General features: G+C 67.9%; 47 protein-coding genes (2 of these 47 running past the window's edge). 15 read left to right on the top strand and 32 right to left on the bottom strand.

What is annotated here, in order from left to right; all coding sequences use genetic code 11:
- The 3 genes in view from MUN74_RS18210 to MUN74_RS18200 are tightly spaced (each overlapping or abutting the next) and all read right to left on the bottom strand, a layout consistent with a single transcriptional unit that may run on beyond the window.
- A protein-coding gene (locus tag MUN74_RS18210; RefSeq protein WP_244854018.1) for a mannitol dehydrogenase family protein crosses the window boundary here: on the bottom strand, window positions 1-562 show its beginning. 860 nt of this gene lie to the left of the window's left edge; 562 of the gene's 1,422 nt are visible here — the first part of the coding sequence; its start codon is at window positions 560-562; its stop codon lies beyond the left edge, outside the window.
- Entirely contained in the window at window positions 559-1,962 is a 1,404-nt protein-coding gene (gene uxaC / locus MUN74_RS18205; RefSeq protein WP_244854017.1) for a glucuronate isomerase, read from the bottom strand. The genes MUN74_RS18210 and uxaC overlap by 4 nt, the downstream gene beginning before the upstream one ends.
- A complete protein-coding gene (locus MUN74_RS18200) occupies window positions 1,962-4,211 on the bottom strand; it encodes a glycoside hydrolase family 2 protein (protein WP_244854016.1) in 2,250 nt (749 codons plus the stop codon). The genes uxaC and MUN74_RS18200 overlap by 1 nt, the downstream gene beginning before the upstream one ends.
- Window positions 4,212-4,358: 147 nt before the next feature.
- On the opposite strand from MUN74_RS18200, the gene MUN74_RS18195 reads away from it, so the two are divergent.
- The gene (locus MUN74_RS18195) at window positions 4,359-5,573 is read left to right on the top strand and encodes a helix-turn-helix transcriptional regulator (protein ID WP_244854015.1); all 1,215 of its coding nucleotides are present in this window, start codon (window positions 4,359-4,361) and stop codon (window positions 5,571-5,573) included.
- 55 nt (window positions 5,574-5,628) lie between these two features.
- Here the strand turns inward: MUN74_RS18195 and MUN74_RS18190 are convergent, their stop codons facing one another.
- From MUN74_RS18190 to MUN74_RS18155, 8 genes are all read right to left on the bottom strand, one after another.
- The gene (locus MUN74_RS18190) at window positions 5,629-7,131 is read right to left on the bottom strand and encodes an MFS transporter (protein ID WP_244854014.1); all 1,503 of its coding nucleotides are present in this window, start codon (window positions 7,129-7,131) and stop codon (window positions 5,629-5,631) included.
- A 157-nt stretch (window positions 7,132-7,288) separates the two neighbouring features.
- Window positions 7,289-8,092, bottom strand: a complete 804-nt coding sequence (locus MUN74_RS18185) for an SDR family NAD(P)-dependent oxidoreductase (protein WP_244854013.1) — start codon at window positions 8,090-8,092, stop codon at window positions 7,289-7,291.
- Between the two features lie 37 nt (window positions 8,093-8,129).
- Window positions 8,130-9,875, bottom strand: a complete 1,746-nt coding sequence (locus MUN74_RS18180) for a family 43 glycosylhydrolase (RefSeq protein WP_244854012.1) — start codon at window positions 9,873-9,875, stop codon at window positions 8,130-8,132.
- Window positions 9,872-10,720, bottom strand: a complete 849-nt coding sequence (locus tag MUN74_RS18175; protein ID WP_244854011.1) for a sugar phosphate isomerase/epimerase family protein — start codon at window positions 10,718-10,720, stop codon at window positions 9,872-9,874. The genes MUN74_RS18180 and MUN74_RS18175 overlap by 4 nt, the downstream gene beginning before the upstream one ends.
- The gene (locus MUN74_RS18170) at window positions 10,720-11,553 is read right to left on the bottom strand and encodes an SDR family NAD(P)-dependent oxidoreductase (protein ID WP_244854010.1); all 834 of its coding nucleotides are present in this window, start codon (window positions 11,551-11,553) and stop codon (window positions 10,720-10,722) included. The genes MUN74_RS18175 and MUN74_RS18170 overlap by 1 nt, the downstream gene beginning before the upstream one ends.
- On the bottom strand, window positions 11,550-12,788 hold the full coding sequence (locus MUN74_RS18165; protein WP_244854009.1) for a glycoside hydrolase family 1 protein: 1,239 nt from the start codon (window positions 12,786-12,788) through the stop codon (window positions 11,550-11,552). The genes MUN74_RS18170 and MUN74_RS18165 overlap by 4 nt, the downstream gene beginning before the upstream one ends.
- 74 nt (window positions 12,789-12,862) lie before the next feature.
- Window positions 12,863-15,544: a family 78 glycoside hydrolase catalytic domain gene (locus MUN74_RS18160; RefSeq protein ID WP_244854008.1), complete on the bottom strand. Its 2,682-nt coding sequence runs from the start codon at window positions 15,542-15,544 to the stop codon at window positions 12,863-12,865.
- A 56-nt stretch (window positions 15,545-15,600) separates the two neighbouring features.
- Window positions 15,601-16,932, bottom strand: a complete 1,332-nt coding sequence (locus tag MUN74_RS18155; RefSeq protein WP_244854007.1) for an MFS transporter — start codon at window positions 16,930-16,932, stop codon at window positions 15,601-15,603.
- 178 nt (window positions 16,933-17,110) lie between these two features.
- Between MUN74_RS18155 and MUN74_RS18150 the strand changes: the two genes are divergently transcribed.
- Together MUN74_RS18150 and MUN74_RS18145 are read left to right on the top strand one after the other, a co-directional pair.
- Window positions 17,111-17,815, top strand: a complete 705-nt coding sequence (locus MUN74_RS18150) for a TetR/AcrR family transcriptional regulator (protein ID WP_244854006.1) — start codon at window positions 17,111-17,113, stop codon at window positions 17,813-17,815.
- A gap of 315 nt (window positions 17,816-18,130) precedes the next feature.
- Complete coding sequence (locus tag MUN74_RS18145; RefSeq protein WP_244854005.1) at window positions 18,131-21,499, top strand: glycosyl hydrolase; 3,369 nt, start codon at window positions 18,131-18,133, stop codon at window positions 21,497-21,499.
- Here the strand turns inward: MUN74_RS18145 and MUN74_RS18140 are convergent, their stop codons facing one another.
- From MUN74_RS18140 to MUN74_RS18090, 11 genes are all read right to left on the bottom strand, one after another.
- Window positions 21,500-22,156, bottom strand: a complete 657-nt coding sequence (locus MUN74_RS18140; protein WP_244854004.1) for a TetR/AcrR family transcriptional regulator — start codon at window positions 22,154-22,156, stop codon at window positions 21,500-21,502. It lies immediately after the preceding gene.
- 107 nt (window positions 22,157-22,263) lie between these two features.
- Complete coding sequence (locus MUN74_RS18135; RefSeq protein WP_244854003.1) at window positions 22,264-23,577, bottom strand: flavin monoamine oxidase family protein; 1,314 nt, start codon at window positions 23,575-23,577, stop codon at window positions 22,264-22,266.
- 265 nt (window positions 23,578-23,842) lie between these two features.
- Window positions 23,843-24,220 carry a cupin domain-containing protein gene (locus MUN74_RS18130; RefSeq protein WP_244854002.1) on the bottom strand — a complete coding sequence of 126 codons (378 nt, stop codon included), beginning with the start codon at window positions 24,218-24,220 and terminating at the stop codon, window positions 23,843-23,845.
- Window positions 24,217-25,554 carry a flavin monoamine oxidase family protein gene (locus tag MUN74_RS18125; protein ID WP_244854001.1) on the bottom strand — a complete coding sequence of 446 codons (1,338 nt, stop codon included), beginning with the start codon at window positions 25,552-25,554 and terminating at the stop codon, window positions 24,217-24,219. The genes MUN74_RS18130 and MUN74_RS18125 overlap by 4 nt, the downstream gene beginning before the upstream one ends.
- A gap of 30 nt (window positions 25,555-25,584) precedes the next feature.
- On the bottom strand, window positions 25,585-27,075 hold the full coding sequence (locus MUN74_RS18120) for an NAD-dependent succinate-semialdehyde dehydrogenase (protein WP_244854000.1): 1,491 nt from the start codon (window positions 27,073-27,075) through the stop codon (window positions 25,585-25,587).
- Window positions 27,072-27,428, bottom strand: a complete 357-nt coding sequence (locus MUN74_RS18115) for a cupin domain-containing protein (protein WP_244853999.1) — start codon at window positions 27,426-27,428, stop codon at window positions 27,072-27,074. The genes MUN74_RS18120 and MUN74_RS18115 overlap by 4 nt, the downstream gene beginning before the upstream one ends.
- Entirely contained in the window at window positions 27,425-28,648 is a 1,224-nt protein-coding gene (locus tag MUN74_RS18110) for a flavin monoamine oxidase family protein (protein ID WP_305038258.1), read from the bottom strand. Before MUN74_RS18110 ends, MUN74_RS18115 begins: the two co-directional genes overlap by 4 nt.
- Before the next feature lie 100 nt (window positions 28,649-28,748).
- On the bottom strand, window positions 28,749-29,588 hold the full coding sequence (locus tag MUN74_RS18105) for an ABC transporter permease (protein WP_244853998.1): 840 nt from the start codon (window positions 29,586-29,588) through the stop codon (window positions 28,749-28,751).
- A gap of 74 nt (window positions 29,589-29,662) precedes the next feature.
- Window positions 29,663-30,634, bottom strand: coding sequence for an ABC transporter permease (locus MUN74_RS18100; RefSeq protein ID WP_244853997.1), 972 nt, complete (start codon window positions 30,632-30,634; stop codon window positions 29,663-29,665).
- Window positions 30,627-31,811 (bottom strand): polyamine ABC transporter substrate-binding protein, encoded by a 1,185-nt coding sequence (locus tag MUN74_RS18095; protein ID WP_244853996.1) that lies wholly within the window; start codon window positions 31,809-31,811, stop codon window positions 30,627-30,629. The genes MUN74_RS18100 and MUN74_RS18095 overlap by 8 nt, the downstream gene beginning before the upstream one ends.
- A 27-nt stretch (window positions 31,812-31,838) precedes the next feature.
- Window positions 31,839-33,005 carry an ABC transporter ATP-binding protein gene (locus MUN74_RS18090; protein WP_244853995.1) on the bottom strand — a complete coding sequence of 389 codons (1,167 nt, stop codon included), beginning with the start codon at window positions 33,003-33,005 and terminating at the stop codon, window positions 31,839-31,841.
- Between the two features lie 202 nt (window positions 33,006-33,207).
- Between MUN74_RS18090 and MUN74_RS18085 the strand changes: the two genes are divergently transcribed.
- From MUN74_RS18085 to MUN74_RS18060, 6 genes are all read left to right on the top strand, one after another.
- Window positions 33,208-34,638: a PucR family transcriptional regulator gene (locus tag MUN74_RS18085; protein WP_244853994.1), complete on the top strand. Its 1,431-nt coding sequence runs from the start codon at window positions 33,208-33,210 to the stop codon at window positions 34,636-34,638.
- 121 nt (window positions 34,639-34,759) lie between these two features.
- Entirely contained in the window at window positions 34,760-35,968 is a 1,209-nt protein-coding gene (locus MUN74_RS18080) for a sensor histidine kinase (RefSeq protein ID WP_244853993.1), read from the top strand.
- Window positions 35,965-36,624 carry a response regulator transcription factor gene (locus tag MUN74_RS18075; RefSeq protein WP_244853992.1) on the top strand — a complete coding sequence of 220 codons (660 nt, stop codon included), beginning with the start codon at window positions 35,965-35,967 and terminating at the stop codon, window positions 36,622-36,624. The genes MUN74_RS18080 and MUN74_RS18075 overlap by 4 nt, the downstream gene beginning before the upstream one ends.
- 98 nt (window positions 36,625-36,722) lie before the next feature.
- Entirely contained in the window at window positions 36,723-38,408 is a 1,686-nt protein-coding gene (locus MUN74_RS18070; protein WP_244853991.1) for an MDR family MFS transporter, read from the top strand.
- Window positions 38,405-39,124, top strand: coding sequence for an ABC transporter ATP-binding protein (locus tag MUN74_RS18065; RefSeq protein WP_244853990.1), 720 nt, complete (start codon window positions 38,405-38,407; stop codon window positions 39,122-39,124). The genes MUN74_RS18070 and MUN74_RS18065 overlap by 4 nt, the downstream gene beginning before the upstream one ends.
- Before the next feature lie 17 nt (window positions 39,125-39,141).
- The gene (locus MUN74_RS18060) at window positions 39,142-40,422 is read left to right on the top strand and encodes an ABC transporter permease (RefSeq protein ID WP_244853989.1); all 1,281 of its coding nucleotides are present in this window, start codon (window positions 39,142-39,144) and stop codon (window positions 40,420-40,422) included.
- Between the two features lie 66 nt (window positions 40,423-40,488).
- Here the strand turns inward: MUN74_RS18060 and MUN74_RS18055 are convergent, their stop codons facing one another.
- Window positions 40,489-41,589 (bottom strand): endonuclease/exonuclease/phosphatase family protein, encoded by a 1,101-nt coding sequence (locus tag MUN74_RS18055; RefSeq protein ID WP_370647318.1) that lies wholly within the window; start codon window positions 41,587-41,589, stop codon window positions 40,489-40,491.
- Between the two features lie 285 nt (window positions 41,590-41,874).
- Window positions 41,875-42,507 (bottom strand): GntR family transcriptional regulator, encoded by a 633-nt coding sequence (locus tag MUN74_RS18050; protein ID WP_244853987.1) that lies wholly within the window; start codon window positions 42,505-42,507, stop codon window positions 41,875-41,877.
- Between the two features lie 144 nt (window positions 42,508-42,651).
- Between MUN74_RS18050 and MUN74_RS18045 the strand changes: the two genes are divergently transcribed.
- From MUN74_RS18045 to MUN74_RS18020, 6 genes are read left to right on the top strand one after another with little or no spacing between them, the layout of a single operon-like run.
- Window positions 42,652-43,329 carry an ECF transporter S component gene (locus tag MUN74_RS18045; RefSeq protein ID WP_244853986.1) on the top strand — a complete coding sequence of 226 codons (678 nt, stop codon included), beginning with the start codon at window positions 42,652-42,654 and terminating at the stop codon, window positions 43,327-43,329.
- The gene (locus tag MUN74_RS18040; protein WP_244853985.1) at window positions 43,326-44,834 is read left to right on the top strand and encodes an ABC transporter ATP-binding protein; all 1,509 of its coding nucleotides are present in this window, start codon (window positions 43,326-43,328) and stop codon (window positions 44,832-44,834) included. Before MUN74_RS18045 ends, MUN74_RS18040 begins: the two co-directional genes overlap by 4 nt.
- Window positions 44,783-45,604 (top strand): energy-coupling factor transporter transmembrane component T family protein, encoded by an 822-nt coding sequence (locus tag MUN74_RS18035; RefSeq protein ID WP_370647317.1) that lies wholly within the window; start codon window positions 44,783-44,785, stop codon window positions 45,602-45,604. The genes MUN74_RS18040 and MUN74_RS18035 overlap by 52 nt, the downstream gene beginning before the upstream one ends.
- Complete coding sequence (locus MUN74_RS18030; RefSeq protein WP_244853984.1) at window positions 45,591-46,172, top strand: nucleoside/nucleotide kinase family protein; 582 nt, start codon at window positions 45,591-45,593, stop codon at window positions 46,170-46,172. The genes MUN74_RS18035 and MUN74_RS18030 overlap by 14 nt, the downstream gene beginning before the upstream one ends.
- Window positions 46,169-47,116 carry an ABC transporter substrate-binding protein gene (locus MUN74_RS18025; RefSeq protein ID WP_244853983.1) on the top strand — a complete coding sequence of 316 codons (948 nt, stop codon included), beginning with the start codon at window positions 46,169-46,171 and terminating at the stop codon, window positions 47,114-47,116. Before MUN74_RS18030 ends, MUN74_RS18025 begins: the two co-directional genes overlap by 4 nt.
- Window positions 47,113-47,985: a sulfurtransferase gene (locus MUN74_RS18020; RefSeq protein ID WP_244853982.1), complete on the top strand. Its 873-nt coding sequence runs from the start codon at window positions 47,113-47,115 to the stop codon at window positions 47,983-47,985. Before MUN74_RS18025 ends, MUN74_RS18020 begins: the two co-directional genes overlap by 4 nt.
- 94 nt (window positions 47,986-48,079) lie before the next feature.
- Here MUN74_RS18020 and MUN74_RS18015 read toward each other — a convergent pair whose 3' ends face one another.
- The 8 genes from MUN74_RS18015 to MUN74_RS17980 all read right to left on the bottom strand — a co-directional run.
- On the bottom strand, window positions 48,080-49,198 hold the full coding sequence (locus tag MUN74_RS18015; protein WP_244853981.1) for a class II histone deacetylase: 1,119 nt from the start codon (window positions 49,196-49,198) through the stop codon (window positions 48,080-48,082).
- Complete coding sequence (locus tag MUN74_RS18010) at window positions 49,195-50,259, bottom strand: ABC transporter permease (protein ID WP_244853980.1); 1,065 nt, start codon at window positions 50,257-50,259, stop codon at window positions 49,195-49,197. The genes MUN74_RS18015 and MUN74_RS18010 overlap by 4 nt, the downstream gene beginning before the upstream one ends.
- On the bottom strand, window positions 50,256-51,767 hold the full coding sequence (locus MUN74_RS18005) for an ATP-binding cassette domain-containing protein (RefSeq protein ID WP_244853979.1): 1,512 nt from the start codon (window positions 51,765-51,767) through the stop codon (window positions 50,256-50,258). The genes MUN74_RS18010 and MUN74_RS18005 overlap by 4 nt, the downstream gene beginning before the upstream one ends.
- Window positions 51,764-52,756, bottom strand: a complete 993-nt coding sequence (locus MUN74_RS18000) for a sugar ABC transporter substrate-binding protein (RefSeq protein WP_244853978.1) — start codon at window positions 52,754-52,756, stop codon at window positions 51,764-51,766. The genes MUN74_RS18005 and MUN74_RS18000 overlap by 4 nt, the downstream gene beginning before the upstream one ends.
- 172 nt (window positions 52,757-52,928) lie before the next feature.
- Window positions 52,929-53,960, bottom strand: a complete 1,032-nt coding sequence (locus tag MUN74_RS17995; protein ID WP_244853977.1) for a helix-turn-helix transcriptional regulator — start codon at window positions 53,958-53,960, stop codon at window positions 52,929-52,931.
- A 122-nt stretch (window positions 53,961-54,082) separates the two neighbouring features.
- Window positions 54,083-55,312: a flavin monoamine oxidase family protein gene (locus tag MUN74_RS17990; protein WP_244853976.1), complete on the bottom strand. Its 1,230-nt coding sequence runs from the start codon at window positions 55,310-55,312 to the stop codon at window positions 54,083-54,085.
- Window positions 55,309-56,925 carry an amidohydrolase gene (locus MUN74_RS17985; protein ID WP_244853975.1) on the bottom strand — a complete coding sequence of 539 codons (1,617 nt, stop codon included), beginning with the start codon at window positions 56,923-56,925 and terminating at the stop codon, window positions 55,309-55,311. Before MUN74_RS17985 ends, MUN74_RS17990 begins: the two co-directional genes overlap by 4 nt.
- A 10-nt stretch (window positions 56,926-56,935) precedes the next feature.
- Window positions 56,936-57,671: the final stretch of an aminotransferase gene (locus MUN74_RS17980; RefSeq protein WP_244853974.1), read on the bottom strand. The gene runs 2,159 nt beyond the window's last position; the window shows 736 of its 2,895 coding nt (coding positions 2,160-2,895); its start codon lies off the right edge, out of view; the stop codon is at window positions 56,936-56,938.

Genomic DNA, 57,671 nt, shown 5'->3' with positions numbered 1-57,671 from the left:
ACGGCACGAGCGCGATCGGACCGGCGCCCGCGCGGCGGCGCGCGTCCAGCCCGAGCAGCACACGGCCGAGGGCAGACGATGGCTCGGCGGCGCGGGCCGGGGCGAGGGATGCCTCCCGTACGAGCGCAGACCGCAGCATGGCGACATCGGATGCGACGACCGGGTCGGCGAGGTCCACCGTTCCGTCGGCAGCGAGCCGATACCCGGCCTCGGTGATGGTGAGCGTGAGGATCGCGGTCTGCGGCGCCGCGACTGCCGTGACGAAGGCCGGCACATCGTCGCCGGCCTCGACGCGCACGATCGACGGCACGACTTCGAAACGATCGCCGTCGGCGCCGCGCTCGACGATGGTGTAGAGCCCGTCCTGCTGCGCGAGACGGTCCACGAGATCGCGGCTGCGGCCTGTGAACGCAACGATCCCCCATTGGTCGGCGTCGCTCGCGTGTGCCGTGTACCAGGCCTGATGCGCGCGGTGGAACGCTCCCAAGCCGAGGTGCACGATCCGCTCGGGCGGCGTCGGGACTGCGACCGACGTGCGGGTCAGCAAGGTCAGGTCGGTCACAGTTTGAACACCGCCCGCGGGATGTCGCCGACGAGGTCGTCCATGACCCGTTCAGCGGCAGGCAGGCGCACTCGGCCCTCCGCCACGAGGCGCGCGAGGAACCCGGCGTCCACCCGGCGCGCCGTGTCGTGTCGTGCCGGGATCGACAGGAACGCGCGCGTGTCGTCGATGAAGCCGCTGCTGCGGTAGAAGCCGGCCGTCTCGGTCACGGCCGCGCGGTGGCGGGCGATCGCGTCGGGTGCGTCGAGGAACCACCACGGGGCGCCCAGGTAGACGCTCGGGTAGAACCCGGCGAGCGGCGCGAGTTCGCGCGAGTAGGTCGTCTCGTCGATCGCGAACAGCACGAGGTGGAAGTCGCGCTCGAGGCCGAAGCGCTCCAGCAGGGGCCGGATGCCGCGGGTGAACTCGATGGCGACGGGGATGTCGTGCCCGGTGTCGGGGCCGAACCGTGCGTGCGTCGTCGTCGAGTGGTTGCGGAGGACGCCCGGGTGGATCGTCATGACGAGCCCGTCGTCGACGCTCATGCGCGCCATCTGGACGAGCATGTGGCCGCGGAATGCGCGACGTTCAGCGGCATCGGCGGTGCCCGCGAGCACGGCCCGGAACAGGCGCGCCCCCTCGGCTGCGTCGAGGTCGACGGTGAACGGCTCTTCGATGCCGTGATCGGCCGAGACCGCGCCGTGCCCGATGAAGTGCGCACGTCGTTCCTCGAGCGCGCCGAGGTAGCCGGCGAAGTCGGTCGGCCGCCCCGTCGCGCCGAGCAGCCGCTCGACATCATCACCGAACGCGGGTGCATCGGGGTCGAGGTACCGATCGGGCCGGAACGTCGGCACGACGCGGCCACGGAGGCCCGATGAGGCGAGCGCGGCGTGCTCGGCCAGGTCGTCGAGCGGGTCGTCCGTCGTCGCGAGGAGCTCGATGCCGAACCGCTCGAACAGGGCACGGGGCCGGAAGTCGGGTCGCGCGAGCGCCGTGACGATCTCGTCGAAGATCGCGTCGGCCGTTTCGGGGCCGAGCGGCGTGGTGATGCCGAAGACCCCGTCGAGCTCCTCCTCGATCCAGTATCCCGACGCGGTGCCCGCGAACCGGTGCCAGTGCGCGGCGAGCGTGCGCCACACGGCTCGCGCATCGCGACCGGCCTCGCCGACGACCAGGTCGGCCAGGTCGACGCCGCCGGCGTGCAGCAGCCGGGTCACGTAGTGGTCGCCGGTGACCAGCAGCGCGACCGGGTCGGCGTACGGTTCGTCGTTCACGAGCAGGGACGGTGGCACGTGCCCGTGCGGGGAGATGATCGGGGCATCCGCGACTCGCGCGTACAGGTCGAGCGCGATCGCGCGCACGGTGGGATCGACCGGTAACAGGCGTGCCGGGTCACGGTGGAACGTGTCTGGGGTCGACATCACTTGGCGATGAGGTTCAGTCGGGCGTTCAGGGCGGCGACGGCCTCGCTGGGAACGCCGCCTGCCTGCTTGATGAGCTTCTCGACGCTCATGCGGTCGATGATCGCCTGCATCGACGGCGGGATCTCGACGCCGTGGCCGACCTCGCCCCGGCTGGTCGCCACGGCCTCCATCACCGAGGCGATGACTCGTGCTCCGTCTTCGGACTGCTTGATGTCGCCGAGGGAGTCGCGCACCGAGAAGAATCCGGCAGGGCTCGGCAGGTCGGTCTCGTCGAACCAGTTGGCGATGCCGGTGGTGGGCATCACGCTCGCTGCGGGCGCCTCGTCGACCTTGCGCAGCGTGATGGTGTCGGCGAGGTCGCCCGATCGCGCGGTGATCTCGTGCTCGCCGGTCAGCGGCACGCTGAATCGGAACGCCCGGCGGCCTTCGGCTGTGCCGACCGGGACGCCGTCGACCAGCAGGGTGACCTCACTTCGGTTGGTGTAGACGACGACCTCGGTGACCTCCTCCGCCCGCTCCGCGCGGCGGCGCCCGGCGACGTGCACGAAGGGCTCGCTCGACCAGGCCGCCTTGTAGAGGAAGAACGCGTCCTTCTTCAGCGTCCGGTCGAAGGTCACGAGTCCCTTCTGGTTGCGCCCTGCGGTGCCGCCCTCGTCGCGGCCGGCGGAGCCGAAGTCCGCGAGGTTCCACACGTGCGTCGCCCACAGCCATGGGCGCCGCTCGATCATCGCGAGCATGTGCTCGTGATAGCGAGCCTGGTATCCCTCGGTGTAGTCGCCCTTCTCGGGTGAGGCGGACTGGTACTGCGGGTTCGCGTCGGCGCCGTACTCGGCGAGGCCGATCGCGGTCCCGGGGTGGGCCTCGTGGAAATCGTCGAGCCAGGTGTCGTTGTCGGCGACCTCTCCGACGTACCAGCCGAAGTAGAGGTTGTACGACATGACGTCGGGGAGACCGACCAGCGGGTGGTCCGTCTCGAGGAGGAACAGGTTCGCCATCGCGGTCAGACGAGTGACGTCGAGCTCGTGGGCGAGGTCGTTCAGCTCGCGGTGCGCGGCGATCACGTCCTCGCCGGAGCCTGCCAGCGTGATCTCGTTCGACAGGCCCCAGCAGACGATGCTCGCGTGATGGCGGTTCTGCACGATGAGCTCCGTGAGTTGATCGCGGGCGTTCTCGACCGCACCGGGCAGGAAGACGGTGATCTGCGGGATCTCCGCCCACACCACGATGCCCGTCTCGTCGCAGAGGTCGTAGAAGAGCTGATCGTGCTGGTAGTGCGCGAGCCGCACCGTCGTGACGCCCAGTTCGCGCAGCAGTGCGAGGTCCTGGTGCTGCATCTCCTCGGTGATCGCATTGCCGACGCCCTCGCGGTCCTGATGGCGCGAGACGCCTCGGAGCGGGTACTCCTCGCCGTTCAGGAGGAAGCCGCGCTCCGGGTCGACCGTGAACTCGCGGCATCCGAACCGCAGGTCGACCACGTCGAGCACCGTGTCACCGGCCAGCAGCTCGGCTCGCGCGGTGTAGAGGTGCGGGTCGCGCAGGCCGTGCCAGCGCCGAACCTGCTCGATCCGGATCATGGCGTCCGCCTCGCCACCATCCAGAGGCACTGTCGTCGCGGACTCGCCCTGGACGCTGAAGCGCACGGACGTGGCGGTGCGCTCGGTCCCCGACGTGGTAACGGCGACGTGCAGCGCAACCTCGGCGCGGTCGCCGTGGAGCGCGGGCACGATGGTCAGGCCGGGGCCGCCGTGTGCGGCGAGGTCGAAGTGTTCACGACCGACCGTGATCTGGCGCACCCCGCGGTAGATGCCTCCGTAGAACGTGAAATCGGCGCGCTGCGGATACACGTGCTCGTTTGCGAGGTTGTCGACGACGACGAGCAACGTGCGCTCGCCGCTCGCGAGGCCGTCGGTCAGATCCACGCGGAAGGTCGAGTATCCGCCGTCATGACGCGCGAGCAACTGGCCGCCCAAGTACACCTCGGCCGACGAGTTCACGCCGGCGAACTCGATCCAGGTCTCGACGTCGCCCTGCTCCGGCTCGATGTACTTCGCGTACGTCGATCGTCCGCGCCGGTACTCCCCGCCCGCCTGACCGTCGATCGCGTTCCACGTGTGCGGCAGCACGACCGCCTCCCCTGCTGCAGCGACGTCCTCCCAGCTCGAGGACCCGGGCAGCTCGACGGGTGCGAACGCCCAACCGTCGTGGATCGTCACGACTCGTCGGGGTTGGGGGGCAGCGGGTGTCATGCATGTCTCCTTCGACCTGGTGCACCGGCGCGAGCCGGTCCGGCCCAACCAAACTACGAAGCCGACGCGCCGAAGTGATAGAACTGGTCACGCACGATCAGTACTGATTCGGCACAACCTCGTGTACTCGACGAACAGAGGGCTCAGATGGCGACGACACCCGCACCGCTCGATGCCGCGCTCGAACCGATCGCCACCACGGTGGCCGAGGTGCTGAGTTGTCCGGTCCAACTCACGACCGACATTCCCTCAGCCCTGGACGCATTCGAAGCCGCGCACTGCCTCGATCCCCGGCTCCAGCCTGCGTTCTCGGCAGCCGTGCTGCGCGGGTTCGTGCGCGAGATGGAGCCGCAGATCGTTCACGAGTTCCTCGAACCACTCGGCATGGCGATCACCCTCCTGCGCTGGGACGATCACCTGCTCGTCGTCGGTCCCTACACCCACGAGCCGATGCACCCCGGGATGGCCGAGGAGACGATGAGCCGGCTCGGCATCCCGAGCGCCCACCTGCCGCTGTACAAGCTGTATCGCACGAGATACCCGATAGTCGATGCGGAGTACGTCTACCGCGGTGCCACGGCGCTGCTGCGTGCTGCCGGGAGCGAGGATCTGCTCGGCAGCCTCCGCGAGGTCGAGGCCGACGGCGGAACGATCGCGCCGGGGTCCGGCGATGCCCCGCAGTCCGCGACCGTCACGGTGATCGAGGAGCGGTACCGGCTGGAGCGGGACTTCATGGATGCCGTCGCCGACGGCTCCGCCGAGCGTGCGCTTGCCGCATTGCATCGCATGGGGCGGATGCCGCAGACGATCAGTTACCTGAACACACCGTTCCTCGGGACGACCATCCTGCGGATCATGGCGCGCGTGGCAGCGCAGCGCGGTGGGCTGCCGCCTGTGACGATCGATGCGATCTCTCAGGAGTACGCGCAGCGGCTGCATCGGATCGGGCATTCCTCTGACATGCGCCGGTCGGTTTCGTTCACGGCTCAGATGGTCACCGACTTCTGTCGGCACGTGCGCCGCCACCGTCAGCGAAGCTTTCCGCCGCTCGTCCGGCAAGTCGCCGATGAGATCGACCTGCACCTCAGCAGCCAGGTCTCGACCACGGATCTCGCGGATCGCCTCGGGGTCTCCGTGTCGACGCTCGCACGCCGGTTCAAAGCCGCGACCGGCATGACGGTCGCGGCCTACACGGCGAGGCAGCGCGCCGAACGTGCGGCCCGCCTGCTCGCCACCACCACGCAGAACGTTCGTGACATTGCATTGTTCGTCGGGTACGACGACGCGAACTATTTCGTGAAGGTCTTCCGCGAGGCGTACGGGATGACCCCGACCGCCTACCGCGACGCCCACACGGGCTGACGCACGCCAGGGCCGCGGACCCGGTCGGATCCACGGCCCTCGAAGCGTCACGACGTCAGGCGAGAACGCCCTCCGTGTCAGGTTCGGCCGCGTCCAGCGCGGCCTTGCGCGCGCCCACGCGCTTCTGCACCTCGATCATCTCGGTTCGATCGAGCTTGTAGCCTCGCATCGCGATGAGCGTGCACACCCAGCCGAGGATCGGCAGGCCGAAGAAGAGCAGCAGGCTCATGAGCAGGATCGGCGTCGACGGAGGGTCGGTCGGCTGGGGCATCGCGGTCGTGAAGCCGATCAGCGCGACGGCGCCGAGCGCGAGCGTCGCGCCGAGCGACGAGACGATCTGATCGACGATGCTGTAGGTCGCAGTGACCGTGGCCGGCAGGAACTTGCCCGAGCGGTCGAGCTCGTAGTCGATGACGTCCGCTCGCATCGCGCCGGAAGCGACGGTGACCACCATCGACGCGCCGTTCAGCAGCAGGTAGACGAGGAAGAACCCGATCGTGAGAGCGAGGTTGCCCAGGATGGAGCCCATGTCGACGACCAGGCAGAACACGGTCAGCACCGCGGCGAGGATCACGCAGATCCAGGTCCACGTGACGGTCGCGGCCTTCGATCCGTGCTTGCCGGTGTAGCGCGCGCCCCAGATCGCGAACACGATGCCCGGGAGGATCGCGATGAGCCCGAGCACCGAGCCGAGCTGCATGTTGCCGAGCAGGATGCCCCACATGAGCGTGCCGATCACGGCCTGCGACTTCACCACCTGGGCGAGCTTGTCGGAGGCGCCGCTGATGAGGTAGCGCTGGAACGGCCCGTTCTTCGTCAGCAGGTTCCACATGTCGCGCATCGAGACGTCCGCCTTCGCGCGGTCGACTTCGAGGTGCGCGAAGTTCTCGGGCTTGTCGATGCGGGACACGCCGACACAGGCGAGGATCTGGAACACGAGCGAGCAGGCCACATAGGTGAGCGCGGTCTCGCTCAGCATCTCCACCGTGAACTCGTTGCCGTGGCGTGGCAGGAAGACCACGGTCGAGAGGATCGAGAATATCGCCGGCACGAAATAGGCGTAGACCGTCGCCCACACCTGCACGGTGGGTCGCTGCCGGGGGTCGTTCGTGAGCACGGGGCCGGTCATCTGGCCGGCGATGTCGTTCATGGACGAACCGATGATGTACACGACGTACATCGCGATGAAGAACACGGCGCCCAGCCCGGTGTCGGACGCCCAGACGAAGAGCATCAGGATCGCGAGCGACCGGATCGCCCATCCGCCCAGCATGAACACCCGGAGCTTGCCGAAGCGGAAGTCCACCTTCTCGATCACCAGCGCCAGCAGAGGGTCGATCAGCCCGTCGAACACCCTGGTGAACGTGAGGATGAGACCTGCGGCCGCGACGGCGATGCCGTATCCAGCGTTCTGCAGGTAGCTCATCAGGCCGACGAGGACGTAGAAGATCATCGCCGAGCCGTTGTTCATCTGGGAGAGGGCGATCTCCCAGGTCTTGGCGCGGCGGTAGGTCACGCCGTCCGCCTCGCTGGCCGTCTGCTTCGGGTTACGCGCCATTGCGTTCTCGCTCCTTCGGGAATCCGCTCGTGCGACGAACGGGTCGTTCCGTCGGTCGCTTCACTGAGCCGAGAGCAACACTAGGAACGGGGGGCGTGCCCGTGATAGAACCGTGTCGACGGATCTAGTACGAATTCGGCACCCGCTTTCGAATCCGTCAGGCCTCGAGGAGGTCGCCCATCTGCTTGGCGATGAGGGTCGTCGCGAACCGCGGGTTCAGTCGGGAGAGCCGGTCCATCGCCGCGGCATCCGAGCCGATCGTCGCGCGGAACCGCCCCTTCTCGATGGCGGCGACGATGACGCGTCCTGCTTCGACCGGGCTCGTCGTCTTGTACGTCGCCGTCTCGGCGGACGTGTCACCCGCAAGGCTGACGCCCGAGTTCGCTGCGATATCCGTGCCGATCGCCCCTGGGAACACCACGGTCACCTGCACGTTCGTCCCGAGGAGTTCGGCGTAGAGCGCCTCCGTCAGCAGCTTCACCGCCGCCTTCGACGCCCCGTAGACGGCTTGACCGGGCACCGGCGCGTACGACCCCATGCTCGCCACGTTGAGGATCGCCGCCTCGGGGCGCGAGAGGAGTACGGGGAGGAATGTCTTGCACATGTTCATGACCCCGCCGAAGTTGACGTTCATCACCTTGTCGATCTCGGCGAACGGCAGGTCGACGACCTTCACGAACTGCTGGATGACGCCCGCGATGTTCACGATGCCGTCGACCGCGCCGTGCGCGTGCTCGACGGCATCGGGCAGCGCCGCGACCGCTGTACGGTCGGTGATGTTGACGACATGCCGCGAGAACCGATCGCCGGCCGAGGCGAGCCGAGCGGTCTCCGCGAGACCGTCCGCATCGAGGTCGACGCCGGCGACGGATGCTCCGCCGGAGAGCAGTCGGAGCGTGGTCTCGCGTCCGATGCCGTTGCCGGCGCCGGTGACGACGAAGATCTTGTGCGTGATGTCCATGTTCGAGTCCGCCTGTTCTCGTGAGGTGACGTGATGATCAGCCGATTCGCGTCGCGACACCGGCCGTGACTCCGGCACCGTTGAAGCCGTCGACCGCGAACCAGTACGCGTGACCGGCGTTCAACGATCCGACCTCGAGGTCGGTACGGTCGTACACGAGCCAGGAGTGATGGAGCTTGTCGGGCGAGAGCCCGTAGCGCACGTTGTACCCGACGGCGCCGGGCGCGGCATCCCACCGCAGCGATGCCGTGCGCGGGTCCGGCCGTTCCCCTGCCACGGTGACCGGCTCCGGCAGCGCCACATCGGCGAGGCCGAATACGCGAAGCCCGCTGACGGCGAAGGCGGCGCCGAACGGCATCGCCCCGGCGGTGACACGCACGAATCGCGCACGCCGCCGTTCGGGCAGGACGATGAACGCGTGCGGGGCGTCCGCGCGCGTTCCGATCGTGTCGTGCACGACCGCCCATTCGTGGCCGTCGGTCGAGAGCTCGATGCGGACCTCGGTCGATTGCGAGTCCGGGAACACCGCCCGCTTGCCGAACGTCGCCCTGGCGAGGTCGCGACGCTTCGGTGCGTGCGATGCGAGGTCGTGGTCGGCGAGGTTGACCTGCAGCGCGTGCACGGAGGCGACTGCGCCCAGGTCGACCTGCAACCACTCCCCGGGATGCTCGTCTCCCGCGACCCACCAGGTGCGCACCGACTCGTCGGTCGCGAGTTCGGGTCCGTGATCCGCCAGCGACGACGAGGCGGTCGCTGCGGCGCCGTACGACAGCAGCATCCAGCCCGGGGATGCCTCGGTCCACGGGTCGAACGCGCGGTCGGGCAGCTGCATCGGGAAGTCGGCGAAGTTCTGGTTGCAGAACAGCACGCCATCCTCGTCGAACCCGGCCGGGAACAGGCCGATGCGCCGCTCGAAGTCGGCGTTCACCGAGATGCGCATGGTCGCCGCGTGCCACCAGTTGCCGTGCCGGTCCTGGAAGGTGCTGCCGTGGCCTGCGCCCGTGATGAATCCGCCGGGCTTCGACGAGAAGGGGCTGTGCTGGTCGTACTCGAAGGGCCCCAGCGGGCCGTCGCCGACGTACGTCCCATCAGCGTACGTGTTGAACTGCGTGCCGGGGCCAGCGTACTGCAGATGGTATCGGTCGCCGATACGCGTCAGGTAGGCGCCCTCGATGAAGGGCGCGTCGCCGATGTAGGCGTCCATCACCTTCCCGATGAGGCCGCGTCGCACGATCGGCACGTAGTCGTCGCCGGGGCGTTCCCAGCCGCGCGTCGCGGTCTCCGCCGCGATGAGCGGGACCGGCTCGCCGATGCGCTGCAGCGTCTCGCGGTCGAGCTCGACGCCGCGGATCGGCTCCTTGTGCGAGCAGCCCCAGTAGAGGTACAGCCGGCCGTCGTCGTCTTGGAACGTGTCGGGGTCCCAGAACGCGATGTCGCTCGACGCGACCTCCTCGAAGTCGTCGGCGAGCGGATCGACGCTGCGGAAGAATCGTCCGTTCGTGCGCCGCGATGCCGTGAACAGCAGGGCGCCGTCGACCTCGCGCACGTCGGGCGCGTAGTCGATCGCGGGGATCTTCTCGCTCGGCTGCAACGTCCAATCGACGAGATCCTCCGAATGCCAGAACCCGCGCGTCATCGAGGCGAACATGAAGTAGCGGTCGCGGTAGAACACGACGGTCGGGTCGGCCGCCTCGCGGTAGACGCTGCGGCCGGCGAACGGGGTGCGGACGTCCTGGTAGCGGTACGCGAGGTCGAGCGGATTGCAGATGACGCGTACGTTCATGCGATCGCCCCCGCGGCATCGGCGTGGTGCGAACCGGCCGCGCGGAGGTGTGCGATCGACACGGCGATCGACGTGAGGACATCGCCGCCGACGTGGTCGAACTCGATGACCGGGATGCACTGCGCAGGTGCGGCCGCCAGTGCGGCGTCGTTCTGGAGGTTGCCCGAGCCGAGCGCGCACTGGGTCAGCACGGCGGGGTCGTACTCGCCTCTCGCTGCGAAGACGTCAAGCGCCTTCGCGGCGTCCTTCAGGTGCAGGGCACGCACGCGCGAGCCGAGCCGCTCGACGAGCGCCGGCACATCCTCCCCGGCGGCCGTCGCCCAGTAGACGTCGAGCTCGAGCGCGACGCGCTCGTCGAGCAGCGACACGAAGTGCTCGTACGCGGTCAGCTCGCCGATGCGGTGATGGAACTCGAAGGTGTGGTTGTGGTGGCCCACGACGAGGCCTTCGGCCGCGGCCGGCTCGACGAGTGCGTTCATGCGGTCGGCGGTGCGGGCGACGTCGTCGGCTGTCCGCCAGCGATCTGCGTCCACCATCGGGTCGATCAGGATGGCCGCACCGAGCGCCCGCGCCGCCCCGAAGGCCGCGGTCGCGGGCGGAACAGGCACCTCCCGGCCCGAGAACCGCATGGTGTCCGACAGCAACGGCGCGTGGGCGGTCGGGATCGACAGGCCGTTCGCCGCGGCCGCCGCGGCGAGCTCCGCGGGCCGGTCGTACACCGAGAACGGCTCGACCGCCTGCGCGCCGGCCGTCGCGAGACGCTCCAGGGTCGCATCGAGGTCGGCGAGTTCGTGGCGCACGGAATACAGCTGCACGCTGATCGGCGCCGTCACCGGGGTGCCCATCAGACCGTCTCGCCGGCGTCGGCAAGGAGGGTGCTGCCCGTCATGATCATCGAGAGGTCGCTCGCTGCGAAGAGCACGACGCGCGCGATGTCGTCGGGGGTGCCCATGCGGCCGATCATGCTCGTCTTCATCACGTCGAGGGTCGGCGTCTCGATCCCGGCCGCGGCGGCGGCCTCGGCGCCGGCCTTCGCCGCCGCGATGTTGCCCTCGGTGGGTACGAAGCTGGGCGCGACGCCGAGCACGCGGATGCCGAGCGGGGCGAGGTCGACCGCGAGCGACTTGGTCATGCCGAGCGCGGCGTGCTTGGATCCGACGTACGCGGCCATGCCGGGGAATGCCACCTGCACGCCCGCGGTCGAGATGATGTTGACGATGACGCCGCCCGATCGGTCGGCCGACATGCGGCGTGCGGCCTCGCGCGAACCGAGGAACACGCCGCGCGCGTTGACCGCGAAGGTCGCGTCCCACATCTCGTCGGGCATCGCGGTCACCGGCGCGTTCGGGAAGATCCCGGCGTTGTTCACCCAGATGTCGATGCCGCCGAGCTCGGCGACCGCCACGTCGGCGGCCGCCGCGACCGATGCCGTATCGGCGACATCGGCGCGCGTGGCGGCCACGCGAACGCCGTACCGGTCGGCGAGTTCCACGGCGGCGAGCTGCGCCGCATCCTCGTTGAGGTCGATCAGCAGGAGGTCGGCCCCGGCCTCGGCCAGTCGCGCCGCAATGGCCTTGCCGAGGCCTTGAGCCGCACCGGTCACGACGGCCCGGCGGCCGGCGAGCGAGAGCAGCTCGGTGAGCGAACGGGCCGAGACGTCGGCGAACGGGAAGGTCATGCTGCAGCCTCCGCCGACTCCAGCCCATTGCGCTTCGCGACCTCGCCGAGCCAGGCCAGGCTCGGTTTCGGTGTGCGCGCGAAGGTGTCGCGGTCGACCGAGATGAGGCCGAAGGTCGGCTCCCAGTGGCCCCACTCGAAGTTGTCGAGGAGTGACCAGTGCAGGTAGCCGCGCACGTCGATGCCGTCGGCGATGGTGCCCGCGAGGCCCCGCAGCGCCTCCTCCGTGTAGCGGATGCGCTGCGCGTCGTCGGCGGTGGCGATGCCGTTCTCGGTGACGACGATGGGCGTGTGCTCACTGACCTCCCACGCGTGGCGGACGGCCATCGCGAGGGAGTCGGGACGGAAGGACGTGCCGACGAGGGTGTTGTCGGGGTGCGGCGGGTGCGGCACGAGGCCGTTCGCGTCGACCTGCTGGCTCGAGTACGCCTGCACGCCGACGAAGTCGTCGCCGCGGCTGCCCTCCCAGTACACGTCCTCCTTGCCGTACCGGATCTGCAGCAGCTTCTCCTCGCCGCCGGGCGCTGCCGTGAGGGCGCCTGCCGCGATCGTCCAGCCGACCTTCGCGCCGGTGCGCTCGCGCACGATCGCGCGGGCGGCGTGGTGGATCCGCGTGAACATGCGCCCGATCTCGGGGTCGGCGTAGGTCAGGAACTCACTGTGCGTCTGCTTCTTCTCCGCATCGCCCTCGGCCTCGACCGTGGGGCTCGTCCACTCCCCGCCGGACGCTGAGAGGTGCCGCATCGCGGTCATGATCGCCGCCTGCATGTTGGGCTCGTTCATGGTCGCGACCCATTCGACGCCGTCGAGGATGGTGCACGCCTGCTCAACGTACGCGCAGAACAGCGCTTCGGCGTCGGGGCCGTCCCAGCCGCCGAGCGCGGCGAACCACTGCGGTGTCGTGAAGTGCTGCAGGGTGACGACGGGTGCGACGCCGTGGTCGAGGCAGTAGTCGATCATGCGGCGGTAGTGGGCGAGCTCAGCCTTCGAGAAGTGACCGCGCACCGGCTCGATCCGCGACCACTCCAGGCTGAAGCGGTAGGACGTGAGGCCCGCGTCAGCGAGCAGCCGGATATCCTCGCGGTAGCGGTGGTAGCTGTCCACCGCGTCACCGGAGAGCTCCATGCCCGGCATCATCTGCTCGCGCGCCCACCAGTCGCTGTTCACGTTGTTGCCCTCGATCTGGTGGCCCGCGGTCGCGGCGCCCCAGAGGAAGCCCTCGGGGAAGGTCGTCATGGGTTGGTTTCCTCTCGTTCGTGGAGTGGTCGATTTCGAAAGATGGATGCGGCGTGCGGAGGCTGCCGCGGGGGTCATGCCGTCGCGGTCGACGCGCGGGCGGGGAGCGTGGCGGTCGTCTCGAACCGGCCCGCCCCGATCCGGTACTCGGTGCCGTCGGGCAGCACGACGCGGGCGGTGGTGCCCGATGGGACCACGGCGGTCAGCGTCATCCGCTCGCCCTCGATGCGCCAGTCGACGTCGATCGTGCCTTGCGGCCCCTCGTGGCTGCCGCGTGCCCAGGTAACGCCACCGCCCGGAACGGGTTCGATCAAGACACGTTGCCAGCCGACAGAATCGGCGTCCTGCCGCAGCCCGAGCGTGTGCGTGTGGAGAAACCGCATCGCGGCACCCTTGCTGTAGTGATTGAGCGACTCGTGGGCGTCGCCGTGTTCGTCGATGCCCTCCCAGTCCTCCCAGACTGTGGTCGCGCCGCGGTCGAGCATGTACCGCCACGACGGGGCGGTGCGCTGCTGGAGGAGTTCGTACGCGACGTCCGCGCGGCCGTGGTCGGCGAGCACCTGCAGCAGGTCGCCCGTCGCGAGGAATCCGGTGCCGACATGGGTGCCGGCGTCGCGGATCAGTTCCACGAGCCGGTCGACCGCGCGGTCGCGGAGCTCTTCGGGAATCAGTCCGAACGCGAGGGCCCGCGCGTAGGCGGCCTGAGTGTCGGTCGTCGTCGTGCCATCGGCGCGCAGGTAGGCCTGTCGCCAGGCATCGGCGATGCGGTCGGCGGTCGCCGCGTAGCGGGTGGCATCCTCGACGCGGCCGAGGACGCGCGAGACGGCGGCGAGGGTCGCGGTCGAGCGGTGCAGGTAGGCGGTGCCGACCTCGCCCTTGTCAGCCATGAACCAGGCCATCGGGTCGTGCTTGACCGGATCGATCCGGTTCCCCTCGGCGTCGCGTTGCCTGGGCTCGGTCCACTCGCCCCAGTGGAACGTGCCGTCCCAGAGATACTGCTCGAACGGCTCGGGCTCGGCTGAGGCCTGCACGCGGGCGAAGTGCCGGGCGGAGCGCGCCTGTCCGAGCGCCCACTCGACCCAGCGCCTCATCGCGTCGACGTTCTCGGCGAGCACCTGCTCGTCACCATACGAGAGGTAGAGCTCCCACGGCACCGCGACGATCGCGTCGCCCCAGCCCGCCGAACCGGTCATCATGGCGAACTGGTCGTCGAGGTGGTGCTTGATACGGCGCCCGTCGGGCGAGAAGTTCGCGATCCGGCCGTCGTCGAGCTGATCATCACGCACCGAGCGCAGCCACTTGCGGCTGAAGCCGTGCACGTCGTACAGGCGCGTGGCCATCGGCACGAACACTTGGTAGTCACCGGTCCAGGCGAGCCGCTCACGGGTCGGGCAGTCGGTCGGCACGTCGACCGCGTTGCCGCGGAAGCTCCAGTCGGTGATCTCGTGCAGCCGGTTCAGTTCGTCGTCGCTGCACGCAAAGGCTCCCGTGCGCGCGAGATCGGTCTGCACGATGCACATCTCCAGGGATGCGGCGGCGAGTGCGCTGCCATCGGGGCGGGTGATCCGTGCGTACCGGAACCCGTGCACCGTGTGGCGGGGCTCGAAGACGCCGCCCTGCTTCCCCGCGACGATCTCGTCGCGCTGCACGAACGCCTTGCGCCCGCCGTCGGGCCGTTCGGAATCGAGGTGCGAGGTGTCCAGGTCGCCGTCGCGGCCCAGTGCCTCGCCGTACTCGAGCACGGTGCGAGTGCCCGGCGCACCCAGGTCGGTCAGCCGAATCCAGCCGGACGCGTTCTGCCCGAAGTCCACGAGCCAGACCCCGTGGGCGATCGCTCGCAGCGCCTCGGGTGCGCGCCGCTCGACGACCCGCACCGGCGGCGCCGGCGACCAGTCGATCGGCGGCGCCTCGACGACGTCGACAAGCACGGGCACCACGGGGCCGGTCACCGTGGACAGGTCGAGCGTCTCGCCGTCCATGAGGTCGGCACGGGTGATCGCCGACCGCCGGCTCGTCCAGGAGCCGTCGCCCGCCACGACCTGCCGCGATCCGTCGGCGAACTCGACGTGCAGCTCGACGCGGGCACCCAACGTGGTGCCCCAGGCGGCGGGAAGCCGGAACGCGCCGACCTGCCCGCGGTACCAGCCGTCGGAGAGCTCGAGTTCGACCGTGTTCGCCCCGTCGCGGAGCAGCCGGGTGACGTCCGCCGCCTGCGCGTAGACGGTGCGGTCGTACGAGGTCGACCCCGGCGCGAGCTCGACCGTGCCGACGCGCTCGCCGTTCACGCTCGCCGTGTACACGCCGAGGGCGGTCGTGTAGAGGCGGGCCGACGAAACGGCGCCGGCGATCCTGAAGCCACCCGCGAGCACATGCGCCGCACGCCGTCCGTAGCCGGCATCGCCGTCGGTGCCCACGGCAGGTTCGACGGGAGAGATCCAAGGTGCGGACCAGTCCGCGCCGAGGAGTCCCGACTCGAACTCCGCCCACTCCGACCAAACGGCATCCGGCGCCTCGGCGCGGACCCGCCACCGCACCCGCTGTGCGCTGCCGAGCGCCGTGAACGGCCACGCCGTCAAGCGACGACCGGCGACCTCCGAGACGATCGGTTGTGCTCCGTCGATCACCGCTTCCACCCGGTAAACCGCGCGAAGATCGCGGTCGACCGCGTCCTTCCAGGAAAGGCGGGGGGCAGAGCCGGTGACTGCGAATTCGTCACCGCCGTAGTCGACGACGAGGTCGTACGGTGCACTGGGCATGCGGGTTCGCTTCCGTTCGAGTGCGGATTTCGGACTGTCGAATGGGTCGAGCCCGGTCAACGAACCGACTTGACCTTGAACATGATGACGAGGCCGCCGATCAGCGCGAAGACGGCGCCGAGCAGGTACAGCAGCGTGTAGTTCTTCTCGCCACCGGTCGCGCCGATCACGATCACGACGCCGGCCAGCAGCGGCGCGATGGCGCTCGGGATCTTCTGGGCGAACTGGATGACCGCCATGTAGCGGCCGGCCTGGTCGCGTTCGGGGATGGTCGCGTACACGATCGCCTGGTCGACGGTCGCGAACACCGCGATCGTCAGCTGCATGAGCACGGCGCCGACGACGATCTGCGCGAGCGACCAGGCGGTGGCCTCGACGAGCGCGCCGACGACGAAGAGCACGGCGGCGATCATCACGAACAGGCGGCGACGCTGGAGCTTGTCCGAAAGGAATCCTCCTGCGAGCGCGCCGCCCGCGGCGGCGAGCACCCCGACCATGCCGACCGTCGCGACCACGCCGGCCACCTCTCGCACCGGCATGTCGAGCCGCTGGGCGTAGAAGAACGTGCCGAAGGTGGTGTTGAAGTAGAGGCCGATGAAGAAGACGAAGCGGCCCAGCCAGTTCCACGCGAAGTCGGGGTACTTGCGGATGTTGAACCCGTAACTGGCGAACACCGACTTTACGGTGACCTGCGTCGGCGGCACGAGGTCCTTCGAACTGCCCTCGGGCTTGACGAGCGGGAACAGGACGAGCAGCACCGCGCCGATCGCGCCCGGCAGCAGGAAGACCAGGAAGGTGTTCGACGACACCGCGTAGGCGACGCCGATGCCGAGCACCGGAGCCACCTGGGTCATCAGGCCGGTGAGCGCCGACACCTTGCCGCGCTGCCCCTCGGGCAGTTTGTCGGCCTGGATGTTCTGCAGCGCGGCGCCGGCGATCGACCAGCCCACCATGCCGAGCACCCAGCCGGCGCCGACGATCAGCAGGTTCGGAGCAAGACCGATGACGACGAGGCCTGCCAGGCCGATCGCCGCGCCGAGGTAGATGAACGGACTTCGACGTCCGAACCGGGACCGGGTGTGGTCGCTCCAGATGCCGACCAGCGGACTGAGCACGAGGTACACGGCCTGCGCGATCCCGGTGATGAACCCGAGCACTTCTTCGTGACCGGGTGCGAGTTCGGTGATGCGTACGGCGATGCCGTACGAGAGCGGCACCATCATGGCCATGGATGCACCGAAGCTCGCGAGCATCAGCCAGAGGATGTAGCCCCGGCTCATCGGTTGCTGCGGCTCGGCCACCGGAATCGCGACCGCGGGCGCGGTCTCCCCGTCGGATACGGCCAGGCCGGCTGCGAGGTCCGCGTCCGGCTCGTTCTTCGTCACCATTGACTCCTTCATCGGCGATGAGCCGACCACGCGATCGTACGCAGGTCGTGCTGGAAAGTACGCAAAAGTAACCAGCATGGTTACTTGTGGGCAACAGTAACCATATCGGTTACTATTGGCAAATCGGGCTCGAGTACGGGTCTGCCAGACTCGAGGGATGCGCGTACAGGGAGAAGGCATGCCGGGTTCCACCCCGCCGGAGACAGCGCAGCTGCAGGAGTCCGGCTTGCGCGAGAAGTCCCCTACTCCCGCTTCCGCCCACCGAATCGCAGCCGCTCCGCCCGCGAAACCGCGAGCCCGTCGTGGCCCCTACGCGAGCACGCCCGCGCGCCGCGCCCAGATCGTGCGTGCGGCCCTGGCCAGTTTTGCCGAGCACGGTTACGAACGCGCCTCCCTCCGCGACATCGCCGCGCGTGCTGAGCTGACGCACGCCGCGCTCCTGCGCCACTTCGCCAGCAAAGACGAACTCCTCCTCGCGGCACTCGCGCAGCGCGACGACGACGACGAAGAGATGGCGCGCCGCATCATGCAGTCGCGCGTGCCGGCCGAGCAGGTGCTCTCGAATGTGCTGGCCGACGAGTTCGCCCACCCCGAGCACCAGCGCAACTGGCTCGCGATCACCGTCGCGGCGACCAACCCCGACCACCCTGCGCACGACTTCTTCATCGCGCGACGCGAACGCATGCGCCAGCACTTCTCGAGCGGCCGACTCGCCACCGCCCACGACGGCGAAGAGGTCACCGCCGACGACAAGGTCACCATGCTGCTCGCCATGATCGACGGCCTGCGAATCCAGGCGCTACTCGACCCGAGCCGCCAGACGCTGCCGCTTCTCGAGACATTCATGCGCATGATCATGACCGACGACGCGGCACGCGACTGACGGGGAACCTCCCAGAACCCGGCATCGCCGAAAGGCGCGCAGTGCTCATCGCCGGAGCCAGGTTCGAACCTGAGTCCACGCGCAGACCCGGCGCCCCCGCCGCAGTTCCGCCCGGGTTATCCGGCGTAAGGCGGCCGGACCTTGCTGGACCCTCAGCCTTCGAACGCGCGGCAGACAAGAAACGTGACGTTTCCTATTGACCCGCCACTTCGCCGATTGATATCGTCACACGAAAGCTCGAATGAAACCTTTCAATGACGAAGGGACCGAATCCACGTGTCTATCCCGCAACCGACTCCATCGAGGCGTCGCGCCGTGCTCGCAAGCTCGGCGGTCGTCGTCGCGTTCGCGCTCATTGCCGCGCCATCAGCTGCATCGATCGCCGCTCCTGCATCAAGCCGCCACACTGAGGGGCCGAGCGGCGGCGCCGAGCTGACCGCCGAAACGTTCGCCAATCCGCCCGGCTCGGTGCGCCCGATGTACCGGTGGTGGATGCCGTTGGCGTTCACCGAAGACGACGTGCTCCGCGAGGAGTTGCGCGACCTCGCCGCCTCGGGTGCGGGCGGTGTGGAGGTCGCACCCTTCTACGTACCCGGCGAGGGCAATCAGAGCAACGCGTTCCTCGCGGAGTACGGCTGGGGCACGGCCGCTTGGGCGCACAAGATGGAAGTGATCACCGGCGAGGCCGCGGACCTGGGACTGATCGTCGACCAGAACCTCGGCCCGCAGTATCCGCCGACGGTTCCGACTCTCAGCAGTTTCAACCAGCCCGAGGCGGAACAGCAGCTCATTTTCGGGCGCGAGTTCCGCCGGCCGGGCGAAACGCGCTCTGGCCCGCTGCCCGCCCCGACCACCGGTCCCCCGTCGGTGTCGACGCAGCTCTGCGAATCTGCCTCCGCTGGCCAGACCGAATTGCACGTACGGAACCTCGGCGGGTTCGCGTCGGGCGATACGATCACCGTTGGCGTGGACAGCGGCGCGGAACGCGTGACGGTCACCGGTTTGGGTGATCGCACTGCGTCGTGCGGCGTCCTGTCAGTGTCGGCGCTGGCGAGTCCGCACGCTCTGAACGAGCCCGTCGGCAACATCGCCCGCACTACGCGGATTCGCACCTTGATCGCGCAGTGCGTGGACGCCTGCGCGACGACGGGCAACGGGCAGCGCGTGCTCGACCCCGAGTCGGTCGTCGATGTCAGCGCCGATGTGCAGAGCGGCGCACTCAGCTACACATTCCCCACCGGAAACGGCAACCCGTGGGTGGTGATCGACTTCCTGCAGGCACCTTCGGGGCTGATCGCGCAGCGTGGCGGGTACATGTCGACGCAGCCGAACTACGTCGTCGATCACCTCAGTCGCGGCGGGGTGGCCATCCAGTCAGACTTCTGGGATGAGCACATCCTGACCGACGAAGTCCGCGCGAATCTCGCCCGAATCGGTTCTGGTGCGATCTTCGAGGACTCGCTCGAGCTCGGGTCGGCTCAGAAGTGGACGTGGGATTTCGTCGAGGCGTTCACTGCCAAGCGGGGGTACGATCCCACGCTGCTCCTGCCGGCGTTGGCCGGCGCCGGCATTCAAGGCACGACCGCCCCCGCGTTCGAGTTCACCGGGATCGGCCCGAAGGTCCGAGAGGACTACCGAAAGACCGTGAGCGACTTGTACACCGAGGAATACGTCGGATCGATGCAGGACTGGGCAGAAGGACATGGTCTCAACTTCCGCGTCCAGCCGTACGGCATCCCCATCGGGACTCCGGCCGCATCCGGCCGCGCCGGCATCGCCGAGGGCGAGTCGCTGAATTTCGGCAGCCCCAACCCGCTCGGGGCCGAACAGGACTACCGGGCGGTGAGCGCTGGAGCACACCTGAGTGGGAAGAACGTCGTCTCGGTCGAGTGTTGCGCGGTGTTCCAGGGCGGATATCGCTCGAGCCTGGCCGGACCGCAGGTTCCCGGTCAATTCGGCCAGGGCGGCGACGGGTCAACAGTCGGCGGCCGCTACTCGCAGGGACTGCTCGACAGCATCTACAAGAGCTACGCCGGTGGCGTCAACCAGGTGGTCTGGCACGGCCTCGCATACCGGGACGCACCGAAGGGCGTGGGCACCGCGGGTCGTGACGGCGGCACATGGCCGGGCTACCAGCCCTGGGATATCTTCGGCGCCCTCAACGTGAACGACGCGTTCGGCCCGCGCCAGGCGAGCTGGCCGGACTACCAGGCCGTGAACGACAGCCTCGCCCGCACCCAGCTCGTCCTGCGGCAAGGTCGAGCGAAGGTCGACCTGGGTATCTACTACGAGGATCTGGGCCTGATCGGCTCGTCGGTGAGCGGCCAGCAGACGCCTCAGCACATGCTTGGAACCGACTCGGCGACTTCCAGTGCCGGATACACGTACGAGTACGTCGCTCCCGAGTTCCTCGAGGATCCGTACCTCAGCCCCGAGAAGGATGGCGGCCTCTTCGGCGACCGTTCCGACTACGGTGCACTCGTCCTGAACAACCAGCGGAGCATCTCGCTTTCGGCGGCCCAGCGGATCCTCGAACTGGCTGAACAGGGCCTGCGAGTCTTCGTGGTCGGCGAAGCGCCCACCACGACCACCGGGGCCGAGCCCGATGCGGCCGACCTCGCCGGCATCGTCGCCGCACTGCTCGACCAGCCCACCGTCAGGCGGGTGGCAACGGAGACCGAACTTCCCCGAGAGTTGGGCGGGGCAGGAATTCGGCCCGCGGTGACACCAGAGACGCCGACGTCCGCGCTCGGCCTCGTCCGTCGAGACCTCGGCAACGTCACCTACGACTTCATCTACAACCGTTCGGGCGCGGAAGTCGAGCAGAACCTCACGCTCGCCGGATCCGGTCGTCCGTTCGCCTTCGATACGTGGACCGGCCAGATCACCCCGCTCGGTGAGTACGTCAAGGGTGACGACACCGTGACCGTTCCGGTCAGTATCGCGCCATACGACAAGGTGATCATCGGGCTCACGAACAAGGGAGTGATTACCAGCGGTCAGGGCGACCCGATCCACGCTCCCGCGACCTACGCTGTCCGAAGCGATGGCGAGGTATTCGCCTCCGGCAATGCGCAGGGCCTCACACTTCGTGCCTCTGCGGCCGGCACCTACACGACGGAACTGAGCAGCGGTGCTCAGCGAACCACGGACGTGCGGGGCATCATCCCAGCGATCACGCTCAACAACTGGACGCTCAAGGCTCAGACGTGGACGCCCGGTGCGAACGCGTACACCACGACGAAGACGGACGTCGCAGAATTCCCGGTCGTGGCGGGAAGCGACGGAAAGTTGCCGTCATGGCGGGAGATCACCTCGCCCACGGACCTTACTCGCCACTCGGGCCTCGGCTTGTACGTGACCACCTTCATGTTGCCCAAGGAATGGACGAAGTCCGATGGCGCGTACTTGAGCCTCGGAGCCGTCCTCGACTCCGCCACCGTGTCGGTCAACGGTGAGCCCGTGATCGTGAACCAATCGGACCGCGGCCGGATCGATCTCGGTCATCTCCTGCATGCCGGTACGAACACCATCGCCGTACGCGCGGCGACGACCATGTTCAATGCCGTCCGCTCCACTGGAGACAGCAACTACCAGATCCCTGACTGGCAGCGAACCGGCCTCATCGGCCCGGTGACGATCACCCCGTATCGTGACGTAGAGCTTTCGGTACCCGGAAGGTGATCACGGAGCGGTGTTCGCACCCCGTGGATCCGCGTCGGCACTCGCCCGCGGATCCACGGGGCGTGCGACGTCGGACCCCGAGCGGGACTGCGACGCACGGATCGCCGGCAACCAGAGGTCGTTGAGGAGGGATTCCACGCCGGCCTCGTCTGCGGGACGCCCGGTGTGGAGGAACTCGGACATCATGACCGCATGACCTAGGTTCAGGACCGAACCGGGCGGTTCGACGACCAACTCACCTCGTTCCTGTGCCGCCTCGGCGATCGTTCGCACCCGTCCGATGATGACCGGCCCGGCGAGCAGACTCGCCCGACGGGCCGAATCACCCTGCGTCATCACGCCCCGCACCGCGTCGCCATAAGGACTCGCGAGGAAGCCTGCCATCTCGTGCAGGAAGCTGCGCAGGTCTGTGACGAGATCGATCGATCTCGTCCGTGACCATTGACGGCTCGCGGTCTCCCGTTCCAGCAGGTCGGCCGCAAGCTCCATTCGGTTCCGCCATCGCCGGTAGATCACGGCCTTCGCAGTACCCGCGCGTGCCGAAACCCTCTGCACGGTGAAGCCCGCCCATCCCCCCGCCTCGAGCTCGGCCCACGCCGCGTCGAGAATCGCGTTCTCCAGCGCCGCACCTCGGCGCCGCGTCGTCGTGCGAGTCAAGCGGACCTCAGGATGCCTTCACTACGGAGCCGACACATGTCGGCCAGTGTAGGACACGGGTCTCTCGTCCTGCATGGTCGCGCTCGCGCTGCGTCGGGCGCTGACCTTCATCCAGCCACTTCGGGCACGGCCTGGTGCCCGATGTAGGCCGCGCAGCGTTCGGCAGCATCCTCGCCCGACGTGAGAGCTCCGTCCATCCAGCCAGCCCATCTGCGAGAGAGATCGCCTCCGGCGAAGAAGCAGGGGCCCGACTCAGCCGCGAGTTCGTAGAGCCCGGTGGCCTGTCCAGGCGCCGGCGTGCACCATGTCCCGCGTGTCAGCGGATCGTTGATCCAGTCGTGGTGGATCGTCTCGTCGTCGAACGTCACTTCGGGGTGTCGGAGCTGCATCACCTCGAGTGCGCGATCGGCGGCACCGCTCGTGTCGGCCCCCGTGACGAGTTGGAAGGCGCCGATCTGCTGACCACCCGGAACGGAACGTCCGTAGGATTCGGGAACATCGGGCCACCCGAAGGACCAGTAGGGTTCCGGGAGATCGGCCGTTCGAAGCCACACCTTGACGACGGCGCCGGAGTGCCCGGTCGCAATGACCTCCCGCTCGGCAGCGCTGAGTGGCACCTCGAGGTCGATCCCGCGGAGGGCATTGACGGGCACGGCGACGATCACCGCCCGAGCTGTCATCGCACCGTCCGATGTGAAGACCCGGACGGGCGACGGCCCGTCGACTGTGCTGATCCGGTCGACCGTCGTCCCGAGCCGGAGCCTCTCCCCCAGTCCCTCCGCGATCGACTCCGCGATCTTCATCGTGCCCCCCTTCACGCGAGCGGTCTCACTGGTGAAGGCCTCCTCACATGATCCGAAGGCCGCGAACTCGTGGAGCGCGTACATGGCGCTGTAGGAGGCTTCATCCGAGCCGAACAGAGCGAAGCAATGCCGCAGGAATTGCGCCCGGACCGCCGCATCGGGGGTGAATCGGTCCAGGTAATCCGTCATCGGGATGTCGAATTCGGCTGCAGCCTCGTGCCAACGGGGATCGTCGGCGTCGATGCGCGCGACGTCCGCGTCGATCGAGACGCAGAGAGCGCGGAAACCTTCTTCGGCTACTCCGATCAAGCCGCTCGGTCGACGCTCGACCAGGTCGCCGATCGCCCAGTATGGCGATGCCGGCACCTCCGGCGCATCCAACTCAAGTCCGTACCTGTCGAGCTCACGGACGACGGCATCGTGATACGCCGACTCGACCCACTCCGCCCCGAGGTCCAACGTCAGGCCGTCCTTCACTTGGCTGAACGTCCGTCCGCCGGCATGGACGTTTGCCTCGAGCACGCACACGTCCAGATCGGCGGCAACACACCTGCGCGCAGCTGCCAGACCGGCCAGGCCGGCACCCACGATGACCACGTCGTAATCGGACACTGACATCCGCTTTTCCTTCCACCTGTTTGATCGCGTTCGAACTTGAAATGCGAGAGTTTGCTGAGTATTCGGTCACTGCCGGTTGAGCCGCGGAGCTTCGTGCTGACGTTCACGGCCCTGCTCCACGGGATGTCGACGCAAATGGCGTTGCAGGATCCCGAGTTCTCCCCCCGCGACGTGCGGGTGAACTGGCGATGGCGTACGTCGAGAAGGAGCTCGGCTGGGTACTGTCCACCGGGTAGGAGAACGCGGCAGGATCGAGTGAGTCAGGTCAGGCGTCGTCACTCTCGTAGTAGACGAACTGCTTCATGAGACGTTCGTCGACACGATATTCACCAGACCAGCCCGGTTCGATCGTGAAGGCATCGCCAGGTCCGAAGCTGCGAATTACGCCGTCGGTATCGGTGAGCGTGACCCGACCCTCGATTACGCGGGTGTACTCGTATCCCCCGTACGAATCGACGTGCTCACTGTATGGCTCCGCCGACCAGATGCCGACAACGAAGCGGCCGTCGGCGCTGACCAGATGCGAAAGCTCGCATTCGTGCGGATCACCGGTGCGCAACGCTTCTGGCGTCACGTAAGAGCTCGCGGTCATGCTGGGACCTGCGATGTCGGACGTGGGCAGAGGCCGGATCTTGCTGTTCATCGGCTCTGTTTCCCTTCGCTCCCCTGGAGGACGGCGGCGGCTGCGGCTCGACCGGTGCGAACCGCGCCCTCCATGTAGCCGCACACCCACTGGTCCGACCCGCACACGTAGAACGGCGGCTCGTGGGAGCCGTGGAGCGGCCCGACGGCCATGACATCGCCGGGCCGCCAACCGGTGGCGTATCCCTGCGTCCACCTGTCGGTCGCCCAGTTGCGGAGGTAGAACTGGGAGTACTCGTCGGCCTGCTTGCCGACGACTGTGATGAGCTCGTCGGTGAGTTCCGCTTGTCGGCGGTCCAGAGGCGTGGCGAAGTACTCGGCGAGACTCGACGGAGGCAGGAGGCCTGACAGGACGCCGTCGCTTTGCGCCCAGGTTCCGCCGAGGAGCGTCTGCTCCATGTAGCTGGTTCCGTTGCGCCCATCGTTCTCCCAGAAGGAGTCCGGGTAGACAGCTGCGACTTTGACCGTGAGCGCGTTCCGCTGCGCGTGCAGCGATGCCATTCGTGCGTCGCTCACACCTTCGACACGGACATCGCGAAGTGGTCCGACAGGAAGCGCCGAGACGATCGCTGTTGCGCCGAGGATCTCACCCGTCGCCAGGCGCACCGTGCTCTTCCGTCTATCGATCCGTACCTGCTCGACAGGGCTGCTGTAGCGGATGCGCTCACCGAGGTCATCGGCCATTCGAAGGGCCACGGTTGCGGAGCCCTCGAGCACCCGCTCGTTCTCCCAAGCGTCGTAATTGTAGAAGCCGTCCGCTCCGGCAGCTGACTCCTTGCGGAGGTACGCGAGCAGCGACGAACGCTCGATCGACGAGTCGGCAAGCGCCTTGGCCGAGAGTTCGAGCGCGCGGAGAACCGACGGCGACCCGCCCTCGCCACGGACCCATTCGGCGATGGAGAGGGCATCCAGTCGCTCGGCATCGGGGTGCGACCACGGGTCGTCCGGATTCACCGTCGCGGCCAGGGCCGAGAACTGCTTCTCGATCGCGTCGTAGACGCGACGGTCGCCACTGCTCATCCACGGCAGGTCGTCGCCGAGGAACGAGCCGTCGGCGAGGCTCCAGCTGGTCTCACCATTGCTGGCCACAAAAGTCGGGACGAGCGTCAGCCCGAGCTCTCCGACCAACTCCTTGTATGCGGTGTGGAAGCTGCCGATGATCTCGCCGCCGAGTTGAACGAGCCGGCCGTCGGGCGTCTTGGCCTGCTCGACGCGCCCTCCGGCCCGTGCTCGAGCCTCGACGACGATCACATCCACTCCTGCCGCGGCAAGGTCCCGCGCCGCGCTGAGTCCGGCCAGGCCGGCTCCGAGCACGATGACGTCGTGTTTCTCCATGTGTTGATAGCTCCTTCGTAAGGTGTGGTTCTAGCTGCGCGGTGCGAGCGTGTACTTGGTTTGGAGATACTCGTGGATCCCTTCGGCCCCGCCCTCGCGTCCGAGTCCAGACCTCTTCCAGCCGCCGAACGGTGCGGCCGCATTGGAGACGACGCCCGTGTTCAGGCCCATCATTCCGGTCTGAAGACGCTCGATCATCCGCTGGCCGCGGGCGAGGTTCTCGGTGTACACGTACGACACGAGGCCGTAGTCGGTGTCGTTCGCGATGCGCACGGCGTCCTGCTCGTCGTCGAACGGGATGATCGCGAGGACTGGTCCGAAGATCTCCTCGTGCAGGATCTCTGACCCCGGCTGCACGTCCTTCACGACGGTCGGTTCGTAGAAGGCACCACGGCGCTCCCCCGCCCTCCTGCCACCGGTGGTCACGAAGGCGCCACGGGCGACCGCGTCCTGCACCAGGCGATCCGCTTTCGTAACCGCGGCTTCGTTGATGAGGGGGCCGATCGCCACGCCCTCCTCGGTTCCGCGACCGAGGCGGAGTCCGCTCACCCGGTCGGTCGCCCGTTCGGCGAACTCGTCGGCGAGGGATCGTTGCACGATGAACCGGTTCGCCGCCGTACAGGCCTGACCGGTGTTGCGGAATTTCGCCGCGATCGCCCCCTCGACCGCCTTGTCGAGATCAGCGTCATCAAAGACGACGAACGGCGCGTTCCCGCCCAGTTCCATCGATGTGCGCAGCACGCCGTGCGCTGCCTGCCGAAGGAGGCGCTGACCGACCCGCGTCGACCCGGTGAATGAGAGCTTCCGGAGCCGCGGATCACGGATGATCGGCTCCGAGACGTCCCCGGACATCGATGTGGTGATCACGTTGACGACACCGCCCGGCACGCCGGCGTCCTGCAGTAGCTGTGCGAAGGCGAGCATCGTCAGCGGGGTGAGCTCGGCCGGCTTGATTACCACGGTGCAACCGGCGGCAAGCGCCGGTGCGATCTTGCGGGTCGCCATCGCCAGAGGGAAGTTCCAAGGGGTGATCAGGAAGCACGGACCCACGGGGTGCTGCGAGACGATCACACGGCCCGTTCCCTCGGGATTCTCACCGTACCGACCCTGAATCCGCACGGCTTCCTCGCTGAACCAGCGGAGAAACTCAGCACCGTAGTCGACTTCATTGCGCGCCTCGGGAAGCGGCTTTCCCATCTCGATCGTCAGCAACAGTGCGAAGTCTTCCTTGCGCTCCTGCAGCAGGTCGAACGCCCGCCGGAGGATCTCCGCCCGCTGCCGCGCCGGCCTCGCCGCCCAAGCGGGGAAGGCCTCACTCGCTGCGTCGAGCGCTGCCAGTCCATCCTCGGGCGAAGCGTTCGCGACCTCCTTGACGGGTTCACCGGTCGCAGGATCGGAAACCGTCATCGTGACGCCGCCGGTCGCCCTACGCCAGCATCCGTCGATGAACAGGCCGTCGGGGACGGACGCCAGCAGCTCGTGCTCACGGTTCGTGACCGTCGGGTCCGGGAGCGCGCTCATGAGTTGATCACGGTGTACGCCTTGGTGATGGTCTCGTGGACGACCCAACGGCCCCTCCAGCCGGGCTGCATGAGCACGGTGACGCCGGGGCCGAGATCGAGCGCGACACCGCCCTCGTCGATGAGCCGGCCAGTCCCGGATAGGACGTGGATGTACTCCAGGTAGCCCGCATGATCGGTGACGAATTCGCCAGGAGTGACACGCCACAGTCCGAGCTGGTGGGTGGAAGCGTCCTCGATGACGAACGTGGACGCCGTCGGCGTGCCCTTCAGGACTCGGTCGGCGGCAATCGCAACGTCGTCCGGCCAGTCGATGGCCGAGTGCTCGAATCGGGTAGCGACGAATCCAGTCATGCCGCGACGTTCCCTTCGGCGGCGAGGAGCGCTGCGGCGGCCCGGTCGCCGCTGCGAAGTGCGCCTTCCATGAGACCGGTGAACTCGGGGTCGATGTACTCCCCCGCGAAGTAGAGCCGCCCATGCGGGGCAGCAAGTGCCTCCGCGTCCGCGGTCGTGAAACGCGGGCTGTGCGCCGTGTACGCACCTCGGGCGAGCGGATCAAACGGCCAAGCGGAGAGCACGGCGCGCCCGGGGGCGATCGGCAAGTCGGCGCGAAGCGCACGGACCGCCCGCTCCCAGTCGCGTTCACCTCGGTCGATGCGGAGATCGAGGAGGTGACCGATCTCTCCGCCGAAGCAGTTGAGCACGGGAGCGACCCCGACGTCCAGCGCGTTCGCGGTCCAAGTCCAGAATCTCCCCGTAACGCTCATCACCGCGCTGGTCGCGGGGGCCTCGTCGAGAGCGAGGTGGAGTTTCGCAGCGTTGCCCTGGACGACCCGGGACATCGCGTCACGCTTCCATCGCGGGATCTCGAGGCGCACGGAAGCGGGGTCGGCGAGCACGCCGAACGGCAACGCCACCACGGCGAAGTCGAAGGACTCGTCATCGTGGCCGACGCTGATCCTCACCCGGTCGCCGTGCTGCTCGACGTGGTCGACTCTGGAACTCAGGCGGACGCGGCCGTCCAGCGCGACCGCCATTGCATCGGGAAGGCTCTGGTTGCCCCCGCCGATGCGCCAACTCGGCTGGGGCTCGAACGAGGCGACGTGTTCGAGAGTTTCTGCTGCCGTCACCTGGTCGATACGGACTGCCGTCGACATCTCGATTCTCGCCTCGAGCGCTTCGCGGGTAGGCCCTTCGACGCCGATGGCGTCGAGGACATCCGCGACCGACCGCTCGTCGGGGCCGTCGGCGGCGGCTTCGGCGGCGGCCCTCCCGAGCGCCGCCATCGCTGCGGTGGTGACCTCGGGACGGTCGGCCGGTGTGCGGACGTAGTAGCTCATCCCCGTCTCGACGAGCTCGAGACGGTGTTCTTCGCAGTAGCTGCGAAGGGTTGAATAACCGTCGAGCACGAATTCCGCTCCGCGCTCGATGACGTGGTATCCGCCGGCCGCGGTGATGGTCTCCGACCATACGCGCCCTCCGACACGATCGCGTGCTTCGAAAATGGTCACATCGTGGCCGGCCCGGGCCAGTTGGGTCGCAGCGGCGAGGCCTGCGAGGCCTGCGCCGAGCACTGCGGTGCGCGTCATTCTTCTCTCCTTCGATGTCCTGGCAGTCGCGGACGTACGGACCTGCGACGGGTAATCGGTGGCCGTTCGGTGCGGTGCGTGCCGGTCAGCCGCCGCTCATGGTGCGGGCGATGTCGGCGGCCGAGTCGCCGGCGCGGCGCAGCACGTAGGCCACGAGGCCGAGCGCGATGAGCGTGAGCACGAGCATGATCGTCGAGACGGCGGCGATCTCGGGGCGCAGGCCGCTGCGCAGGGCGCTCAGCACGTACACGGGCCACGGCGTGGTGCCCGACACCTGCACAAACGCGGCGATGACGGTGTTGTCGAGGCTCAGCGTGAACGACAGCAGGAAGCCGGCGAGCACGGCGGGCATCGCGAGGGGCAGGGTCACCCGGCGGAACGTGTTGAACGGTTTCGCGTAGAGGTCAGCGGAGGCCTCCTCGAGCTGGGCGTCCTGGCCGACGAGTCGGGCGCGCACGAGGTACGAGACGACCGCGACCGAGAACAGCGAGTGGCCGATCACGAGGCGGACGATGCCGTCGTTGAAGATCGCGAGGCCGAGGTCTTGGCCGAGGAACACCATCCACGGCAGCAGTGCGACGGCGTCGACGATCTCCGGGGTCACCGACACGAGCAGCAGCAGCCCGAGGAACCACCAGACCCACTTGCCGGGATGCCTCGCCATCGCGATGCCGGCGAGCGTGCCGAGCAGCGTCGCCACGATCGCGGCGATGAAGCCGGTCTGCACCGAGATCACGACCGCGTCGCGGATGGCGGGCTTCGAGGCGATCGCGAGGAACGCGTCGAAGCCGAACGACTGCCATGAGACGAGGAGCCGGCCGACGTTGAACGACGAGAGGACGATCACGACGATGGGCGCGAACAGGAACGCGAACACCGCGACGCCCCACACGTTGAGCACGATGTCGGACCACGGACGGCGCACCCTGTGCTGTGGTGCTTCGCCTGGAACCTCACGCAGCCGTTCGGCCTGTGGTGATGCTTGGGTCTGTTGGGCGCTCATGCTGAGACCTCCTCGATCGCTGGTTCGGCGCGGAGCGCTGCGACGGCCCTGGTTACGGGGTGCGGGACTTCAATCTCTGCCGCGTCGCCGATCACGAGCCGGTTGCGGGCGCGGAAGGGCAGCGTGACGAGCCACACGACGAGCGCGCCGACGGCGACCGTGAGCATGATCACGAGGATGAGCAGCACCGCCATCGCGGAGCCCAGGGCCCAGTTCTGCGCGGTCTGGAACTGGCTCGCGACGAGCTGGCCGACCATGTTGCCCTTCGCGCCGCCGAGCACGGTCGCGGTGATGTAGTCGCCCATGAGCGGGATGAACACGAGCAGCACGCCCGCAACGACCCCGGGCCGGGCGAGCGGCAGGGTGATGCGGAAGAACGTCGTCCACTTGCCGGCCCCGAGGTCCTTCGACGCCTCGCGGAGCGGCCCGCCGACGCGGTCGAACGCGACGTACAGCGGCAGGATCATGAGCGGCAGGTAGTTGTAGACGACGCCCAGCAGCACGGCGCCGCGCGTGTACAGGATGTCGAGCGGCCCGCCGATGAGGCCGAGCTGCTGCAGGCTCGTCGACAGCCAGCCCTCGGGGGCGAGGATGACCTGCCAGCCGATCGTGCGCACGAGGAAGTTCGTCCAGAACGGCACCATCACGAGCGCGACGAGCAGGCCACGTCGGGCGGGCGATGCCTTGACGGCCATCCAGTAGGCGACCGGGAGGCCGACGACGAGGCACAGCAGGGTTCCCGCGACTCCGACCCACAGCGTGTTCTGGAAGGTGGCGAAGAACGTCGGCGACATCGCCTCGGCGTAGCGGTCGAACGACAGCACGTCGTTCGCGTGCGTGCCGAAAATGCCGGGCTTGTAGCCGAAGCTGAACCAGATCACCATCGCGACCGGCGCGACGAAGAAGACCAGCAGCCAGGCCCACGCGGGGATCGCAAGCGCGGCGCCGGCTCCGAACTTCTTACTCACCCGCGGCCGCCTTTGTCTTGTTCCAGATGTCCACGATGCGGGCCTGCGCCTCGGTGACTTCGCCCTCGCTCATCGTCTCGATCTGCTCGGGCGTGAGGAACACGAGGTCGAGCCTCGGCAGTTCGGCCGCTCGAGCGGCCTCCTCGATACCGGCGACGCCCGTGTGGTAACCGACGTAGTCGAGCTCGGCGAGCGAATTTTCGGGGTCGAGCACGTAGTTGATGAAGGCGTGCGCGGCCTCGGGGTTCGGGGCGCCCGTCGGGATGGCCCAGTTGTCCATCCAGATCTCCGTGGTGGGCGAGCCGAGCACCCACTGCCAGCGGTCGGGGTCGCTCGATTCGAGGATGCCTATGCGGGCGTCGCCGTTCCACGCCTGCAGCAGCGCCTGGGTCGCCTGCGGGATGGCCGCGCCGCCCGGATAGGAGTCGAACGCCGACACGTGCGGAGCGAGCGTGTTCACGAGGTACTCCTCGGCGGCGTCGAGCTCGGCCGGGTCGGTCGTGGTCCAGTCGATGCCGTTCGCCCAGAAGTAGAGACCGGTCTGCGAGGCCGGGTCGTCGAGGAGCGAGGTCTTGCCGCTCGCCTCGTTCTGCGCGGCGTCGAGGAAGTCGTTCCAGTCCTTGAGCTCACGCGTGATGACGGTCTTGTCGTAGACGAATCCGGTCGTGCCCCAGTCCTTGCAGATGGTGTACTCGTTCTCGGGGTCCCACGCGCGGCCGATGAACGCTGGGTCCATGTGCTCGAGGTTCGGGATCAGGTCATGGTTGAGCTTCTGCAGCAGGCCGTTCTCGACCATCTGCGGAATGTAGATGCCGGTCGGAACCACGATGTCGAAGCCGCCGGTGCCCTTGGCTGCGACGAGCTTCGAGATCATCTCCTCGTTCGAGCTGACCGACGACAGCGTGATCTTCGGGCCGAACTCCGCCGTGAACGCCTCGAGCACGTCGGGGTCGTCGTAGTCGCCCCACGTGTAGATGGACAGCTCGCTCTCGAGCGGGCCGCCCGTGGCGACCGGCGCGCCCTGGGTGCCGCCGCCCGTCGAGCAGGCCGCGAGGAAGCCCGTCGCGCCGGCGGCCGCGGCGAAGCTCAGGAACCGGCGGCGGTTGAGCTCGTGGCCGATGATCTTCGCGGCGCTCTCGTGCGCGAGGATGCGGACGGTGGGGATCGAGTCAGTCATCTGAGCCTCCTGGTGTGATGTCGTTGTTCAGGCGGTCGGCGGGGCGACGTAGCCGCCCGCGCTCGCCGCATCGTCGGCGGGGAACAGCAGCACGCTCTCGGCGCGCCACGAGCACTCGACGGGATCTCCGACGGTGAGGTTCGGCGCCTCGGGGGTGGGGCGGCGCACGATGAGGCTCTGGTCGTCGCCGAGCCGCACCAGGTACTGCATCGTCTCGCCGAGGTGCGAGACCCCGAGCAGCGTGCCGCGTGCGAGGTTGACCTCGCTCGAGGCATCCGGCCGTGCCGCGGCGATCTCGACGAACTCGGGCCGCACCGCGGCCTGGCCGTTCGCGAGCCCGGCGAGCTCGGCCGTCGCACCGCGCACGAGCGCGTACGTCGACGCGACGGCGGCACCGCCCTCGGCGACCTCGCCGCCGAAGAAGTTCTGCTGGCCGACGAACGCGGCGACGTACGCCGAGGCGGGCCGGGCGTAGACGGTGTCGGCATCGGCCAGCTGCTCGATGCGGCCGTCGCGCATGATCGCGATGCGGTCGCTCATCGAGAGCGCCTCGCCCTGGTCGTGGGTGACGAACACGAACGTGATGCCGAGCCGCGACTGCAGGAGCTTGAGCTCGAGCTGCATCTCCTCGCGCAGCTGCCGGTCGAGCGCGCCGAGGGGCTCGTCGAGGAGCAGCACCGAGGGGCGGTTCACGAGGGCACGGGCGAGCGCGATGCGCTGCTGCTGGCCACCCGAGAGCTGGGTCGGCTTGCGGTCGGCGAAGCGGCGCATCTGCACGAGGTCGAGCGCCTCGACGACACGGTCGCGCACCTCGGACTTGAGGGTGCGGCGCTGCTGGAGGCCGTAGGCGACGTTCTCCGCGACCGACATGTGCGGGAACAGCGCGTACGCCTGGAACACCGTGTTCACGTCGCGGCGGTAGGGCGGCACACCGAGCACCGAGCGACCCGAGACGCGAATGTCGCCGACGTCGGGCTGCTCGAAGCCGGCGATCATGCGCAGCGTCGTGGTCTTGCCGCACCCCGACGGCCCGAGCAGCGAGATGAACTCGCCCGCCTCGATCGTGAGCGACATCCCGTCGACAGCGGTGGAGGTGCCGTACCGCTTCGTGACAGCGTCGACGACGACCATGCCCGGTGCCTCACCGCCGGTGGGAGTGGTCGGTGTGGACTCGATCGTGGCTGCGCTGGTCATCGTTCGGTCGGCGACCTGTGGTGCGGGTGCGGGGCCCCCCGGGCCTCCGCCGGGCACGACTGTGCGCGTCATCGTCCATCTCCTTTGATGTCGTCGCGATGACCGGATCCGGCCTCGCGTCGTCCACACTACGAATTCCGCGGGGCAAGGCATACTGTACGAGCTGCTAGAGTCACACCACTTTCCATACGAAAGGTGAAACATGCCGTCGACTTTCACGATCGCCGACCTGGTCAGCGATCCGACGCTGGACACGCGAGTGCTGAGCGGTGCCGAAGGTGCCGATCGCACTGTGTTGTGGGCGCATTCCTGCGAGATGGCGAATCCGGACAAGTGGCTCGGACCGCACGAGCTGCTGATGACGATCGGCCTCTGCATCCCGAAGGGTGCCCAGCGCCAGCGTGACTTCATCGCCCGGCTCGACGACGCGGGGCTCGCCGGCATCGCGGTCGGCGATGACGGGCTCGCCCCGCGCCTCACGAAGGCGATGCTCGCCGAAGCCGCCGCCCGACGTTTCCCCGTCCTCACGACCGGACCGCACACCCCATTCGCAGCGATCGGGCGAACCGTCGCGGCCGCAAACGCGGAGCGGCAGACCATGGGGGTTCTCAGACTCGCCAAGCTCTACCAGGTCGCAGGCCTGCGGCACCACGACCAGCGACGCTCCGCGGACGATCTCGGCGAGATACTCGGCGTTCGTCTCACGGTCGTCGACGATGCGACCGGCTGCGTGCTCATCGGCCGCGGTCTCCTCGGCCCTGCCGGCTCGCGGGCCTATGCACTGCGCACGCATCGCCCGACGCATCTCTTGATCGATGCCGACGCACCGCTTGACAGCCTCACCCTGGTTCATCTTGCGCAGATCCTCGCGGTCGACGCGACTGTGGCTGCGCAGCAGGCGATGGCGCGAATCGACGCCGGCGTCGCAGCGCTCGAGCGGGCTCTGGAAGGACGACAGGACTCCCGCGCCGAGCTCCGGCGCCTCTGGGCGAGCGACTCCGGCGCATTCCGTGCGATCGCGACTACCTGCGCGATACCACTGCGACTGCAGATGGCTCTGGCGATCGCAGGCCTCTCGACCGCGGCGATCGATACCGATGGACGGATCCTCATCATCGCCCCGGCGCACGAGATTGATGGAGTGCGAAGGATCGTGGAGGAGCTCTGCCCCGAGTCGGGTGTATCAGCCGAACATCGCGATCTCGGAGACGTATCCGGAGCCATCGCGGAGGCCACGGCGGAACACGCGGAGGTGTGGGGCCGAGGCTCACACTGGCGCGAGTTCCGCGGTGAGCGAGTCTCCCTCGTCTCCCGCTCACGATCCGAAGCCGCCCAGATCGTGGCGACCGTCCTCGGGCCACTATCGGGAGACGAACCACGTTACGTCGCCCTGCGCGAGACACTGTTCGAGTTCCTCGAGAACGACCTCCACTGGAACCGTACTGCCGCTGCCCTCGGCATGCATCGGCAGGGGCTCGTCTACCGTCTGAATCAGGTCGAGGCGATCACCGGGCGGAGCGTTCGCCGAACGAAGGATCTCTCCGAACTCTGGCTCGCCCGTACGGCCTGGCGCCAATTCCGGCAGGCTGGAGTCCAAGAGCCCGAACATTCCGCGCCGAATCGGGCAGTGTGATGCGCGTCCGGCGTGCCTGTTATCGTGAGCACATCCCGTCGCACCACCCCTAAGAATCAGCAGGCGCGGAGTACTGCGATGGACTGATTCGCTCGCATGTCGAAGCATGCAGACTGGGGAGATGGTCTCCTCCTCCGACGAGATGCACGATCCCTCCGATCCCCGTCCACGGTTGCCGGTGTGGGTCGGCGACGTCATCGCCGGGGCACTGGTCGTCGCAGCCACATTCGCGCCGGTGCCCGGCGAGCCGTATGCGATGCCCAGCCTCGTGACACTCACCGCGACAGGGATCGCCGCACTCGTCTTGCCGCTCAGGAGGCGATGGCCGGTCCCTGTCCTCGCGGCCTGCATCGCGCTCTACGGCGTCGTGGCGCTCGACGGAGTCCTCTCGTCTGGTGTCGGTCTCGCGGTGGCGATCGCGATGTTCGGGGTGACGAACCGGTCATCGCGCCGCAGCGGTCTGATCGTCATGGCGTGTGCGCTCGCCGCGGTCGTACTAGTCAGCATTCCGGCGACGATCGGCAGCCCCTTCGAACCACGCGTGTTCCAAGTCGCGTTCCTCGTCGCGGCAGCGGCCGCGGCCGGCGACGCCACCCGCTCCCGGCGGCAGTACATCCGTGCCATCACAGAACGTGCCGAACGCGCGGAGCGGACGCGGGAAGCCGAAGCCCAGCGACGCGTGAGCGAGGAGCGTCTCAAGATCGCGCGCGACCTGCACGACGCCGTTGCCCACCAGATCGCCGTCATCAGTCTGAACGCCGGCGTCGCGTCGACGACGATCGAGTCGAAGCCCGAACGGGCGAAAGCCGCCCTCTCGACAATTCGGAGTGCCGCGCGGACGGTGCTCGGGGAGATCGGCGACCTGCTCGCCGTCCTGCGCACCGAAGACGATCGGAAGACCGGCACGGCTCCCCAGCCGAGCCTCGCACGGGTCGACGAACTCGTCGGGCAGTTCGCGGCGGTCGGGCTCGACGTCAACGTCCGGATCGAAGGCGACCTCTCCCGCGTCGCAGGAACGGTCGACAGCGTCGGATACCGGGTGGTGCAAGAAGCGCTGACGAACGCACACAAGCACGGTGCGGAGCATCGCGCCCATGTCCTGATACGCGCCGGAGAGCGTGACGTCGAGCTCGTCGTCACGAACCCGATGACGAATCGGGCATCGCCGCAGCGCCCTTCAGCCGATGCGGAGTCCGTCGGCGCGGGACTCGGATTGATCGGATTGCGCGAGCGAGTCGCCGCGGTCCGCGGCAGTATTGAAATCGGCGCCGGCCTGGGGGGCTGGCGACTCGCCGCACGACTCCCCTTCGAAGAGGAGGATCGCCCGTGATCCGCGTGCTCGTCGTCGATGACCAAACCCTCATCCGCCAGGCCGTCGTCGACATCCTCAGCGACGAGCCCGATATCACGGTGGTCGGCGAGGCGGCCGACGGCAACGAAGCCGTGACGAAGAGCAGCGAACTACGGCCCGATGTCGTCCTGATGGACATCCGAATGCCGTCGCTCGATGGAATCGCATCGTCGGCAGCCATCACTGATGACAAGCGCCTCGGCGCGACGCGGGTGCTGATCCTCACGACGTTCGAGGAGGACGAGTACGTCGTCGCGGCGCTCAGGGCGGGAGCGAGCGGCTTCATCGGGAAGGGCGCCGAACCCGACGAGCTCGTGCGCGCAGTGCGCGCGATCCACGCCGGCGATGCCCTGCTCTCCCCCGCGGCCACCAAAGCGCTCATCGCCCGCCACCTCAAGCCCGAAGTCGTGCTGCAGCAGCATCCGGCACTCGACCAGCTCACCGACCGCGAGCGCGAAGTCCTGCTGCTGGTGGCCAAGGGCCAGTCGAATCAAGACATCGCCGGTGGACTGTTCATCTCTCCGCACACCGCCAAGACGCATGTCAACCGCATCATGTCGAAACTTCTCGCCCATGATCGCGCGCAGCTCGTGATCATCGCGTACGAGTCGGGTCTGCTCACTCCCGGGACTTGACGGCGTCATCCGCGCGCCGCCTGCGGAGTACCGCGAGCGCGGTACACGACAGTCCGCGCTGAGGGGACGCGCTCGCAATCTCGACTGGCAAGCATCGAATGGTGACTCGTTCCAGTACTCTCGCCCCTGCCGACGGCGCCACCGCGGCGTCGGGCAAGCGCCACATCGGCGCGGTCTTCGCAGGGCTGCTCGTCGCCATGCTCCTGTCCTCCCTTGATCAGACGATCTTCTCGACCGCCCTGCCCACGATCGTGGGCGAGCTCGACGGCGTGAACCACATGCTGTGGGTGACCACGGCCTACCTCGTCACCGCGACCATCATGATGCCGATCTACGGAAAACTCGGCGACCTCATCGGCCGCAAGGGCTTGTTCATCGGCGCCCTGGCGATCTTCGTCTTTGGCTCGGTGATCGGCGGACTCGCCCCCGACATGACCTGGCTGATCATCGCCCGCGCGGTCCAGGGCATCGGAGGAGGCGGCCTCATGATCCTTGCTCAGGCCATCATCGCCGACGTCGTCCCGGTTCGCGAACGATCGAAGTACATGGGCTTCATGGGCGCGGTGTTCGGCATCTCCAGCGTCGCCGGCCCCCTCCTGGGCGGATGGTTCACCGAAGGTGTCGGGTGGCGCTGGGCGTTCTGGATCAACATCCCCCTCGGCCTCGCCGCTATCCTGCTCGCGGCCATCTATCTCCGCCTGCCCAAGCACGATACGAAGGTGCGCTTCGACATCTGGGGCACGTTCACGATGGCGATCGCCGTCACCTCGATCATCCTGATCGCCTCGTGGGGCGGAGTCGAGTACGACTGGAGCTCGCCCACCATCCTGGCGCTCATCGTGGTGGCCGCAGTCTTCAGCGGGGCATTCGTCTTCGCCGAGCACAAGGCCGCTGAGCCGCTCATCCCGCTCCGACTTTTCAAGAGCCGCAACTTCGTCCTGGCGACCATCGCCGGGCTCATCATCGGCATCACCATGTTCGGCACCCTCGCCTACCTGCCGACCTACCTCCAGATGGTCACAGGGGTCAATGCCACCGAGTCCGGCCTGCTCATGGTGGCGATGGTGGTCGGGCTCATGACCACGGCGATCCTCACCGGACAGCTCGCCGCCAGGACCGGCCGCTACAAGTGGATGCCGATCGCGAGCATGGGCGTCATCGGGGTCGCACTCGCGCTGATGTCGACGCTCACCGTGACCACTCCTCTCTGGCTTCTGCTCTGCTACCTGTTCCTGCTTGGAGCGGGTGTCGGGCTGGCGATGCAGATCCTCGTTCTCGTAGTGCAGAACTCGTTCCCGGACAGCCAGGTCGGCACCGCCACCGCTGCGAACAACTTCTTCCGCGAGATCGGCGCTTCACTCGGCGCAGCGCTCGTCGGCGCCTTGTTCACCTCGCGCCTCACCGACCTTCTCAGCGAGAGAGCGCCGGCCGGTGGTGCCGGGGATCTGAACTCGTTCACGCCCGCCGCCGTGAACGAACTGCCCGATCCGATCCGCGACCTGATCGTCGGGGCATACAACGACGCCCTGACGCCGGTATTCGCAATGCTCATCCCCCTCGCCGCAGTCGGTCTGATCGTCGTCCTCTTCATCAAGGAAGTACCCTTCCGATCGACGATCGAGGCTACGGCGGACGGGCAACAGGATGAGCTGGGAGCGGCCGCGTCACTGTCGAATGCCCCGGTCGCCGGGGCTGAGGCGGCCGCACGCGTTCTGGAAAACTCCACACAGAATCTCGCCAACAGCATGCGCGCCGGCGCCGACCGACAGGAGCGAAAGTCATGACCGCCGACGCAACGCGCACGAAGGCCCCACTGATCCGGGCCGTCGACGTGCACAAGACGTACGGGCGAGGACAGACCGGGTTCGAGGCCTTGAAGGGGGTCGGCTTCGAGATCCAGGAGGGTGAATCCATTGCGATCCTCGGCAAGAGCGGCTCTGGCAAGTCCACCCTCATGCACACGCTCGCCCTGCTCGACGCACCGACCTCCGGCACGATCGAGCTGGCGGGCGTCGACACCCGAACCCTGAAGGGTCAGCGTCTGAACCGCACCCGGAACAAGACGTTCGGATTCGTCTTCCAGCAGTTCTTCCTCGTGCCGAACAGCTCGGTGCTCGACAACGTCACCCTCCCGCTCAAGATCGCCGGGGTCGGCGCAGCCGAACGCCGACGGCTCGGCCTTGCCGTCTTGGATGAACTCGGCTTGGCCGACAAGGCCAAGAACAAAGCGGTGAATCTCTCCGGCGGCCAGAAGCAGCGCGTCGTCATCGCCCGTGCTCTCGTCAACAACCCGCGGATCATCTTCGCCGACGAACCGACGGGCAACCTCGACTCAAAGACCGGCGCGGTGGTCGAGGACATCTTGTTCGACCTCAACCGCGAGCACGGCATCACCCTCATCGTCGTCACCCACGATGACGACCTCGCCGCGCGCTGCGACCGCCGCCTCCGAATCACCGACGGGCAGTTGATCGACGACACCGTGGACGCCGCCGCATGAAAACGCCAGACCTGATCGTGTCAGCGATCACCAACACGTTCCGATCGAAGACCCGCACATTGCTCACGATCCTCTCGATCTTCATCGGCGCCTTCACGTTGAGCATTACGAGCGGCCTCGGCACCGGTATCAACGCGTACATCGCCGACACCGTTTCGGGGGTCGGCGCATCCAATGCGATGACGGTCACGAAGGCGAGCGAGAGCGCGGGTGACCCGTTCGCCGGCGATGGCGGACCCGCGGAATACGACCGGGATGCCGTCGCCACCGGCATCCCCGGAACGACCGTGATCGCACTCACTACCGACGACATCACGACGATCGCCGGCATCGATGGAGTCGTGAGCGTCGACGCGCAGCGCAACCTCACGCCCGACTTCGTGCAGTTCGCCGACGGCGCGAAGTACGTCGCGTCCGTCGGGAGCCTCGTCGCAGGGCAGACGACACTCCTCACAGAGGGGGTTCAACCCGACGATGACAGTGCAGACGCCCAGGTCGCGATTCCGCACGCATACGTGGTACCCCTCGGGTTCGCCGACGACCAAGCGGCACTCGGCCAGACGGTGACCATCGGCATCACCGATGCGCTCCGCGCGGAGCACCGAATCGAGGCGACCGTCGTCGGCGTGACGGAGGAAGCCCTGGCTTCACCCACGGGCTCAAGCCTGCTGACGAACGCGGCACTGAACGACGCGCTCTTCGACGCGCAATCGACGGGCCTTCCCGAGGACGAGGCCGACCGCTACTCCCAGGCGACGGTCTGGTTCGATCCCGGCGCCGACGCAGACCAGATCGACGCGCTGAAGCAGCGCCTCGCGGCAGAAGGGTTCACGGGAACGACCGTCGCCGACCAACTCGGTATGGTCACGAGCGTGATCGACGGCATCGTCCTCGTGCTGAACGCGTTCGCGATCATCGCCCTCCTCGCTGCCGCTTTTGGAATCGTGAACACGCTCTACATGTCCGTCCAGGAACGAACGCGGGAGATCGGACTCATGAAGGCGATGGGGATGGGCAGCGGCAAGGTCTTCGGTCTCTTCAGCCTCGAGGCCACGTTCATCGGCTTCCTCGGCAGCGCGATCGGGGTCCTTGTCGCGATGGGTGCGGGCACCGCGCTCAGCGCCGTGCTCGCCGACTCTCTACTCGCCGACCTCCCGGGGCTGACGCTGATCGCATTCGATCCCACCTCGATCCTCTCGATCATCCTGCTCGTCATGGGTATCGCGTTCCTCGCCGGCACGCTTCCGGCGGCTCGAGCAGCGCGGGCCGACCCCGTGGACTCGCTTCGCTACGAATAGCACCGACGTCGGGCGCTCGAGACTCGATCTTGGGCGCCCGACGAGGATGTGTACTTCCGGTCGTGATCAGCCTCGCGGCGTGATCCGGAAGGTGCTCAGCACACCCTTGTGGTCGGTCGGCCACACCCAGGACGGCTCCCAGAACATGTCTCGCCCGGACTCCTCGACACGCTGACTGCGCACGATCGACGACGAGGGACCGACGATCATAGAGTCCCTCAGGTGGATCCGACGGTCCGGGAAGTAGAAGATGAAGTCAATCCGATCGCGTTCGTCGGCCTTCGGCGTCCAGGTGAGCTTGCTCGGATCGGCCCCGAGGTTGTCGCTCGGCCACGTGAAGCCAGGCGACCGGACCGGGTCGGGGAAGATCTCACGATAGCTGTCCCGGAATCCGGCATCCTCGATCGACTTGGTCGTGGACCACTCGGTCACGACGCCGTTGTGATCGAAGAGGTTCCGAGTGCGTCGGGTCCAGTCCCGGTGCGAGGGTTCATTGAAGTCGCCACCCAGCACCGTGAGGCGCCCCTTGCGACGCTCGCGCGCGGCATCGATGAGCACGGTTCTCGTGACTTCCGTGCGCCCCGAGGCGGCGTTGATGCGTTCGATCAACGCCAGGTCCGTGATCGGCCCGGTCGGGATCTCGTCCCAGCCGTACTCCGAGGTCTCGAGGGGCTCGGGGGTGCCGCCACCGTAGCCGCGCGGCAGGTAGTTCGCGTAATAGCGGTACTCCAGGTGTCCCGAGTACACCGCGACCTCAGCGCCACCGACCGAGATAACCGCTTTCGACCAGAACGGGAATTGCGCGCTATCGATGATCGGGCAGCGCGAGATCACCGACGGGTCGCCCGGGCTGCCGTTGTCGGAATAGGTCAGGCCGCGGGATGCGAGGTCGGCGATGATCCCCCGCACGAGTTCTGGGTCGGACTCGCTGAGCGTGACGACATCGGGCTTCACGTTCGCGATCGTGTCGACGATGCCGTTCCGCCCGCCGGGTACCTCGGTGCCTCCGAGCCACGTGTTGAACTGCAGCACACGCAGTGATCGGTGCGGCGATGCGCCGAGGCCGCTTGGCACGGCTCCTTCCGCCGCCTGGGCGGGCGTGGCGCCCAATGCGGCGGCACCGACCGCCAACCCGAGTAGTCCGAGTGCTTCTCGACGTTTGAGCATTTCTCTCCTCAATCACTTCTCGGACGCGCTGAAATGCGCGCCGCTGTACACCAACGGCCCGGAGACCTTTTCGGCGCTTCCTGACTTCGCGGGTCAGAGTATCGGCGTTTAGACCACACGGTCCAGTACCGAGACCAGAACGGTCTGTGAACAGACCGATACCGACTACTGGTTCGAAGAATTGTGCCGAGGCACACGACAACCGAGCACACCACACCGCCGCGCACGGCGCGATCACCGAACGTTGTTGATTAGAGCCGTGAAACCGCGCCGAGACGAGCGTGTTCAGGCGCCGCCGACACGACGCCGCGCGAAACTCTCCAGGCGCTCTCGCTTGGTGCGATCGAGGTGGGCGGCCATGGCTGCCCCGGCAGCCTCGGCATCGCGGTCTCGGATCGCGGCGAGCACTATCGAGTGCTCGGCGAGCGCCTCGGCGAGATCGTCGCGATGATCCGACTCGCGGTCGAAGATGCGCAGTCGGGCAACGAGCCCACGCAAGATCGCCTCGAGCGTGGTGTTCTGCGATGCTCCCCAGAGCAGTTCGTGCCAAGCCGAGTTCCGCGCTCGGGCGATCGCTGGGTCGCCTGCCGCCTCGGCCTCGCGGTGCAGCTGCGTCAACTCGGCGAGCTGAAGTTCGGTACGACCGACCGCGGCTGCGGCGGCCGCCGTCTGCTCGAGCACGCTCCGCACCTCGTAGATCTCGATCACGTCCTGCGGGGTTCCGGAGTTCACCTGGAAGCCGCGCACCGCACGCACGATCAGCCCTTCCTGCTCGAGCCGCGCGAGCGCCTCGCGAACTGGCGTGCGCGACACCCCGTACAGGGTCGCGAGTCGACCCTCGACGAGGAGCGAGTCGGCGGCGAAGGTGCCGTTCACGAGGTCGGTTCGCAATCGTACGTAAAGCGATGCCCGTTCCATTGTGTCGCCTCCGTGTACGTCTGCCTTGCCACTGTATACACAATCTACATGCGCCGACACAAACGTGCACCGATCGACGCCCTCGTCAATACTTGCGTGCACGACCTCCCGGCTCGCGCCGGCGCCTTTGAAGGAGCACCTCCCATGACCCGTTCGAGCACGAACGAAACCACGACCGCCGTCGAGCCCGCGGTCGGCTCGCGCCTTCGGTGGCGAGTCATCGACGTCGTCGTCGCGAGCGTGCTGGCCGTGGCATCCGGCCTCGTGTTCGTCCTGTGGAACATCGCGTCGAACCCGATCAGCGCCCCGTTGGGTGCCGTGGTACCCGGACTGCAGGCGGTCGTGGGCGGCGGCTGGCTGTTCGCGGGGGTGCTCACCGCACTCGTCGTGCGTAAGCCCGGAGCGGCGCTCTTCGGCGAACTCGTCGCCGCGGTGGTCTCGGCACTCGTCGGAAACCAGTGGGGCGTCCTCACACTGGAGTCTGGACTCGTGCAGGGGCTCGGCGCCGAGCTCGTGTTCGCGCTCTTCCTCTACCGCCGGTGGAACCTGCCGATGGCGCTGCTCGCGGGCGCCGCAAGCGGCCTGATGCTCGCAGTCAACGACCTCATCCTCTGGTACCCGGGGTCCTCCACCGCGTTCAGCTGGATCTACATCGTCGCGGCTGTCGTCTCGGGCGCAGCGCTCGCCGGCCTGCTCTCGTGGCTGGCCGTACGCGGCCTCGCTGCCACCGGCGCTCTGAACCGTTTCGCGGCCGGCCGTGAAGCACGCGCCCGCAGCGGCGGAGCGCGGACCAGCGCGGCCGATGCCGCAGCCGCACGATGACCGTGTCGAACACCGTTCCCGGCGCCCGGATCGACATCGAAGGCTGGGGCTGGCAGCACGCGGGGCGCGAGAGCTGGGCAGTACGAGATCTCGATCTCGTCGTCGAGCCCGGCGAGCGAGTGCTGCTGCTCGGCCCATCAGGTGCCGGCAAATCGACCCTGCTGCACGCGCTCGGCGGCGTGCTCGGCGGCGCCGACGAGGGTACAGCGCGAGGTCGTCTCACGGTCGACGGTGGTCGTCCGGACGACCGGCGCGATCGCATCGGAATGGTCCTACAGGATCCCGATTCGCAGGTGATCCTCTCGCGGATCGGCGACGATGTGGCGTTCGGGCTCGAGAACTTGCGGGTGCCTCGCGAGGGAATCTGGGCTCGGGTTCGACACGCCTTGGATGCTGTCGGACTGCGCTCCGCCGTCGACACCGAAAGCGCGTATCTCTCGGGCGGCCAGAAGCAACGGCTCGCTCTCGCCGGCGTGATCGCGATGCACCCGGGCCTCATCCTCCTCGACGAGCCAACCGCGAACCTCGACCCGGCCGGGGTGCGCGAGGTCCGGGACGCCGTTGCCGAAGTCGCCGGCTCGACGGGGGCGACGCTCGTCGTCATCGAACACCGCACCGAGGTCTGGCTTCCCGTGGTGGACCGCGTCGTCGTGCTCGGCGCCGACGGCCGTCTCGCCGCCGACGGCCCGCCCGACACGGTCATCGCAGCCGAGCGGCAGCGTCTTCTCGAAGACGGCGTCTGGGTACCGGACGCGTCCGCACCAGTGCTCGAGCGTCACCGCAACTCCGCCGAAGGCGCACTCCTCACCGCCGCGGCGCTCGTGACCGCCGCTCCCGATGCGACCGGCACACCGGTGCAACACGACTTCTCGGTCTCGCGCGGAAAGGTCGTTGCGATCACGGGACCGAACGGAGCCGGCAAGTCCACGCTCGCCCTCGCCCTCGGCGGGCTGCGCGCGCCGATCTCAGGTTCACTGATCGGATCGCCCGGGTTCGCGCCCGACGCCCGCCGCACGGAGCCGATCCGCTGGCGGTCGCGCGAACTGCTCACGCGCATCGGCAGCGTCTTCCAGGATCCCGAGCATCAGTTCCTCGCTACGAGCGTGCGCGATGAGCTGGCAGTCGGGCCTCGCGCGCTCGGGCTCCCAGCCGACGAGATCGCGCGACGCACTGATGAACTGCTGGTCAGGCTGCGACTCGACCATCTCGCTGACGTCAACCCCTTCACCCTGTCGGGTGGTGAGAAGCGCCGCCTCTCGGTGGGCACGGTCCTCGCGAGTCGCCCCGAGCTGATCATCCTCGACGAACCCACCTTCGGCCAAGACCGCCGCACGTGGGAGGAACTCGTCCGACTCATCGCGGAGATCGTCGACGGCGGCACCGCGGTCGTCGCGGTGACCCACGATGAACTGTTCATCGAAATGCTCGCCGATGATCGCATCGAACTCGCAGCGTGGCGTGGGGATACCCCTTCCGAGGCATACCCACAAGTCGAGGCGGCCTGATGAACTCGTTCCGCCTCGATGTTCCACACGCGAATCCGGTGGCGCGGCTGCTCGCCGCGCTCGCCATCGCGATCGCGCTCGTCTTCAGCGTCGACTGGGTGTCCGCCCTCACCGCGCTCGTGCTCGAGTCCCTGCTCTTCCTGCAATCGGAGGTCCCGGTCGTCCGAATCGTCCGACGCAGCCTGCCCATCGTCGTGGCCGCCCTCCTCACCGGCCTCACGATTCTCCTCTACGGCCAGCCGAGCGGCCGGGTGCACGTCGAGGCGTTGCTCGTCACCGTCAGCGACGGCTCGATCGAGCTCGCGGCCGCGACCGTGCTGCGCGTCCTCGCGATCGGCCTACCCTCGGTGCTGTTCTTCACCGACATGGATCCAACCGACCTGGCTGACGGGCTCGCGCAGATCCTGCGGCTTCCGTCGCGCTTCGTGATCGGCGCCCTGGCCGGATTCCGCCTTGTCGGCCTGCTGCGGCATGACTGGGCCTACCTCGGCTACGCGCGCCGTGCTCGCGGCGTGGCCGACCACGGACGCGTTCGTCGGACCGCGGGCCAGGCGTTCGCACTGCTCGTCTTCGCCGTACGACGCGGTGCCAAGCTCGCGACCGCGATGGAGGCTCGCGGGTTCGGCGCCCATGCGACTCGCACGTGGGCGAGGCCTTCCGTCATGCGCGGATCCGACTATGTGCTCATCGCGCTGTGCCTCGCCATCGGCCTGGTGTCTGTCGCTTTCGCCGTGAGCACGGGAGCATGGAACTTCATTGGAGCTCACTGACCTCGCACAGGCACTCGACGGCCCGCGCGCAACCGTGCTGATCGACGGCCGCTCCGGCGCCGGCAAGAGCACGCTCGCCACGCAGCTCGGTGCGCTTCGGCCGGCGCACATCGTGCGTCTCGACGACATCTATCCCGGCTGGGACGGGCTCGACTGGGCGAGCGACCACGTGCGCCGGAACCTCCTGGGCCCGCGGGCCATCGGGCGGCCAGCCCGATGGCGCCAGTGGGACTGGAATGCCGGCGAGCCCGCCGGCTGGCACGAGGTGCCCGGCGAGCTTCCGCTGATCCTCGAGGGGGTCGGCTCCCTCACAGCTGCGACACGGCGCCTCGCGACGCTCACCGTCTGGGTCGAGGCCGACGACGAGGTCCGGCGCTCTCGGGCGCTGGCCAGAGACGGTGAGCTCTACGTTCCGTACTGGCGCCGCTGGGCCGAGCAGGAGGCCACATTCATCGCTCGACATCGCCCGTCCAGCCTCGCCGATGTCCTCGCCACTCCCCTTCCTGCCGGCTTCTCGCTCCGGCCCTCCCCCGCATCCATCCAGAAGCCCCCAGGAGCCACCCCGTGATCACCCGCCTCAGCCTCGTGCTCGAGTACTTCCACCCCTGGCCGAACTCGGCCGGCTTCTATGCCGCACGTACCGCCGGCTTCTACGAAGATGCAGGCATCGAGCTCGAGATTCGGACCGGCGATCCCGGGATCGGCGACAGCCTCGAACACGTTGCTCGAGGCGTCGCCGATCTGGCGGTGTTCCCGACGAACCGACTGCTGGCGCGCCGCGAGCGCGGGCAGCTCCTGTCGGCCATCGCCGCCGTGAACCAGCGCGGTCTCGAGACGGTCCGAACGCTCGAGAGCAGCGGCATCCGCTCGCTCGCCGATCTCGAGGGTCGCCGGCTCGCTCTGAACCCGACGCCCCGTGGGATCGCCATCGTGCGCGAACTCGTCGCGGCGGCCGGCGGCGACCCCGACGAGGTGGAGCTCCTCGACGTCGGTACGCGAGAACTCACCGCCGACGACCTCGAGGCCGGCATTGCCGACGCCACGTTCGGTTCGTACTGGGCCTGGGATGTCCTGCTCACAGAGCGGCCCGACCGACCTGAACGTGTGTGGCGGGTCGACGATGAACTCGGAATCCGGTACCACAGCTACCTCCTGGGGGGCGGCGTTTCGTTCGCCGGCCTGGACCCCGACTTGCGCGCACGGTTCCTCGACGCCACGGAGCGAGGGTTCCGCCGGGCGGCTGCCGATCAAGCCGCAACGGTCGACCTGCTCGAGACCGTGACCCCATACTTCGATCGCCGGGTGCTCGCCAAGTCGCTCGAACTCATCGCACCCACCTGGTTCGAGGAGGATCGCTGGGGCGACATCCGACCCGAGGCGATGCACGACTATGCAGCGTGGCTCGAGCGGGTGGGAATCCTCTCGGATGCGACGGTGTGGCCAAAGGCGATCGACGCGAAGGAACACCGATCCGCTCCAGTCGCGGCCGGATTCATCGGGGTCGAACGGTGAGCATCGGCCCGCTTATCACTGCCGGAGAACTTGCCGTCGAGCTGTCGGCCGGCCGGCCGGTGACCGTACTCGACGCGACACTGGTGCTCCGACGTCCGCGTCACGACGGCGACTTCGTCGCGGAAAGCGGCCGTGGCCGCTGGCTGGACGCCCACATCCCGGGTTCTCGGCACATCGCCGTCGACACCGACCTGTCGGTGCCGCATCCGACGCAGCACGATCATCATCCGGAGGCGGACGTACTGGCCTCGAACCTCGCCGCCGCAGGAATCGGTCCGGACACCTCCGTCGTCGCATACGACACGGTCGGCGGGCTGTGGGCCGCCCGCGTCTGGTACCTGCTCGACTGGATCGGCATCGATGTCCGCGTGCTCGATGGCGGCATCGCGGCCTGGCGCGATGCCGGGCTCCCGACGGCGACCGGTGAGGATGCTCCCGTCGCAACGCCGCGGGCTTCGTGGCAGGTGACGACGAAGCGCGAAGCGTGGGTGGACCGGGCCGAGATCGAGCTGCTCGTCGGTTGCGGCAACCTGGTCTGCGGCTTGCCGGAGGATGCGTTCCAGGGAACCGTGCCGACCCGCTATTCGCGACGCGGGCACATACCGGGCAGCACGAACGTCCCAGCACGGGCTCTCTCGGGCGACGACGGCCGCCTCTTGTCGCCCGGCGAAATCAGGGCACGTTACCTGGAAGCTGGTGTCGATCTCGACCGGGAAGTGCTGCTGTACTGCGGCGGCGGCATCTCCGCGACCGCCAACGCGCTCGCTCTCGCACATGCCGGCGTTCGCCACGTTCGCGTCTACGACGGGTCCCTCGAGGAGTGGAGCGCTGATCCGGCGCTACCGTTGGTAGTCGCGGCGAGCGCCTGACCGGCCGCCGGCCGAACTCGCGAGGCCCGGAAGTACCCGCCGCAGCCCGTGAGCAGGCGATGACCCGGGCCGCGGCGGGAGTCTCGTGCAGGCCTCAGACCACGAGGCCGAGCCTGCGGGCCAGCACCTCGGCCTCGGCGATGACGTCGTCCTGCCACGGCTTGAGCTGGTGCGCCGGCGAGTTCTCGAACGAGAAGGCGTACGGGTCGAGCACGCCTGTCTCGATACCGCTCATCGCCTCGAGCACCGCGAGTCCGCAGTAGGGGACGTAGACCGGCGAGTAGCCGCCCTCGTGCGAGAACACAATCCGCCCGTCGCAGACTTCCTCGGCGACGTCCACGAGGTTCTCGGCGATGGCCCGATAGGCGCTCGCCGTCACGGTCATCCCGCCGAGCGGATCGACGGCCGAGGCGTCGAACCCGCTCGCCACCATCACGAGCTGCGGCCGGAACGCGCGGAGCGCCGGGAGGACCACTCGCTGCAACGATGCCAGGTAGGCGCCGTTGCCGCTGCCGGCAGGGAGCGGAACGTTGATGGTCGTCCCCTCGGCGCGACCGACTCCCATCTCAGCTGCGCTCCCCGTGTTCTGCGGGAAGAGGAACTCCTGGTGGAGCGAGATCGCGAGAACATCAGGGTCGTCCTCGTAGATGTGCTGGGTGCCGTTGCCGTGGTGCACGTCGTAGTCGACGACGGCCACCCGCTCGACGCCGTACCGGGCGCGGGCGACTTCGATCGCGATCGGGATGTTCGCGAACAGGCAATAGCCCATACCCAGGTCGCGCTCCGCGTGGTGTCCCGGCGGTCGGACGAGCGCGTACGCGTTGTCGACGGAACCGCTCAGCACTGCTTCGGTCGCCGAAATGGTGCCACCGGCCGCGAGCATCGCGATCTCGTATCCGCCGCGCCCGAACGGAGACCAGCCGTCGCCGGCGTCGCCGAGTGGCAGGAGGCTCTGCGAGCGGATGTGCTCGACGTGGCGAGCGGTGTGCACGCGGAGCACGTCCTCTTCCGTGGCCGGTCGGGGCCGGATCGGAGTGAGTCGTTCGATGAGCCCGCTGACCTCGACGAGGCTGTTCAGCCGCGCCTTCGACTCGGGCGATTCGAAGTTGTGGAACGGCTGCACGGTCGGTCCGGGCGGGACGATGCCCGCGAACGTCCCGGTGTCGTGCCAGGCGTAGCGTTCGTGCCAGACGTATCCGGTGTTGCGGGTCATGCGCGTCCTCCGTGCGTGTTCGGGGTGAGTTCGTCATGGTTGGCTTGATCGTCGCCTGGCTCATCCGGCTGTCTCGAGATCGCTCGGCGCCCCCTCTGCGCCCAGGCACGCTTGACCATCCGCTGGATCGAGCTGTCGAGCGCGACGGCGACGACAAGGGTCGCACCGACGAGGATCGTCTGCACGAACGGCGACACCTGAAGGAACACGAGGCCGTTGCTCAGCACCTTGAAGAACAGCAGGCCGGCCACCACACCCGAGATCCGGCCCATGCCGCCCTCGAAGGCGACGCCACCGAGCAGCACGACGGTGAGCGCCTGGAGCTCCATTCCTGCGCCGATCACCGGGCTCGCGGACTGCACCTTCGCGGTGAGCATCACTCCGGCGATCGCGGCAGCCACGCCGGAGACGATGAACAGCTCGAACCTGCGCCGAACGACGTTGATGCCCATCAGGTGGGCGGCGCGCTCGTTGCCGCCGATGGCGAGGACCTCCTTGCCGAGGCGATGACGGCGCAGGAAGTACCCTCCGAGGGCAACGGTGAGCACGAGCAGGACGATCTGGATCGGCACCGGGCCGATGGTCGCCGTGCCGATCGCCCGGAACTCCTCGGGCAGGCTCGATCGCTGTACGGTCTTGCCCCCCGTGATCACCTGCGCGAAGCCACCCCAGATGCTCAGGAAGCCGAGGGTGATGACGATCGGATTCAGGCGCAGGTAGGCGATCAGGAATCCGTTGACCGCGCCGGCGAAGGCCCCGAGACCGATCGCGACGAAGATGCCGAGAATCGTGTTGCCCGTCGACGCCATCACGAGGGCGGCGGTGACGGCCGAAGCCGACGCGACCGAACCGACCGAGAGGTCGAGTGAGCCCGACATCACGAGGAATGCGAGCGGGACCACGATGATGCCGAGTTCTGCGGACTGCAGCAGGATGTTCTGCGCGTTCCCGAGGGTGAGGAAGTTCGGGTTGAGGATCGCGAAGAGGGCGATCAGGAGCAGCAGTGCGGCGAAGATCCCGTTCTTGGCGAAGAAGAGGGTCATCGAAGAGGAGAGTCTCATCGGGTCGGTCCTTCCGGTTGACGCGTCGGTGCGTCGGCGGCGAGCGCGAGCAGTGTGGTGAGTAGCTGCTCGTCGAAATCAGGAGTGCGGGTCACCTCGCGGGCAGCTCCCGCGAGCAGGACGTAGGCGCGATCGCAGAGGCTGGCGATCTCATCCGACTCGGCGGACGCGACCACCACCGTCGCCCCGGTCGCGGCCAGACGCCTGACGGCCCGCGCGATGTCGGCTTTGGCGCCGACGTCGACGCCTTGTGTCGGCTGTGCGAGCAGCAGGACGTCGGGCGTTCGCACGGACATCCACCGCGCCAGCAGGTGCTTCTGGCGGTTGCCGCCTGAGAACTCGTCGATGGGCTCCACTCCCCCGGGTCCGAGGATGCCGAGTTCGTGCCGAGCGGTCTCGTACGCCGTCGCCCCGTAACGCGGGTTGATCCACCAACTCCGCCCGAGCAGACCGTGCCACGGGAGGAAGACGTTCTCCGCGGCTCCCATCCCGGAAATGAGCCCGTCGCGTTCTCGGTCGGCGGGCACCAGGTGCACGCGGCGCCGCATCGCCTGGTGCGGACTGGCGATCCTCGTCTGCCGCCCTCGTAGCGTGAACGTCGCTCGCCCACGGACCCCGAAAACCCGTTCGACGAGGTCGAACTGTTCCCCGGCGGCCATCCCGAACAACCCGAGGACCTCGCCACGGTGCGCTGTGACGCGCTCAGAACCGAACGTCACCTCGAGGCTGGGTTCGCCGATGCGCGGCTCCTCCCACTCGGCGACGATGAGCCCCGGTGCCAGTGCTCGCGCCAGCCGCTGCGGCGTGAAGGACGCGGCCGACTCATCGGCGACGAGGCGACCGCCCGAGAGGATGAGGATCCGTTCGCAGACCGAGAGGATGTCGGGCAGCCGGTGCGAGACGTAGATGACGGTCGTGCCCGACTGAGCGAGGCGCCGGATGATCCGATGCAACGCGTCGGTCTCCTGCCGTCCGAGCGCCGCGGTCGGCTCGTCGAGCAGCAGCACCCGGATCTCCCGCCCCAGCAGACCGCGTGCGAGCCCGACCATCTGCCGCTCGCCGAGAGTCAGGCTGGCAACGGGCAGATCGAGACCGAACTCGGCACCGACGCGGCCGAGCGCTTCCTCGGCCACGCGTCGGCGGTCCGTCTTGTCCTTCCTCGCGGGCTGTGCGAGCCAGAGATTCTCGAACACCGTGAGGTTCGCGGCGAGCGCCGGCTCCTGGTACAGGATCGAGATGCCGAGCTCGGCGACATCGCGGGGCGTGCTGTCGGCGGGGACGTGCTCGCCGTCGAGGAGGAATGAGCCGGCGCTCGCCCTGATCACTCCGGCCAGCACGTTGAAGAGCGTGGACTTGCCGGCGCCGTTGTGACCGAGCAGACCCACGATCTCGCCGGGCCCGATCTGCGCGGAGACATCTGCCAGAGCCCGGGTGGCGCCGAAGTCGACGGTGACGTCGTTGAGCTCGAGGCGGAACGTCGACACGGGGGTGTCCTTGGTGCCGCTCATTGCCGGTCGACGTAGAAGTCCGCAGCGTTGTCCGCGGTGACCTTGGTGGACTCGATGACGATGTCGTCGGCAGCGTCGCCCTCCGCCGCGGAGATCAGCAGTTCGGCGTTGGCTTCGGCGAGCTGCTTCGCGGGCAGGATGTAGCTGAGCCGCCAGATCGAGTCGTCGATCGAGACGATGTCGAGGATCTCGTCGGTCGCGTCGAGCGCACCGAGGAGGTACGTGGGGTCGTCTTCGGCGACGCCCTGATCGGTGAGGTACTGGTACGCGCCCTGAAGTGGTTCAGAGGCCATTCCAAGCCAGATCTTCGTATCGGGTTCCGCGGCGAGCTGGGTCTGGGCGGCCGCATAGCCGTCGTCGAGGTTGATGACCGAGATCTCGTTGACGTCCACGTTCGCGCCGCTGTTCTTGAGCCCGTCCGCGATTCCTTCGCTGCGTTCCCGGCCGAGATCCGTGTCCCAATAGCCGAGGAGCGCCACAGGCTGCGCACCGCTGCCGTCAGCATTCTCCTTGATCCATTCGCCGGCCTCCTCGCCGAGGCGCACGCCGTCCTCATAGTTGTTGAGGAGAACACCGTACGAGATCCCGTCCCAGGTCGAGGCATATCCGAGGACCGGGATGCCTGCAGCCTGCGCCTTCTCGGACACGGCGACCATGGAGTCCGACTGCACGGGATAGCCCATGATCGCTTTCACGTCGCCTCGCTGGATCCAGTTCTCCCAGTCGTTGACCTGGGTCTGGATGTCCCAGGCCGGATCGTCGCTGAGGAACTCGTAACCGGCCTCGTTGATGATCGGTTCCATGATCGCCAGCTGGTCGACCCAGATCGGAATGTCGAGCCCGGCGAAGCTCATGGCGAGAGCGCCTTTGCTCGTATCGCTCGTGTCGTTCGAGCTTCCGACGGGTTCGGTGCTGCCGGTGCACGCCGTGAGCGCGAGCACGCCGGCCAGGCCGAGGAGGACGGCGGCTCTACGAGTGTTCGTCTGCATTTTGCACTCCTGAGGTTGCGGGGATCGGCGGGTTGTGCGCCGATGTGCAGCGAACGTACGGCGTTCCGATTACCCGGTGCTCCGTAGGAATGCGGAGAAACCGATCGCTCCGTTCGATTCGTTACCTCACCGAGACATCCCGCACTCACGGATTGCGAGTGCCACGTCGAGCTCAGTGGATGAGATCGCCCAGGGAGGCGTCCGGCGCAGCCTCCGGACGGAAGAGTCCGTTGCGAACGGCGCTGGCGACGGCTTGGGATCTTCGGGTGCAGTTGAGCTTCGCGAGGATGCTCGAGATGTGCGTGTGCACGGTGCGAATGCCGATGCCCAGGGAGTTCGCGATCATCTCGTTCGAGGAGCAGGTGATGAGCCGGGTCAACACCCGGATCTCCGTCGGCGTCAGTCCCGACGGCCGTTCGATCGGCGCCTCGATCACCACGAGGGGCTGCAGATCGGGGAGGCTGTCGTCGCTCTGGCGACGCACGACGACCCTGAACCACTGCCGATCGACATCCCAGAGGAACGCAACCTCGCCGTGCGGCGCGTCGAACAGCGGAGCGAGCGCAGCGAAGAAGTCGTCGCGCACGACCAGGTTGCTCGGCACCCGCCCGGCGATGGGGCTGACCATTCGATGCTGGTCGATGACGCTCGCCCTGGCGCTCAGGGGGATCGCCTCGAGGTCCTGGGCCGTCGCGCTGATGGCGTGCCCGAGTAGGGATGCGAAGGCGAGGCTCCGGCGCCGAAGCTCGAGGGTATAGAACGCTGCCTCGAACGACGAGAAGTTGGCGAGCCCCACGTATCGGCCACGATGGTTGAGTTCGAGGGTGAGCCCGTCACGGAACCCGGCGGGAGCCAGATACTCGAGGTAGATCGTCGAGTAGCGGAAGCTTCCGGGGTGGTCCTGCTCAGCACTGATCGTCGGCGGAAGATCGTCACCGTCGAGCACGGGGGCCCAGGCAGGCAGCGGCCAGTGTTTCGGGAACTCCTCGCACATCACCCGGGCGACCTCCGCCGGATAGCCGATCTGCGCCATTTGGCGATGGCGATCGGTACTGCGGTCGAAGACCAGAACTTGGGCGGCATCGTACGGGAGCGCGTGCTTGATACTCGAGAGGTGGCGTCGGATCAGTTGGGCACTGCTGAGCGGGATCACAGCGTCCGATGCCCGCTTGGATGCGGCCCTGATTACCAGGTGGTCCGACATCGCCGTCCGCCCTCACCGTCGACGGCGCCAGGGTTCATGTCTTCCATGGTACGGAGGACCGGGCCGCCAATCAGCCTGAGGGCGATCTCATCAGTCCGGTTCGCTGCGTTCCCGGCGCGGCGTCACGCTTTCTGGAGCGCGGCGATGGCGGAGGCCGCCCGGTATCCCGAGGCAACGGCACCAGAGAGGGACTGCGCGGTGCCGGTGTGTTCACCGGCAATCGCGACTCGCCCGATCGCATGTGAGAATGCTTCGGCGTCTTCGGGCTGCCAGTCCAGGTTCGGCGCGGTGTACGCGCCTAGTGCCCACGGGTCGTCGGCCCAGGTCGTGAGCATCGGCTCCCCGGTGACCTGCAGCTCGGGTCGCATCTCGCAGATGGCGGCGAGCCAGCCGTCGGCGCCGCGCTCGACGCCCAGTTCTTCGAGTGCCGCCGCCCCGCCCGCGAAGCTCGACAATGCGGAGATCCGCGACGTCCCATCGGTCGACAGTGACCGCCACGACCACCAGGTGTGATCGGCGTTCTGGAGCGCGACATCGCTGTCGACCGCGCCGAGCGGCACGGCGAGCTTCGCGGCGACACCCATCAGGCGGTGGTCGAGCGCCCGCTGTTCGGGGTCTGGAAGCGCGAAGCCGAGCGGCATTCGCCGGAGTACGGGCAACGGAACCGAGATCACGACGGCATCGGCATCGACTCGGGTGCCGTCGACGAGGTGCACCTGCACGCCGGACGCGCTCTGATCGACCGCCGCGACGGGCTCCTCCAGGCGGATCCGTCGCCCGAATCGGCGTGCGAGCTCGAGCGTCAGCACCTGATTGCCGCCGACGAGGCGACCCCCGTCCTCGATGTGACGGTCGTCATCGGATGCTTCGTGCAAGAGCACGGCCGCCGCGCTGACGAGCTCGGGATCGGCCGCGGCCGAGGTCGTGACACGGCGGTAGACCGGATCGAGACGATAGTCGGCGCCCAGGGCTTCCGCGTACGCGCGTTCGAGCGATACGCCCGACACACCGTCCGCGATCATCGCGCGGAGCGTGCCGCGCACCATTGTGTTCGTTCGACGCAGCTCGATGTCGGTGATGATACGGCCGTTCACGGTCCGGCGTGCATACCGGACGCCGTGAGACATGATCGGCAACTGGAGTTCAGCGGCCAGGCGGCGGATAGCGTGCTCATCGGGGAAGATGTACTCACCGCCCCGCTCCATCACCTCGCCGTTCTTGAGTCGATGCGACCACGTGCGTCCGCCGACGCGGTCACGGGCTTCGAGCACGGTGATGTCGTGTCCGGCCTTCGCGAGTTCCCACGCCGCGGCCAACCCCGACAGGCCGGCGCCGATCACGATGATCTTCACTGGGCGTCCTCCTTCCCGGGGTGCCGTGCAGCATCGCCCGCGCTGTGGGTGCGGCTGCCTCGGCGCCACGTACCTAGGACCTCGATCGACTCGGGGGAATGTGTCGTCAAGGAGCGTGGATCGCTCGACAGCCAGACGAAATCGGCCCGGCCTCCGACAGCGAGCGAACCGTCCAGCGCGCCCCTCCGACTCTGCATCACCGCCGCCGTTGCCGCGTCGAGGGCTTGCTCGACGGTCAGGCGCTCCTGCGGCTGCCAGCCACCTACGGGCGTGCCGTCCGGGTTCTGCCGGTGAACAGCGGTCCACATCCCAGCGATCACATCGGGCTCGAAGACCGGCCAGTCACTCCCGAAGCTGATCGTCGTTCCGGCGGCTCGAAGGGCTCCCATCTGGTGCTGCAGCTCACGAGCTGGGCCGAGTCGCGGAATCGTGAGGTCGGTCATCACGGGGTCGGCACGGGCCGCGAGCGGCTGGAGGCAGGCGATCACCCCGAGCGAGGCGAATCGTTCGAGGTCGGCCGGATGGATCACTTGAGCATGGGCGATCGTGGCACGCCGGTTCGCCCGAGTGCTCACCGCGTCGAGTCGTTCGATCGCGTCGAGGGCACTGCGTACTCCGGCATCGCCGATGGCATGCAGGTGAATATCGAATCCACGGGTGTCCACGTCGATGACGGCGGGAGCGAGCGTCTCGGCCGTCCAGTTCGGAAGCCCGTGATCACAGGCATCCGCGTACCGCTCGAGCATGTGCGCCGTGTGATTCTCGATGATGCCGTCGACGAAGAACTTCACCGTATCGGCGGTGAGGCCGGGCGCTTCGGCGATCTTCGCCCGCATCGCCTCGAGCTCTCCCAGCTGCTGCGGCCAGCGCAGAGGGTCAGCGCGCAGGGCGATGTCGAAGTCGACCACGAGTCGGCCGGATCGCGCCGCTTCGACCCACACCTCGATGTCGTCAGCGTCGGCCCACGCCTCCTGCGCCCAGGTGATCCCCCGCGCCGCCAGCATCTCGACCGCGCTCACGAGCGAGTCGATCCGGTCTGCCAGCGGTGGAGCGGGAACGACTCCGAGAACGAGTGCCGTCGCCGATTCGAGGAGCGTTCCCTCCGGCGTCCCGTCGGCGCGCCGTACGATCCGGCCGAGCGGCGGGTCAGGGGTCGCCGAGGTCACGCCTGCAAGTTCCAAGGCGCGCGAGTTGCACCAGACGGTGTGGTAGTCCCAGGCCCTCAGCACCACGGGACGGTCTGCTACGACGGCGTCGAGCCATCGTGCGTCGAAGCGACTGTCCTCGACGATGGTCGCGTCGTAGCTCCCTCCGACGATCCACTCGGCATCCGGGTGGTCAATCGCCCAGGCTGCGACGATGGTGCCGATCTCTTCGACGGTGTTCGCCGGACCGATGCGAGGACCTCGCAGTTCGGCGGCGGCGAGCATCGGGTGGACATGACCGTCCGCGAACGCGGGTCCGAGGTACCCGCCGCCGAGATCGACCGTCAGCGCGGTGCGCGGGACCTCCGCCGGCCAATCGATGATGCGACCGTCGCGCACGAACATCCGGTCGGTGTCGGGTAGACCCGCACCGAGGTACACAATGCCGTTCGTGAAGGCGATGTCCATGGTTCTCTTCCTAGACGATCTCGCCGAGGGCCCGGTCAAGCGCTTCGAGGAAGTAGTCAACGCTCGCCGCGGTGATGCACAGCGGTGGCTTGATCTTCAGCACGTTCTGCCGGTCGCCGGTGGGTTGGACGATCACGCCGAGCTGCAGGAGTCGATCGCAGAGGGCGCGAGTCTCTGAGGTGGCGGGTTCAAGGGTGTTCCGGTCGCGGACGAGTTCGAGGCCGAGGTACAGCCCCCGTCCGTGGGCTGCACCGATGATCTCGTGGCGCTCCGCGAGGCTGGCAAAGCCGTCGAGAAGTCGGCGACCCATCACGGCGGCGTTCTCCTGGAGCCGCTCGTCACGGATGATGTCGAGGATTGTCGTGCCGAGCTTCGCGCTGAGGGTGCTGCCACCTGCCGAGGAGAAGAAGGTGCCCTGCGCGGCGAGCGACGCCGCGATGTCGGCTCGAGTGATCACAGCTCCGAGCGGGTGCCCGTTGCCCATCGCCTTGGCGACGGTGATGATGTCAGGGACGACGCCGGGGTGCTGCTCGAACCCCCAGAACACGTCTCCTTGGCGGCCGTAGCCGACCTGGACCTCGTCGGCGATGCACAGACCGCCACCGGCCCTGATGGCCGAGTAGACCTGGCGAAGGTAGCCGTCAGGCACCTCGATGGCGCCGGCGTTTCCGTGGCGCGGCTCGGCGATGAAGGCACCGATCGGAGTCCCGTCGGCTGCCCATTCCTCAAGCTGGCGGACGGCGTCG

Origin of the sequence: Agromyces sp. H17E-10 (assembly GCF_022919715.1) — a bacterium.
In the GTDB taxonomy this organism is placed as follows: Bacteria; Actinomycetota; Actinomycetes; order Actinomycetales; family Microbacteriaceae; genus Agromyces.
This window is presented reverse-complemented; position numbering and strand designations above follow the sequence as displayed.

What these genes read in the sequence shown, in the direction of transcription:
- MUN74_RS18070 (WP_244853991.1), top strand. Translation starts at nt 36,723, where the DNA reads ATGGTGACTCGTTCCAGTACTCTCGCCCCTGCCGACGGCGCCACCGCG.
- MUN74_RS18165 (WP_244854009.1), bottom strand. Translation starts at nt 12,788, where the DNA reads ATGACGACCTTCCCCGAGGGCTTCCTCTGGGGCGCCGCGACCGCGGGC.
- MUN74_RS18045 (WP_244853986.1), top strand. Translation starts at nt 42,652, where the DNA reads ATGACCCGTTCGAGCACGAACGAAACCACGACCGCCGTCGAGCCCGCG.
- MUN74_RS18080 (WP_244853993.1), top strand. Translation starts at nt 34,760, where the DNA reads ATGGTCTCCTCCTCCGACGAGATGCACGATCCCTCCGATCCCCGTCCA.
- MUN74_RS17985 (WP_244853975.1), bottom strand. Translation starts at nt 56,925, where the DNA reads ATGGACATCGCCTTCACGAACGGCATTGTGTACCTCGGTGCGGGTCTA.
- MUN74_RS18195 (WP_244854015.1), top strand. Translation starts at nt 4,359, where the DNA reads ATGGCGACGACACCCGCACCGCTCGATGCCGCGCTCGAACCGATCGCC.
- MUN74_RS18010 (WP_244853980.1), bottom strand. Translation starts at nt 50,259, where the DNA reads ATGAGACTCTCCTCTTCGATGACCCTCTTCTTCGCCAAGAACGGGATC.
- MUN74_RS18170 (WP_244854010.1), bottom strand. Translation starts at nt 11,553, where the DNA reads ATGACCTTCCCGTTCGCCGACGTCTCGGCCCGTTCGCTCACCGAGCTG.
- MUN74_RS18120 (WP_244854000.1), bottom strand. Translation starts at nt 27,075, where the DNA reads ATGAGCGCGCTCCCGGACCCGACGGTCACGAACCGTGAGCACGAGCTG.
- MUN74_RS18055 (WP_370647318.1), bottom strand. Translation starts at nt 41,589, where the DNA reads ATGCTCAAACGTCGAGAAGCACTCGGACTACTCGGGTTGGCGGTCGGT.
- MUN74_RS18130 (WP_244854002.1), bottom strand. Translation starts at nt 24,220, where the DNA reads ATGAACAGCAAGATCCGGCCTCTGCCCACGTCCGACATCGCAGGTCCC.
- MUN74_RS18190 (WP_244854014.1), bottom strand. Translation starts at nt 7,131, where the DNA reads ATGGCGCGTAACCCGAAGCAGACGGCCAGCGAGGCGGACGGCGTGACC.
- MUN74_RS18180 (WP_244854012.1), bottom strand. Translation starts at nt 9,875, where the DNA reads ATGAACGTACGCGTCATCTGCAATCCGCTCGACCTCGCGTACCGCTAC.
- MUN74_RS18095 (WP_244853996.1), bottom strand. Translation starts at nt 31,811, where the DNA reads ATGACTGACTCGATCCCCACCGTCCGCATCCTCGCGCACGAGAGCGCC.
- MUN74_RS18160 (WP_244854008.1), bottom strand. Translation starts at nt 15,544, where the DNA reads ATGCCCAGTGCACCGTACGACCTCGTCGTCGACTACGGCGGTGACGAA.
- MUN74_RS18040 (WP_244853985.1), top strand. Translation starts at nt 43,326, where the DNA reads ATGACCGTGTCGAACACCGTTCCCGGCGCCCGGATCGACATCGAAGGC.
- MUN74_RS18050 (WP_244853987.1), bottom strand. Translation starts at nt 42,507, where the DNA reads ATGGAACGGGCATCGCTTTACGTACGATTGCGAACCGACCTCGTGAAC.
- MUN74_RS18005 (WP_244853979.1), bottom strand. Translation starts at nt 51,767, where the DNA reads ATGAGCGGCACCAAGGACACCCCCGTGTCGACGTTCCGCCTCGAGCTC.
- MUN74_RS18125 (WP_244854001.1), bottom strand. Translation starts at nt 25,554, where the DNA reads ATGGAGAAACACGACGTCATCGTGCTCGGAGCCGGCCTGGCCGGACTC.
- MUN74_RS18115 (WP_244853999.1), bottom strand. Translation starts at nt 27,428, where the DNA reads ATGACTGGATTCGTCGCTACCCGATTCGAGCACTCGGCCATCGACTGG.
- MUN74_RS18065 (WP_244853990.1), top strand. Translation starts at nt 38,405, where the DNA reads ATGACCGCCGACGCAACGCGCACGAAGGCCCCACTGATCCGGGCCGTC.
- MUN74_RS18185 (WP_244854013.1), bottom strand. Translation starts at nt 8,092, where the DNA reads ATGGACATCACGCACAAGATCTTCGTCGTCACCGGCGCCGGCAACGGC.
- uxaC (WP_244854017.1), bottom strand. Translation starts at nt 1,962, where the DNA reads ATGTCGACCCCAGACACGTTCCACCGTGACCCGGCACGCCTGTTACCG.
- MUN74_RS18200 (WP_244854016.1), bottom strand. Translation starts at nt 4,211, where the DNA reads ATGACACCCGCTGCCCCCCAACCCCGACGAGTCGTGACGATCCACGAC.
- MUN74_RS18135 (WP_244854003.1), bottom strand. Translation starts at nt 23,577, where the DNA reads ATGTCAGTGTCCGATTACGACGTGGTCATCGTGGGTGCCGGCCTGGCC.
- MUN74_RS18155 (WP_244854007.1), bottom strand. Translation starts at nt 16,932, where the DNA reads ATGGTGACGAAGAACGAGCCGGACGCGGACCTCGCAGCCGGCCTGGCC.
- MUN74_RS18085 (WP_244853994.1), top strand. Translation starts at nt 33,208, where the DNA reads ATGCCGTCGACTTTCACGATCGCCGACCTGGTCAGCGATCCGACGCTG.
- MUN74_RS18150 (WP_244854006.1), top strand. Translation starts at nt 17,111, where the DNA reads ATGCCGGGTTCCACCCCGCCGGAGACAGCGCAGCTGCAGGAGTCCGGC.
- MUN74_RS18000 (WP_244853978.1), bottom strand. Translation starts at nt 52,756, where the DNA reads ATGCAGACGAACACTCGTAGAGCCGCCGTCCTCCTCGGCCTGGCCGGC.
- MUN74_RS18175 (WP_244854011.1), bottom strand. Translation starts at nt 10,720, where the DNA reads ATGGGCACCCCGGTGACGGCGCCGATCAGCGTGCAGCTGTATTCCGTG.
- MUN74_RS17995 (WP_244853977.1), bottom strand. Translation starts at nt 53,960, where the DNA reads ATGTCGGACCACCTGGTAATCAGGGCCGCATCCAAGCGGGCATCGGAC.
- MUN74_RS18090 (WP_244853995.1), bottom strand. Translation starts at nt 33,005, where the DNA reads ATGACCAGCGCAGCCACGATCGAGTCCACACCGACCACTCCCACCGGC.
- MUN74_RS18015 (WP_244853981.1), bottom strand. Translation starts at nt 49,198, where the DNA reads ATGACCCGCAACACCGGATACGTCTGGCACGAACGCTACGCCTGGCAC.